Consider the following 57671-nt stretch of genomic DNA (forward strand, 5'->3'; position numbering starts at 1 on the left):
GTCGGGTTGGTCAAGGCACGCTTTCCCGCCTTGACCAACCCGACCGGCGACTGAAACTCCCACCGGAGGGGCGGGGGAGGTCGGCCCCGCCCTGCCGCGGGTTCACCCTGCCGCGGCAGAGCAGAGGACACTTCTGCCGCGGCTTAGAAGAAAAGAATGTCCTCGCCGGACGGGGCCGCTCCGTGATTTGAGGGGACATCACCGACCACCAACCGAGTTACGCATTACTCGGCTAGCCGGTCACAGCTCTCCGACGGCCTCCTCGACCTTCCGCTGCAGCTTGTTCATCCCGCCGAGCCAGCGGTCGGTCTCGGTGGCGCGCGCCGCGTAGTACCCCGCGACCTCGGGATGCGGCAGCACCAGGAACCGCTTCTCGTCCATCGCCGCGAACAGCGCGTCCGCCACCTGCTCCGGCTCGATCGCCGACGCGCCCATCAGCAGCTGCCCCGCGGTGCCGGTGCTCTCCAGCATCGCGGTGCGCACGCCCTGCGGGCAGATCGCCTGCACGGTGATGCCGCGGTGGCGGTAGGTCGCCGACAGCCATTCCGCGAACGCCAGCGCGCCGTGCTTGGTCACCGAGTACGGCGCCGAGCCGAGGCTGGTCAGCAGCCCCGCCGCGGACACCGTCGCGATGAAGTGGCCCTTGCCGCGCTCGAGCCACGCCGGCAGCAGGAGGTTGGCCGCGCGGACGTGGGACATGACGTTGACTTCCCAGGTGCGCGCCCACACGTCCTCGCCGCTCTCCGCGCCGCCGAAGGGCGCGATGCCCGCGTTCGCGCAGAAGACGTCGATCTCCCCGAGGGCCGAGCGCGCGCTGTCGATCAGCTTCGTGACGCCGTCCAGGCTCGCGACGTCGCCCGCGAACGCCGTCCCGCCGACTTCGGCGGCCACCTCCGCGGCCCGGTCCCCGTCGAGGTCGGCCACGACGACCCGGGCCCCGTCGGCGGCGAAGCGGCGGGCCAGCGCGGCGCCGATGCCCCCGCCGGCCCCGGTGACGACGACGCCGGTCACAGGCCACCGCCGAGGGTCACGCCGCCGTCGAGGACCACCGTCTGCCCGGTGATCCAGCCCGCGTCGTCCGAGAGCAGGAACGCCACCGCGCCCGCGATGTCGGACGGCACGCCGAGCCGCTTCATCGGGTACGCCGCGGCGACCTCCTCCTCGCGGCCCTCGTACAGCGCGGTCGCGAACTTCGTCTTGACCACGGCCGGCGCGACGGCGTTGACGCGGATCTTCGGCCCCAGCTCGGCCCCGAGCTCGACGGTCAGCCGGATCAGCGCGGCTTTGCTGACGCCGTACAGGCCGATGCCCGGCGAAGCGCCGAGGCCGGCGACGGAGGCGACGTTGACGACGGCGCCGCCGTGCTCCCCCATCCACGCGTCGCGGGCGCGCTTGGTCCAGGCCAGCGGCGCGAGCACGTTGACGGCGAGGATTTTCGCCGCGGCCGCCGGGTCGATGTCCAGGGTGGGCCCGTAGGCGGGGTTGATGCCGGTGTTGTTGACCAGGTAGTCGAGCCTGCCGAAGGTCTCGATCGTCTTGGCGACCGTCTCGTCCTGGTGGTCGGTGTCGTCGGACTTGCCCGCCACGAACATCGCGACGTCCGGGCCGCCGAGGGAGCTGACGGCCTCTTCCAGTGCCTCCGGCTTGCGCGCGGTGAGGCAGACCTTGGCGCCGCGCTCGACGAGCGTCTTCGCGATCCCGAGGCCGATGCCCCGGCTGGCCCCGGTGACGATCGCGACGCGATCCTTGAACGAGTTCACGGGTCTCCTTCGGCTGTGGTGCCCGGCACATACCAAGCAGTCGGTCAGGGGCCATTATGCGCGACTCGGCCCGGCTCTCAAGGCGGACACCCGTCACAGTGGCCCGCGCCTCACCGCACGCGCGGCACGAGCTTGCCGGTCGTCGCCCCCGCCGGACACCCGCTCCAGGACCAGGAACGCGGTGGTGGTGACGGGCTCAGCGCGGCACCAGCGACAGCACCGCCGCGATCAGCTCCGGGCCGTCGAGCAGCACCGGGTCGTTGTGGTCGGCGCCCGGGATCTCCACCAGCCGGGCCGACGCCGCGGCCGCCACTTCGCGGCTCTGGGACGGCGGGACGAGCGAATCCCGGCCGCCGGCGACCACCACCGCCGGGACGCGGAGCCGCGCGGCCTGCTCCTTGACCGGGAAGCGGTCGCGCAGCAGCAGCCGCACCGGCAGGTACGGGTAGACCTCCGCGCCCACCGCCGCCAGGTCCACGAACGGCGACCGCAGGAGCAGCCCCGCCGGCGGGTGTTCGAGGGCCAGTTCCGTCACGACGGCGGAGCCGAGGCTTTCGCCGAAGTAGACGAGCCGCCCGGGCGGCACCCGCCGGTCCTCGGTCAGGAAGCGGTGGGCCGCGCGGGCGTCGAGGGCCAGGCCCTCCTCGCCGGGGTCGCCGGGATTGCCGCCGTACCCGCGGTAGTCGAACACCAGCACGGCCAGCCCGGCCCGCACGAGCTTCGCGGCGAGCGGGGCCCGGCCCGCCCGGTTGCCGCCGTTGCCGCCCGCGACCAGCACCGTCGCCGGCGGCTCCCGGCCGGGCGGACGCAGGTACCAGGCGCCCAGCTCCAGCCCGTCGGCGGTGCGGAGGCGGACGTCCTCGGCCACCACTCCGGGCAGCACGCTCGCGGCGGCGGGCACCGGCCCGGGGTCCGGCAGGTAGATCAGCCGGCGCTGGACCGCCCAGACGGCGGTCAGCAGCACCACCACGAGCACCACGGCCACCAGCACCACCCGCACCCACACACTCCTGGTCACCGTGACCTCCGGCCCCACGGGAAACAACGACGGCCCGGCCACGTTGTACCCGGTGATGACCGCACCACTCCGATTCTGCGTCCTCGGTGACTCGCTGGCAGCCGGCGTCGGCAGCAGCCGGGAGGACGACACCCTCGGCCGTCGGCTCGCCCGGCGGCTGCGCGAGGCAGGGCACGTCGTGCGCCTGCGCGGCTTCGGCGTGCCCGGTGCCCGCTCGGCCGACCTCGAACGCCAGGTCGGCGTCGCCCTCGGCGAGGGCGTGGACCTGGCGCTGATCGTGATCGGCGCGAACGACCTCGCCGGGTTCGTCTCCCCCGCCGTCGGGGCGCGGCAGCTGCACGACGCCGTCGCCCGGCTGGTCCGCGCCGGCGCCCGCGTCATCGTGGTGCCGGCGCCCGACCTGGGGATCGTGGCCCGGGTGCCCGGGCCCTACCGGCAGCTGGTGTCGGCGGCCAGCGGCCACTACGCGCAGGCCCAGGCCGAAGCCGCCATCCGGGCCGGTGGCGCGGTGGCCACCGCGGGCCCCGAACTCGCCGCCCGCTTCGCCGCCGACCCCGCGCTGTTCTCCGCCGACCGGTTCCACCCGTCCTCGGCCGGCTACGCCGTGATCGCCGACGGCCTGGCGCCGCACGTGCTGGCCGCGGCCGCGCACCCGGCCGCCTGAGCGGTTTTGCCCGGCTTTAACCGGCGCCCGGCAAGATCGGTCGGGCCAGGCGGTCGGAGCGGGGAACGGGGGATCCGGAGCTCACCGGCCGGGGGGACTTGCCGGTGGAGGGTGCCGGTCGCCTGGCAGCCAGGGAGGGTACCGGGGGAGCGCTTCCCGCGTCGATCGCGACGCGCGCTGCAGGCTGGGGGCCTGCAGCGCCCGCCCCTTCCGTCTCGACACGGGAAAGAGGGCAGACATGAACCGATTCGTGAAGCGGACGGCCGTCGTGGGAGCGGTCGCCGCCAGTGCGCTCGCACTCGCCGCACCGGCCGCACTGGCCGCCGGCACTTCGAGAACGTGCCCGGGCAGTGCTTGCCAGACGATCGAGGTGTGGTTCCCCGGCGGCACCCTCTCGGTCGATGCCGACGTGCACGGCAACGGCGGGGCGGAGTGGGCCGTCCTCAACGGCAACGGCACCGTCTGCCGCGCCGGGTTCGGCGCCGCGGACCCGCCGCGGTCCTGGACCTGCGGCGGCGTGGCGGCCCAGTGGCTGTACGGCACCGTCTCCGGTTCCGCCGGGCCGTCCAACATCGGCCTCCGCTGGTAACACCCGCTGGAAGGAGGACCGCCATGAGGACGCTTCGCTTCTTGGCCCGCAGCCTGCGCACCCGTGAGCTGGGCGCCGCCTGACGCTTCTCCTGATCACCACCGCGGCCGGGGTCCCCGAACCCCGGCCGCGGCTTTCCCGGGAGCGGCGGACGCGACCGAGCCACCGGCAAGCGCAACCGCAGCCCCGGCAAGCGCGACCCGGTCCCCGGCGAACACAACCCACCCACCCGCAAGCCCCACCCAGCCGCCGGCGAACGCAACCCACCCACCCGCCCCGCAAGCGCAACCCAGCCCCGGCGAACACGACCCACCCGCGGTGCTCTCGCCGCCGGTGGTGCAGCCCACCCCACCCGGCTGACCGGTTCCCGCTAACCTCGCGGGCGGGATGACCGGTTCGTCCGGTCAGCGGGGGGTGCGGAAAAGTGCTGAGCTTCGGGGTGCTCGGACCGTTGCAGGTCCAGCGGGACGGTGTGCTCGTCCCGGTCACCGGGCCCAAGGTGCGGGCCCTGCTGGCGGCGTTGCTGATGCGGGCGAACACGACGGTGTCGCTCGAGCGGCTCACCGAGCTGCTGTGGGGCGACGACCCGCCGGAGACCGCGCGCAAGAGCATCCAGGTGCACGCGGTCCGGCTGCGGCGGGCGCTCGGCGACGGCGTCGTCGAAACCCAGCCGACCGGCTACCTGCTGCGCGTACCGCCCGAGCGGCACGACCTGCTGCGGTTCCGCGAGCTCACCGCCGCCGCGCGCGCCGAGCCGCGCCCGGACGCCGAACGCGAGCTGCTCGCCGCGGCGCTCGCCTGCTGGCGCGGCCCGGTGCTCGCCGACGTCCCGGCCGAGGTGCTGAGCCGGGAAGACGTCGAGGGGCCCGCCGAAGAGCGGCTGCGCGCGCAGGAGCGTTACTTCGAAGTCAGCCTCGAACTCGGCCGGCCCGGCGAGATCACCGACGAGCTGGCGCGGGTGACGCGCCAGCACCCGTGGCGGGAGGCGTTGTGGGCGCTGTACCTGGAGGCCCTGCACCGTTCGGGCCGCCGTGCCGACGCCCTCGAGACCTATCGGGAGCTGCACCGGATGTTCACCGGTGAGCTCGGCGTCGGTCCCGGCGAACGGCTGCGGCGCGCCCACCGGGCCGTCCTCGCCGACGAGCCGCCCGAGGAGCCGGCCGCCGTCGCGCAGCCGGAGTTCCGGCCGCGGCAGCTGCCCCCGGACGTCGCCACGCTCGTCGGCCGCGCCCAGCTCATGTCCACTTTGGACGAATTCGTCGGCGCTGCGCCCGGCACGCACCCGCCGATCGCGCTGCTCGTCGGGCCGGCCGGCGTGGGCAAGACGACCGCCGCGGTGCACTGGGCGCACCGGGCCGCCCGGCACTTCCCGGACGGCCAGCTCTTCGCCGACCTCCAGGGCTACTCCGCGGTTCCGGCGCTCGCGCAGCTGGAGGTGCTGACCCGGTTCTCGCACGCGCTCGGCGTGCGGCCCGGCCAGGTGCCGACCGAGCTCGCCGACGCCGCGGCGCTCTACCGCTCGGTGCTCGCCGACCGGCAGGTGCTGATCGTGCTGGACAACGTGGCCGGGCCGAGCCAGGTCCGCGCGCTGCTGCCCGGGAGCCCGGGCTGCGCGGTGCTGATCACCAGCCGCGACCGGCTCTGCGGCCTGGCCGCCACCGTGGACACCCGGCTCGTGGAACTGGGCGAGCTGCCGCCGGAGGATTCCCTCGCCCTGCTCGCCTCGATCGTCGGCGAAGAGCGCGTCGCCGCCGAGGACGCCGCCGCGCGCGAGCTGGTGCGGCTGTGCGCCGGGCTGCCGCTGGCGCTGCGGGTCGTCGCGGCGAACCTCGCGCTGTGGCCGGACCGGTCGCTGCGCGGCTACCTCGCCGAACTGGCCGGGCCCGATCTGGTCGGCCGGCTGGCCGTGCCGGGCGCCGAGCGGCTCGGCGTCCGGCGGGCCTTCGACCTGTCCTTCGACGCCGTTCCCTGGCCGGCGGCCCGGTTCTTCCGCCTGCTCGGGCTGGTGCCCGGCGCGGACATCGGCGTGGCGGGCGCGGCGGCACTGGCCGGGTTGGCCGAAGCCGAGGCCGGGCGGCTGCTGCGCGACCTCGCCGCGAGCCACCTGGTGCAGGCCCGCGGCGACGACCGGTTCGGCCTGCACGACCTGCTTCGCGCCTACGCCGCCGAGCGGGCCCGTGCGGAGTTGTCGCCGGTCGAGCGGGCGACTGCCCTCGATGGGCTGTTCGGGTACTACCTGCGTGCGGCGGCCGGCGCCGCGACCGCGCTCTACCCCGACCTGCAACGGCTGCCCGACGCGCCCGAGGCCGAAGAAGCCGTCGAACCGGCCGAAGCCCGCCGCTGGCTGCTGGCCGAGCACGGCAACGTCCTGGCCGCGATCCGGTGGACCGCCCGGGCGGGCCAGGGGTCGTTCGTCTGGCGGGCCGCCGACCTGCTGCGCGGCTTCTTCCACTCCCACCGGCTCGACGCCGAATGGCAGGCGGCCGCGACCGCCGGGCTGGCCACCGCGCGGCGCGCCGGGAACGAACGGGCCGCCGGGGCGATGCGGCACAGCCTCGGCGCGCTGGCCTGGAGCCGCGGCGACTACGAAACGGCGCTCGTGGAACTCGAAGCCGCCCAGGCGTCCTACCGCGCCGCCGGCGCCCGCGACGGCGGCGATTCGGTCCTGCACGCGCTCGGCGTCGTGCACCTGGACCTCGGCCGGCTCGACCGGGCGATCGAGCACTTCACCGCGGCGCTGGCCGGCACGATGCGCGGCGGCGCGTCGATCCGGGCGGCGAACGGGCTGATCAACCTGGGTGCGGTGCTCATCGAACACGGCAGGCTCGCCGAAGGCGTCGAGCACAACGAAAGCGCGCTCGAGCTCTGCCGCCGGCTCGGCTCACCGCACGCGGCGGCGATCGCGCAGTGCAACCTCGGGTACGGCTACCGCGTGTCGGGCGACCTGGCCAGGGCCCGGGCCGTGCTCTCCGAGGCGCTGGCCGCGTTGCGGGAGCTCGGCTCCCGCGACGACGAAGCGGACGCGCTGGTCCGGCTCGCCGCGGTGCACCGGGTGACCGGCGACCTCGAGGCGGCGTGGCCCGCGGCGCGGCTGGCGGTGACCGTGGCCCGCGAGGCGGGCAACCAGCGGTTCGAGGTGGACGCGCTCGGCGCGCTGGGTGACCTGCACCGCCAGGCGGGCGACCCGGCGGCCGCGCTGGCGGAGTACGCCGAAGCCCACCGGCTGGCGGAGAAGATCGGCTACCTGCGCGGCCGGATCGCCACCTCGATCGGACTGTCTACTGTGGACAGAGTGGCCGCGGCCACGCACGCCGGGACGGCGTTGCGCGACGCCGAAGAGGGCGGCTTCCGCCTGCTGGCCGAGCAGGCCCGGACCAGCCTGGCGTGGGTGTCGTTCAACGCGGGCGTACCCGAGACCGCGGAAAGCCTGGCCGTCCAGGCCATCGCGGGGTTCCGGGCGACCGGGCACCGGCTGGGCCAGGCGTACGCGTTCGTGGTGCTCGGCCGGGCCCGCTCGAGCTTGCTCGGCCCCGACGCGGCCAGGGAGTGCTGGCACACGGCCGAAGAGATCCTGGCCGCGGCCGGCGAAGGCCCGGTGCTCGCGGCGGTGCGGGCGCTGCTGGCGCAGTGACCCGGCCGAATCCTGCCGGGCATCTTCCTCGCATCCGGCGGGACGAAGGTGCCCGGCACGGCGTCAGCGGCGTGTGGCCAGTTCCGCCGGGTGCAGTTCGTAGAGCGCATACGCCTTCCGGATCACCGGCTGCGCCACGTTCCGCACCCGCACCCCGCCCGGGGTCACCCCCTGCTCGCAGCCGAAGTGCGCGTGCCCGTGCAGCGCCAGATCCACCCCCAGCTCGTCGATCGGCTCGCACAGCAGGTACGAGCCCAGGAACGGGTGGATCTCGGGTGGCTCGCCATGCAGCGTCCCGGGGATCGGCGCGTAGTGGGTCAGGGCCACGACGACGTCCGTGTCGAGGTTTTGCAACGCTTTGCGCAGCGAATCCGCCGACGCGATCGTGGTCTCGACGAAGTCCTTCATCTCCCGCTCGCCGAACCGGCTGGCGCACTTGCCGGCGAACCCGCCGCCGAAGCCCTTGACGCCCGCGACGCCCAGGGAGCCGTCCGGCAGGTCGTACCGGACCGCCTCGCCTTCCAGGACGTCGACACCGGTTTCCCGGAGCAGGTTGGAGATCATCTCGCCGGCGTCGCTGTGGTGGTCGTGGTTGCCGAGGACCGCGGCGATCGGCACGCCGAGCCCGGCGAGCTCGTCGGCCACCACGCGGGCCTCCTCGACGGTGCCGTGCCGGGTGAGGTCCCCGGCCAGCAGCAGGACGTCGGCGGTGCCCGCCAGGTGCTCCAGGGCCGGGCGGAGCAGGCCGCGGGAGTCCTCGCCCAGGTGCACGTCCCCGACCGCGGCGATCCTCATCGGCCGATCTCCTCCGCGCTCGCCGGTTCGCGGACGTCGGCGACCCGGATGTCGTTGTGCACCAGCTCGCCGGTCAGGTACTCGCCGACGACGGCGTCGACCTCCTCCCGGCGCGCGGGGCAGGTGACTTCGCCGGTGAGGTGGACGTGCTCGCCACGGACGGTCACGTGCACGCCGAGCTCGGCGGTGCGGGGGTCTTCGGCCAGTGCCCGGCTGAGCCGGGCGACGAGGTACTGCGGTGGTTCGGGCACGAGTGCCTCCTTGGGGTCGATCACGGCCAGGTCGCCGAGCAGGGCCAGGAACGCCCGGGCGTACGGGGACGCCGACACCTGCACGGCGACGTCGGTCCAGTCGACCTGCTCGCGCAGGTCGCGGGCGATCCGCAGCAGCGGCGCGAAGTCGCACCGGTGCGCGCTCAGCACGAGCAGCTTGTCCACCAGCAGGTCGGTGCCGGAGACGACCGGCGCCGCGGTGGACCCGATCCGCATCAGCGCCGCGCGGTCGAGCAGTTCGTCGGTCACCGGCCGGTGGTTGGGGCCGTGGATGAGGTCGACGAGGATGTCGCCGTCGTAGACTTTCGTCAGCCAGTCCTCCGGCGGGTGCACGCGGCGCAGGCCCGCGGCGGTGAGCACCTCCGCGGCCCGGTCCGCGTCGCCGGGCTTGAGGAACAGGTCGACGTCGTGGTCCGACGGCGGCCCGCCGCGGGCGTACACGGCCAGGCCGCCGGCGACGGCGAACCGGATGCCGGTGCCGTCGAGGGCGGTCACCACGCGGGTCAGGCTCTGCAGCAGCGCCTCCGCTTCCATGGCGGAGGACTACCCGCGACCGGGCCGGCCCTAACCACCGTTCGCGGGTCGCTGCCGGAGCCAAGCGCGGGCGCGGTCCACCGTCGGGTGCAGCACGAGCGTGCCGTCCAGGCGGGTGACCTGCAGGGAACGCAGCACCGGGCGCCCGGCGGCGACCACCGCGAACGGCAGGTCCGCGGCCGCCGTCTCCCCGGCGAGCTCGGCGAGGACCTGCAGCCCCGCCGAACCGCAGAAGGTGATCGCGCCCAGGTCCACGATGAGCGCGCCCGGCCCGCCGTCCAGCGCGGCGCGGGCCCGCGTGCGCAGCACCGGCGCGGTGCCGAGATCCAGGTCGCCGGCCGCCGCGACGACGACTGCTTCGGGCACGGTGCGGACCTGCACCGTCAGCGCGGGCGTCCGGTCGCCGGTCACGGGCGCTCCTCTCCGTCACCGCCGACCCTAGAACGGTTGCATCGTTTTGTCATCGATTTGCCGGGTAACCGGGAGCGGACCAGCCCGCCCGCACGAAAGGACCGGCCGCGATGAGCACCGTCACCGAATCCGTCGACGTCGAGACCGACGTCACCACCGCCTACAACCAGTGGACGCAGTTCGAGTCGTTCCCGCACTTCATGGAGGGCGTCGACGAGATCCGGCAGCTCGACGACACCCACACCCACTGGAAGATCAGTGTCGGCGGGCAGACCCGGGAGTTCGACGCGACGATCACCGAGCAGCACCCGGACGAGCGCGTCGCCTGGAAGTCCGATTCCGGCCCGACGCACGCCGGCGTCGTCACGTTCCACCGCCTCGACGACCGGCACACCCGGGTCACCGCCCAGCTCGACATCGACCCGGACGGCTTCGTCGAGAACGTCGCCGACAAGCTCGGCATCCTCGACCGCCGCGTCAAGGGCGACCTCGGCCGGTTCAAGACCTTCATCGAGGAGCGCGGCGGCCGCGAAACCGGCGCCTGGCGCGGAGACGTGGCCCGCCCCGGCAACTGAGCCTGCCCGCGACCGCTCCCGCCGTCACCTGGACGGCGGGAGCGGTCGCGCGAATGCCGGGCAACGACCACCCGACTGCCGCGCGGTGCCGGTCATTTCGACGACTACGACCTGTGCTGCTCGCCAGTGCCCCACTGGTCCGCGCCGCCGCGGGTGCGGCTGCCGCGGCGGGGCGAAGTCCTGGCGTGGTGACCGCGGCTCACGGCCACGGCTCGCCGTCGGCCGGCACGGGCGCTTCGCGGTGCTGGTCGGCGAAATCCGCGGGATCGGCGTCGGCCGGCACCCCGGGGACGTCTTCGGCATCGGCGCCGTCGAACCCGACCGGCACCTGCTGATCGGCCAGGTCGTTCGGCGGGGTGAACTCGTCGGGCATCGGGGCCCTCCCTGCGTTCGCCCCCACCCGGTTCCGGTGCCGGCGCGCGGCACCGGAACCGGCGGAGGAACCAGCGTGTCGAAACCGTTGTCCGTGGTTGCGCGAACTCGACGGCTCCCGGCACGCCGGCGTCGCTGCCGCGGAATGCGCCTGGAGGCGCGGTGGCCGGGACTGCGATGGTCCTACCGGCCGCTGTCGGGGCAGGCAGCGCCCGCCGGCGCCGTGGATGATCCGGCAGCCGTCACGGCATCACTCCCCTTTCCCGGTGTCCGTTCGCTTCGCCGTCCGGAGCCGCGGCGGGGACCTCTCCCGGCGCGGGCACTTCGCGGCGAGCAGGCGGACACCGGGGCGTCGCCGCGGCAAGCCGACGACCGCGGGCGGCCGCGGCCCGGCCCCACGGCGGCGGGCGGCGGGAACCGGTGGTGGCGGGTCGAAGTTCGCGGTCACGATCGCGTCGAACTCCGCCCGGACCCACTCGGGGTCGGCCAGCACCAGCTCGGTGAACCCGTCGGCCGCGGCCGAACGGGCGATCTTGTCCGGCATCGTCGTTCACTCCCCGGATCGTCTCGCGATGTCACCAGGTCATGTCCTGCTCTCCCTTATTCCTATAGCACCGAGCGGAGATCGGTTCAAGTCCTCAGAGGACCCGGTGTCCGCGCGCCCGTGACGATTTTTCCGGATGCACCCGCGCGGAGCAGCCGGCCCGCCTCCTGTTCACCGGGCGTTCCCCCGGCCGGGACCGATCGGGCGGTCCGGGGTTCGCCGCCCTCCGCCGTTCAGTGCTCGTTCAGTCCGGCTCCGTGCCGGGAACACTTGTCCCGCAAAGGTTTCGCGGAGATCGTGGGTGGCCGGTGCGCGGCGGCGCCGCGTATGGTCGGCGCCTTGGGAGCGCTCCCGAATCCGGCCCCGACGAAGGAGGACAGCGTGGTTCCCCGACGCAAAACCCTGCTCTCCCTGGTGGTGACGGCCGTGACCGCCGTGCTGCTGGGCGGCGTGCTCACCGGCGTCGCCGACGCGCACGGGTCCGCCACCGACCCGCCGTCGCGCAACTACGGCTGCTGGAACCGCTGGGGCAGCGACTTCCAGAACCCCACCATGGCGACGAAGGACCCGATGTGCTGGCAGGCCTGGCAGGCCGACCCGAACGCGATGTGGAACTGGAACGGGCTCTACCGCGAAGGCGTCAAGGGCAACCACCAGGGCGCGATTCCCGACGGAACGCTGTGCAGCGGCGGCCGCACGCAGGCGCCCCGGTACAACGCCCTCGACACGGTCGGCGCGTGGCAGACGGCGAACAAGGACAACCGGTTCACCCTGACCATCACTGACCAGGCCCGGCACGGCGCCGACTACCTGCTGGTGTACCTCACCAAGCAGGGCTTCGACCCGGCGACCCGGCCGCTGGGCTGGGGCAACCTCGAACTGGTCGCCCAGACGGGCAAGCTCGCCCCCGCCGGGCAGTACCAGGTCGCGGTGAACGCGGGGTCCCGGACGGGACGGCACGTCGTCTACACCATCTGGCAGGCCAGCCACCTCGACCAGTCGTACTACTTCTGCAGTGACGTGAACTTCTCCGGACGCTGACCGGCCCGGGCCGCGGGGGCACCCCGCGGCCCCGGGTCAGCCGGGTGGCGCGGCGTACCGGCCGAACCAGGCCGAGGCGGCGCGCAGCGGGACGTCGACCGGCGCGAGGCCGGGGTACCAGGCCTTTTCCCACTCCAGCGACACCCAGCCGGACCACGACCGCAGCAGCTCACCGCAGTCGGTGAGCGGGACGGCGCCCTCGCCCGGCGGCACGGGCGTCGGCGTCGCGCGGCTCGCCACGTCCTTGACCTGGAAGTAGCCGAGGTAGGGGCCGAGCACGCGCCGGGTGACGGCGGGTGCTTCGCCGGCCCGCCACGGGTGCACGGCATCCCACAGCACGGCGGCCAGCTCCGGCGCCTCGAACCCGGCGACCAGGCGCAGCGCCGCGGCCCCGGTGGGGTGCGAATCGTGCGTCTCGACGAGCAGCCGCACCCCGGCCCCCCGCAACTCGTCGAGGACGGCGGCGATGCGGGCGCGGGCATCGCCACCTCCACCGCCACCTCCACCGCCATTGCCGCCATCGCCGCCGCCGGGGAAGACGCGGACGTCCCGGGCGCCGATGCGGTGCGCCAGGGCGATCAGGGCTTTGAGCTCATCGACGACGGGCCGGTCAGCCCCGGGAGCGGCGACCTTGGCGTAGCCGGCGAGGCAGGAGATGGCGAGGCCCTCGCCGTCGAGCAGGGCCCGGACGGCATCGGTGGCGGGGCCGGAGAGTCCCAAGTGGACTTCTTCGTCGGGGTGAACGCGCAGTTCGAGGCCGGCGCAGTGGTGGGTTCGCGCGATGCGTGCGGCTTCGCGGACGGGAACGCCGGGCATGCCCAGCGTGCTCACGGCGAACTGCCACGCCATCGGCGACCTCCCACTTGTTGAGGGGAGTGTAAGCGCTTTCAGCGGCTGGCGACGGGTGCGATCACGCTGCGGGCTTGGCCGGCGCGGGTTGGTTGCGGCACGCCGCGCTTCCGGGACCAGCCGCAGCGGGCCAGGGCGCCGCGGGTGGGGCCGCGCGCCAGGCCGCTCAAGACCAGCCGCCACCGCCGCCAGCCGGGGCCGCCCCCGCACCGAACCGCCCCAGCTCGCCGCCGGGTGGGCTGCCGCGGGCATACCGGTACCCGCGCCCGTGATCACCTCGGGCGCAGGTACCGGTACCGCACTCAGTGGGACTTGTTCTGGCCGCGGCCCGCGGGCGCGCGGCCGTTCGCCCCGTCGGCCGCCTTGGCCGCCTGCTGGGCCGGCTTCTCGGCCGGGGCCGGCTTGGCCGCCGCGGAGGCCGGTTTGGCCGCCGCCGGCCGCGAGGCCGGAGCCGAGGCCGAGGTCGGGGTCGGGGCGGCAGCCGGCGTCGGCTTCGCCGCTGCCGCCGGCGTCGGCTTCGCGGCCGTCGTCGCGTCCGCCTCCGCCGACCCCGCCGAGGCGTTCTTCTCCGCCTCGGCCAGCGGGTTCGGCCGGCGGACCTGGACCACCGCCACGATCGCCGCGGCCACCGCGCCCAGTGCCACCAGCCACGGCCAGCGGGCCCGCTTGGTGCGCTCGCCGCGGGCCACGCTCTTGGCCTCCTGGAGCGCCACCGCCAGGTCGCGCTTCGCCGTGGCCACCGCCTTGCGGCGCTTGCGGCCCGACTCGCCCGCCGAGCTCACCACCGTCGCCACCGCCTGGGCCGCCTTGCGGCCCGGGTCGCGCAGCTTCGCCGCGCGGGCCAGGACCTCGTCGCGGGCCGCGCTGCTGTTCGCCAGCACGTCACGGCGGGACGACCGGGTGCTCTTGTCGAGGTCCTTGGTCGCCGCACGGCCGACCTTCGCGAGTTCGTCCTTGCTCTCGGCCAGCTTCCGATCGGTGATTTCGACCGCCCGCGCGGCCGCGGCCGCACCCACCCGCGCGGCCTCCGCGGCGAGATCCCGTACGCCGGCCGCCGCCGTCTTCACCGATCGCCCGACCGGGGCGTCGCCCTGGCTCATGTGATCACCTCTCACTCGTCGCAGCAGGCATCACCTGCTCAGCTCACACACATGGGCTACCCAGTGAAGGCGCATCCGGAACGTCGACCACCCGCCGGCATCGCCGGCGAGCGGTCACGACCGGTTCTCCGGGGCGGTCCCGGCGGTGACGAGCGTGTCGGCGCGGGGGAACCGGCGCAGGGTGGGGCTGATCGTGACGACGATGGTCACCAGGGCGATCCCGGCCGCGCACAGCAGGACGGCGTCCGTGCCGGGGAACGTCTGCACCACCAGGCCGCCGAAGGCCGGCCCGGTCGCCGCGGACACCCCGGAGATCACGCCCAGCACGCTGGTCAGGCGGCCGCGCAACCGGTCGGGGGTGAGCAGCAGCTGGTAGGTGCCGATCGTCGTGTTGGCGGTCGGCGGCGAGAGGGCCATCGCCACGAACAGCGCCGCCAGCAGGTAGCCGTCGTGGATCACGGCCGCCAGCGGGGTGAGCAGGGTCAGCACCCAGAACACGCTCATGATCGACACGTAGGGGCTGAGCCGCCGCTGCAGGTACGGCGCGATCAGGGAGCCCAGCACCCCGCCGACCCCCAGCATCGCGGCCATCACGCCGATCTCGCCCGAGGTGACGCCCCGCTGCTGGGCCAGCACGATCACGACGATGTAGTAGGCGCTGAAGAAGAAGTTCAGGCTCACCGCGCACGCCATGGTGGCGCGGACGTGCCGCACCGACCACACCCAGCGCAGCCCCTCGACGATCTCCCGGCCGAGGTGCCGGCCGTCGGACGGCGCTTCCTCGCGGCGCGGTGCCCGGACGAAGCAGAGGGCGACCAGCGAAACCAGGTGGGCCAGCAGGTCGAAGGCGAACGGGACGGCCCGCCCCAGCGCGTAGAGGAACCCGCCGGCCGCGGTGCCCGACAGCTGGCCGAGCGCGCCGCGCGCGGAGTTCATCGCCACCGCGGTGGACAGCTGGTCCGCGCGCACCACGCCGGCCAGCATCGCGTCTTCGGCCGGGCCGAACAGCGACCGGCAGCAGCCCATGACCGCCGCGACGGCGACCAGGTGCGCGACGCTCACCACGTCCCACCAGATCGCCGCCGCCAGGCTCGCCACCGCCAGCGCGTAGCCGGCCTCGCAGCCGAGCAGGATCTTCTTGCGGTCCCAGCGGTCCGCCAGGGCGCCCGCGGGCAGCCCCGCGACGAGCTGGGCCATCGCGTCCACGCCGAGCACCAGCCCGGACAGCGCCGGCGAGCCGGTCACCGCCAGCACCAGCAGCGGCAACGCGATCATCGACGCGCTGAACCCGGCCTCCGACAGCGCCTGGCTGCCCCACAGCAGCTGGTAGTCCCGGTTCCGGGACAGCCGCGTGCTCACCGCCGCTCCTTCCGGCGGGCCGGCGCCTGGCTGTCGGCCGCGATCCGCCGGAGCGCGGCCGCGAAGTCGCCGGCCACCCGTTCGACGGTCCGCCGGTCGTGCCGGCCGGGCTGGTAGATCAGGGTGAACACCAGCTCGCCGTCCTGGACCGCGCCGACCAGGTCGAGCAGGTGCGGGCGGTGCTCGGCCGGGTCGTGGTCGAGGCCGAGCGAGCCGCGGACCGCGGTGTAGAGACCCTCGGCCGCCGCTTTCCCGCTACCGTCCCACTGGCCGAGGTAGTTGAAGGTGATCTGCGGCTGCGGCCCGGTGCCGGCGAACCGCTCCCGCACGTCCGGGTCGCCGAGGTGGCGGAGCGCGCCGTAGCCGAACCCGTTGCCCGGCACGGCCCGCAGCTGCTTGCGGACCGACTTGACCAGCGTCCGCCAGTCCGGGTCGTCCGCGCCGTCGGCGGACAGCGCCACCGGGTACAGGGTGGTGAACCAGCCGACGGTCCGGGTGAGGTCGACGCCGTCGAGGACGTCCTCCCGGCCGTGGCCTTCCAGGGCGATCGACACGTCCGGGCGCCCGGTCCACCGGGCCAGTGCCCACGCCAGCGCGGTGAGCAGGACGTCGTTGACGCGGGTGCGGTAGGCCGACGGCGCCGAGCGCAGCAAGGCGTCGGTGTCGCCGGCGTCGAGCGCCACAGTGACCTCCGCCGTGCCGGTGGTCCCGCCGTCGTGGTCCACCGGCAGCGGTCCCGAGTCCGGCAATCCGGTCCAGTAGGCCAGTTCGTCGTCGAACCCGCCGTCGCGGACGTGGTCGCGGAGGCGGTGCGCCCAGTCCCGGAACGACGTCGTCCGCGGGCCGAGGTCGATCGGGCCGCCCCGGGCGGCCTGCCGGTAGGCGGTGTCGAGGTCGTCGAGCAGGACGCGCCAGGAGACGGCGTCGACCACGACGTGGTGGATGGCGAGGAACAGCCTCGCCCGCCACCCGTCGCCGGCGGTGGCCAGGACGGCGGCCAGCAGCGGGCCGCGGGTGAGGTCGAACCCGGCGTGGACGTCGTCGGCGATCCGCGCCAGCGCGGCCCGCCGCTCGGCCTCGGGCACCGCGCTCAGGTCCTCGTGACGCAGCACGGGCACCGGGTCGACGTCGGCGTTGTGCTGGTGCCAGCCCTCCTCGGTGCGGGTGAAGCGCATCCGGAGGGCGTCGTGCTGGGTCCACACCGCGGCCAGGGCCCGCTCCAGCGCGCCGGCGTCGAAGCCGTCGGCGAGCTCGACCAGCATGGACTGGTTGAAGTGGTGCGGGTTGACGGTGTGGTGGGCGAAGAACCAGTCCTGGATCGGGGTCAGCGGCACCGGTCCGGTGACCGGCCGGTCCGGCTCCGCGGCCTCGGCCACCGCCCCGGCCACGGGCGCCAGCGCGGCGACGGTCTGGTGCAGGAAGATGTCCTTCGTGGACAGCTGCAGACCGGCCCGGCGGGCCTGGGACACGACCTGCATGCTGAGGATGGAATCGCCGCCCAGCTCGAAGAAGTTGTCCGCGGTGCCGACCCGGTCGAGGCCGAGGACCTGGGCCCAGATCTCGCAGAGCACCCGTTCGGCCGGGGTCGACGGCTCGACGTGGCGGGTGCCCGGTTCGGCGGCACCGTCGACCGCGGGCAGGGCGCGGCGGTCGACTTTGCCTTGCGGGGTCAGTGGAATCGCGTCGATGGGCACGAACACCGAGGGCACCAGGTAGTCGGGCAGCGTCTCTTTCAGCGCTGTCCGCAGCGACGCCGGGTCCGCGGCCGAGACGACGTAGGCGACCAGCCGGGCGTGCCCTTCCTCCGGCCGGATCGCCACCACGACCGCGGCCGCGACCTCCGGCAGGCTCGTCAATGCGGCTTCGACCTCGCCCGGCTCGACCCGGAACCCCCGGATTTTCACCTGGTCGTCCAGCCGGCCCAGGTACTCCAACTGACCGTCCGACGTCCAGCGGACCCGGTCGCCGGTGCGGTACATGCGTTCACCGGGCTCGCCGAACGGATTGGCGACAAAGCTCCCGGCCGTCCGCCCCGGCCTGCCGAGATAACCGCGGGCCAGCTGAGCCCCGGCCAGGAACAGCTCGCCCGGCACCCCGGCGGGCACCAGCCGCAGGCTCTCATCGAGGACATAGGCTCGCGTGTTGGCCAGCGGGCGACCCAGAACCGGTCGGTCGCTGTCGCCGACCCGGCACGAGATGGCATCCACTGTGTACTCGGTCGGGCCGTAGAAGTTGTGCGCCACGGTGACTTCCGCAGCCGCCAGCTCACGCCAAAGCGCTTCGTCGAGGGCTTCACCGCCGAGCATGAGGATCTTCGGCCGGTGCCGCGGATCCGACAGCAACCCGGCGGGAATCAATCGGCGCAGATAGGTCGGGGTCAGGTCCAGGAAATCGATGCGGCGCTCGGCGATGTAGCCGACCAGTGCATCCGGGTCGAGCCGGACGTCCTCGCCGATCAGGTGCAGTTCATGGCCGTCGGCCATCAGCACCGGGCCTTCCAAGGACGTGTCGAACGACAGCGTGGCGGTCAGCGCCACGCGCAGCCGCTGCTCCGGTGGGGCGAAGTCGTTGCGGTGGTTGAAGAGCAGGTTCGTCAGGTTCCGGTACGGGACCGCCACGCCCTTCGGACGGCCGGTGGAACCGGAGGTGTAGATGACATAGGCCGTGTTGTCCGGCCGTAGCGGCGCAACCCGGTCGGCGTCGGTCAGGTCCGCGGCGGAGTACTCCTCCAGCCCGGCCGCCATTTCCGACGGCCCCAGGACCAGACTCGCCCCGGCGTCCCGCAGCAGCAGCTCGATCCGGTCGGCAGGCAACGCCGGATCGATCGGCAGGTACACCGCACCGGCCTTCAGCACCGCCAGGAAAGCGATGATCGCGTCCGCAGTACGCGGCAACACCAGTGCCACCACCTGCTCCGGACCCGCACCCTGCGCAACCAGGTGCCGGGCCAGGCGGTTGGCGCGAGCATTCAGCTCGCCGAAGCTCAAGGTGACATCCCCGGCGACCAGCGCGGTCTCCTCCGGACGCCGCTGGGCCTGCGCCTCGAACAGCTCGGTGACGGTGGCCGCGGGCACGTCCAGCGCGGTGTCGTTCCACGTCTCGGTCACCAGTTCGCGCTCGGCCGCGGCCAGCAGCGGCAGCGCGTCGACCGGCCGGTCCGGGTCCTCGGCGATCCCGGCGAGCAGGACGCCCAGGTGCTCGGCCAGCCGGTCGATCGTGCGGGCCTCGAACAGGTCGGTGTTGTAGGTCAGGGCGACCCGCAGCACGTCCCCGTCCGGCTGGAACTCGACGCTCAGGTCGAACTCGGCGGTGGTCATCGGCAGCTCCAGCTCGCCGGCGGTGAGGCCGGCGAAGGCGGGCAGGCGGCCGCTGGTGTTCTGCAGGGCCACCAGCACGTCGAACAACGGGGTGCGGCTGGGATCCCGGCTCGGCTGCACGGCGTCGACGACCCGCTCGAACGGCAGGTCCTGGTGGTCGAACGCCTCGCGGACCCCGACGGCGACCTCGTCGAGGAACGCCGTGAAGGTCCGGTCCGGGCGGACCCGCGAGCGCAGCACCAGGGTGTTGACGAAGAACCCGACGAGTCCTTCCAGCTCGGGCCGCTCGCGGCCGGAGGCGACCGTGCCGACGACCACGTCGTCCTGGCCGGCCCAGCGGCCGAGCAGGACCTGGCAGGCGGCGACGAGGGTGGTGAACAGGGTCGTCTCCCGGTGCCGGCTCACCTGCTCGAGCCGGGCGGTGACCGCCGCCGGGACGGTGACCTCCCGGATCGCGCCGCGGGTGGTGCGCACCGGCGGCCGGGGCCGGTCGGTGGGCAGCTGCAGCGGGGTGAGGTCGCGCAGCCGCTCGGTCCAGTACTCGACCTGCCCGGCGAGCACCCGCTCGGCGAGGCGGCCGCGTTGCCAGGCCGCGAAGTCCGCGTACTGCACCGGCAAGGGCGGCAGGTCGGCCTGCTCGCCGCGCAGCGCGGCCTCGTAGAGCCGGCCGATCTCTTCGGCGATGATCCCGTTCGACCAGCCGTCGGTGACGATGTGGTGCACGGTCACGAGGAGCACGTGCTCCTCGGGGGCGAGCCGGATCAGGCTGGTACGCAGCAGCGGTCCTTCGCGCAGGTCGAAGGGCTGTTCGCCGTCGGCGCGCAGGATTTCCGCGAGCGCTTCCTCCCGGGTGTCCTCGGGCCGGCCGGTCAGATCGGTGACCGGCACCGGGACCGGCGCGGGCGGGTGCACGAACTGGACGCCGCGGCCCTCGGCCGAGCCGAAGGTGGTCCGCAGCGGTTCGTGCCGGGCGACCAGTGCGGTGAACGCCGCCGCGAGCGCGTCGACGTCCAGGTCGCCGCGCAGCCGTACGGCGGACCCGGTGACGTACTCGGTGCCGCCGGGCTCGAACTCGTCGAGGAACCACAGCCGCTGCTGGGCGAAGGACTGCGGCAGTTCGCCGTCGCGGGGCAAGGCCGGGATCGGGTCCTCGGCGGTGGCCCCGACGGTTTCGATCGCGGCGGCGAGCCGGGAGACCGTCGGGTGGGCGAACACCGCCCGCGGCGACAGCGAGACACCGCAGTCGGCCAGCAGCCGGGAAACGAGCCGGATGCTGAGGATCGAGTCGCCGCCGAGCTCGAAGAAGTTGTCCTTCGCCCCGACCCGCTCGACGCCGAGCAGCCGCTGCCAGATCCCGGCGACCGCGCGCTCGGTCGCGGTGGCCGGCTCGGCGTAGGGCTGTCGCGAGGTCAGTGGGCCGTCCGGGGCGGGGAGCGCCCGGCGGTCGACCTTCCCGTTGCGGTTCAACGGAAGCGCGGGCAGCACCAGGACGACGGCGGGCACCATGTACTCGGGCAGGGCCGCGGCGGCGTGCGCCTGCAGCTCCGCGGGGTCCGCGGCCCGCCCGGGAGCCGGGACGACGTACGCGATCAGGCGGCGGGTGCCCGGCTCGTCGGTGTGGACGGACGCGACCGCCTGCGCGATCGCCGGGTGCGCGGCCAGCACGGCCTCGACCTCGGCGAGCTCGATCCGGAACCCGCGCAGCTTGACCTGGTCGTCGGACCGGCCGAGGAACACCAGCTCCCCGCCGGGTCCGCGCCGGACGACGTCGCCGGTGCGGTACATCCGCTCCCCCGGCGCGCCGAACGGGTCGGCGACGAACCGCTCGGCCGTCAAGCCGGGGCGGCCGAGGTAGCCGCGCGCCAGCCCCGCGCCGGCCAGGCACAGTTCGCCGGGGGCGCCGGCGGGCAACGGCCGCAGCTCGGCGTCCAGCACGTACGCGCGCATGCCGTCCACGGGGCGGCCGATCGGCACGGGCTCGGGGACGCCGGTCTCGCCGGTCATCCGGAAGGAGGTGGCGAAGGTGGTCGTCTCGGTGGGGCCGTAGCCGTCCACCACGACCAGCCCCGGGCACGCGGCCTGGACCGCCCGCACCACGGCGGGCGGGACGACGTCGCCGCCCGTCCACACCTCGCGCAGGCCGCGCAGGCAGTCCGGGGCGTCCTGGGCGAGCAGCCGGAAGAGCCCGGCCGTCAGCCACGCCGCCGTCACGTCGTGCTCGGACACCGCGCGCCGCAACGACTCCACGGTCAGGTCCGGCTCGCCGGGCAGCACCGTCGCACCTCCGTTGAGCAGCGGGACCCACAGCTCGTAGGTGGAGGCGTCGAAGGCCAGCGGCGAGTGGGAAAGGACCCGCGTGTGGGCGCCGCCGGCGAACCGGCCGTCCCGGGCAAGCGCGGTGATGTCGCGGTGGCGCACGGCGACGCCCTTGGGCACGCCGGTGGAGCCGGAGGTGTACATGACGTAGGCGAGGTTTTCCGGATCGACCACCGGTTCGGGCGCGGTGGCCGACCGCTGCTCGCCGACCGTCAGTACCGGTCCACTGTGGACGGCTTCGGCGGCGGGCACCTGGGTGTCGCCGGAAACCACGACCGACACCCCGGCCTCGGCGAGCACGGCACGCAGCCGCTCGTGCGGCGCCCGGGTGTCCAGCGGCACGTAGGCCGCGCCGGCCTTCAGCACGGCGAGCTCGGCGACGACGTGCTCGACCGACGGTTCGAGCAGCAGCCCGATCCGGTCCTCGGTGGCGACGCCCAGCTCGGCCAGCTGCCGGGCCAGGTGGTTCGCCCGCTCGTCGAGCTCGGCGTAGGTCAGCGTCCGGTCGCCGTCGAGCACGGCGGGGGCCGCCGGCTGGCGCCGCACCCGGTCGGCGAACAGCGCGGGCACCGTGGCCGGTGTCCCCGCCGCGTCGGGACCGTGGGCGTCGGCGAGCACCCGCGCGCGTTCGGCGGCGCCGGCCCACGGCACCCGGGCCAAGGGCCGGTCCGGGTCCGCGGTGACGGCGTCGAGCAGGAAGACCAGCCGCTCGGTCAGCCCCGTGATCGTGCCCGGGTCGAACAGCGCCGGGTCGTAGGCGAGGTCGAGGCTGAGGCCGTCACCCAGATACGCCCGCAGGCACAGCGGGAAGTTCGTGGCGTCGGCCGCGGTGACCTCGGCGACCCGGGGCGCGCCCGCGGTGGCGGGCTCGCTGATCGGGTAGTTCTCGAAGACCACCATGCTGTCGAACAGGTTCTGCCCGGCGGGCACGTCGCTGAGCGGGCGCAGCCGGGTCAGCGACACGAAGTCGTGGTCGCGGGCTTCGCTCTGGGCCGCCTGCAGCTGTCCCAGCCACCGCGCGACGGGCTGGGTGCCGTCCACGCGGACGCGGGTCGGGATGGTGTTGATGAACAGGCCGATCATCGTCTCGACGCCGGGCAGGTCGGCCGGGCGGCCGGACACGGTGGTGCCGAACAGCACGTCGCGGTCGCCGGAGACCAGCGCCAGCAGCAGTGCCCAGCCGCCCTGGACGAGGGTGTTGACGGTGAGGCCGTGGGTGCCGGCGAACTCCCGCAGCCGCAGCGTCGCGGCCGGGGGCAGCTCGATCTTGACCGAGTCGGTGGAGCGGGCCTCGTGGGCCTGGGCCGGCGGGCGGTCATAGGGCAACGCGGTGGGCGTGTCGAAGCCGGTCAGGGTGGTCCGCCAGAACGCGTCGGCGGCGGCCTGGTCGCGGCCGGCCAGCCAGCCGAGGTAGTCCCGGTACGGGCGCCGGGAGACCAGGGCAGGGCGGCCGCCGGCAGTCGCGGCGGCGTACTCCTCGCAGGCCTCGGCGAAGACCTGGGCGGTGCTCCAGCCGTCGAGGACGACGTGGTGGCAGGTCCAGAGCAGCTCGACCTCGTCGCCGGGCAGGGCGGCGATGGCCAGCCGGGTCAGCGGAGCCCGGGTCAGGTCCAGCGGGGTGGCCCGGTCGGCTTCCATGAGCTCCCGCAGGGCGGTTTCCCGCGCGGCCGGGCCGAGGTCGCGCCAGTCGTGGTGGACGACCGGCAGGGTCGCGGTGCGATCGACCACCTGCACCGGCTCTTCCACGCCGGTCCAGACGAGCCGGGTGCGCAGCACCGGCGTGCGGTCGACCACCCGCTGCCAGGCCGCGGCGAGGCCCGCGGGGTCGGCGACGCCGGCGAGGCGCACGCGGACCTGTTCGAAGTAGGCCGGGGAGCCGCCGTCGAGCAGGGTGTGGAACACCATGCCGGCCTGCAGCGGGGTGAGCGGGTAGATGTCCTCGACCGCGCGCCCGTCGCCGGCCACGGCGTCCACTTCGGACTGGCTCAGCCGGGCGAGCGGGAAGTCGGACGGCGTGCGGCCGCCGGCGTCCGGGGCGGCGCAGTGCGCGACGATCTCGCGCAGTGCCGCCGCGACCTGCTCGGCGAGCCCGCGCACGGTGTCTTCCCGGTGCACCTGGGGCGAGTAGGTCCAGGCGAGTTCGAGCCGGCCGTCGTCGACGATGCCGACGACGTCGAGCAGGGCGCCGCGCGGCCGCTCGGGGGCGGCGTCGGGACCGAGGTCGCCGCCCCACCCGCGGTACAGCCCGCCGGCTTCGCCGCCACCGCTCCACTGCCCGTGGTAGTTCAGCGAAATCTGCGGCACCGGGGCGTCGCGCAGGGCCAGCGAGCCGTAACCGAGGCCCTTGCCGGGCACCGCCCGCAGCTGTTCCTTGACCGCCTTCAGCGTCGGTCCCCAGTCTTCGGTCGCCGGAAGGGTGAGCGCGACCGGGAACTCGGCGGTGAACCAGCCGACCGTGCGGGAGAGGTCGAGGTCGTCGAAGATCTCTTCGCGGCCGTGTCCTTCCAGAGAGACCAGCACGCGTTCGCGGCCGGTCCAGCGGGCCAGTACGCGGCCGAGTGCGCTGAGCAGGACGTCGTTGACCTGGGTGCGGTAGACCTCCGGGACCTGGCGCAGCAGGGCGTCGGTGGCGGCGGCGTCCAGGTCGACGGTGAAGGTGCGGGCGCTTCCGGCGGTGTTCTCCCCCGCCGCATCCACCGGCAGGCCGGGGTCGACGCCGTCGAGTGCTTCGGTCCAGTACGGCAGTTCGGCGTCGAACGAGTGCCCGGCGAGGCGGTCGGCCCAGCGGAGGTAGCTGACCGGGGCCGGGCCGAGGTCGACCGGCCGGCCGGACACCACCTGGCGGTAGGCGGTTTCCAGGTCTCCGAACAGGATCCGCCACGACACGCCGTCGACCACCAGGTGGTGGACGACCAGCAGCAGCCGCGGCGGCCGCGACTCGGAAGTGATCAGCACGGCGGCGGCGAGCGGGCCGCCTTCGACCCGCAGCGTGGCGCGCGCTTCGGCGGCGACCGCGCTGATGTCCGCAGCGGAAGTGTGCCGGAGCGCCGGGATCTCCGCGTCGGGCGAGAACTCCTGCCGCCACCCGTCCGGGGTGTGGGTGAACCGGGTGCGCAGGGCGTCGTGGCGGGCCAGCACCGCGGCCAGCGCGGTTTCGAGGGCCGGGATCGCCACGTCCGGGTCGAGTTCGGCGAGCGTGGACATGGTGAAGTGGTCGACGGCGCCGGTTTCGAAGAACCACCGCTGGATCGGGGTGAGCGGCGCCGCGCCGGTGAACCCGGCTTCGGGTTCGGCGGGTGCTTCGGTGCCGGCGACGAGGGCCAGCTCGGCGATGTTCTGGTGGCGGAAGACGTCCCGCGAGGTCAGCCGCAGGCCGTGGCGCCGGGCCTGCGAAACGACCTGGATGGACAGGATCGAGTCGCCGCCGAGGGCGAAGAAGTTGTCGTCCACCCCCGGTTCCGGCACGCCGAGGACGTCGGCCCAGATCTCCGCCAGCAGCCGCTCGGTGTCCGTGCGCGGAGCCGTCCGGCCCTCGGCCGGGCCGGGGTGCACGGTGGGCGCGGGCAGAGCGCGGCGGTCCACTTTGCCTTGCGGGGTCAGCGGAATCGCCTCGATCGGGACGAACACCGAGGGCACCAGGTAGTCGGGCAGCGTCTCCTTCAACGCCGTCCGCAGCCACGTCGGATCCGCCGTCGAGACCACGTAGGCCACCAACCGGGCGTGCCCGTCCTCGGACTTGCCGGCCACCACGACAGCCCCGGCGACCTCGGGCAGGCGCGTCAAGGCGGCTTCGACCTCGCCCGGCTCGACCCGGAAGCCCCGGATCTTCACCTGGTCGTCCAGCCGGCCGAGATACTCCAGCTGACCGTCCGACGTCCAGCGCACCCGGTCACCGGTGCGATACATCCGCTCACCGGGCTCGCCGAACGGATTGGCGACAAAGCTCCCCGCCGTCCGCCCCGGGCGGCCCAGGTAGCCGCGGACCAGCTGCGCCCCGGCCAGGAACAGCTCACCCGGCACCCCGGCGGGCACCAGCCGCAGATTCTCATCGAGGACGTAGGCGCGGGTGTTGGCCAGCGGCCGCCCCAAGACCGGCCGGTCGTGCTCGCCCACCCGGCACGAGATGGCGTCCACTGTGTACTCGGTCGGGCCGTAGAAGTTGTGCGCCACGGTCGTTTCCGCAGCCGCCAGCTCACGCCAGAGCGTTTCGTCCAGGGCCTCGCCACCCAGCATCAGGACCTTCGGCCGGTGCCGCGAATCCGACAGCAGCCCCGCGGGCAGCAACCTGCGCAGGTACGTCGGAGTGAGGTCCAGGAAATCGATCCGGCGCTCGGCGATGTAATCGACCAACGCCTCCGGGTCGAGCCGGACGTCCTCGCCGATCAGGTGCAGCTCGTGGCCGTCGGCCATCAGCACCGGACCTTCCAGCGACGTGTCGAACGACAACGTCGCCGTCAACGCCACCCGCAACCGCTGCCCCGGCGGGGCGAAGTCGTTGCGGTGGTTGACCAACAGGTTCGTCAAGTTCCGGTACGGGACCGCCACGCCCTTCGGGCGACCGGTCGACCCCGAGGTGTAGATGACGTAAGCCGTGTTCTCCGGCCGCAACGGCGCGATCCGGTCCGCGTCGGTGAGATCCGCGTCGGAGTGCTCCCCCGGCTCCATTTCGGACGGTCCGAGGACCAGGCTCGCCCCGGCGTCCCGCAGCAGCAGCTCTTTCCGGTCGGCGGGCAACGCCGGGTCGATCGGCAGGTACACCGCACCGGCCTTCAGCACCGCCAGGAAGCCGACGATCGCGTCGGCCGTGCGCGGAAGCGCGAGCGCCACCACCCGCTCCGGACCCGCACCCTGCGCAACCAGGTGCCGGGCCAGGCGGTTGGCGCGAGCATTCAGCTCCGCGAAGGTCAGCTCGGTGTCCCCGGCGACCAGCGCGGTCACGTCCGGAGTGTGCCGGGCCTGCGCCTCGAACAGCTCGGCGACGGTCACCGCGGGCACGTCCAGCGCGGTGTCGTTCCACGTCTCGGTCACCAGTTCGCGCTCGGCCGCGGGCAGCAGCGGCAGCGCGTCGACCGGCCGGTCCGGCTCGGCCGCGACGGCGGTGAGCAGCATCGTGAGGTGTTCGGCGAAGCGCCGCATCGTCGCCGCGTCGAAGAGGTCGGTGTTGTAGTTCAGCTGGCCGCGCAGGCCGCTCGCGTGCTCCTCGAACTCGATGCCCAGGTCGAACTCGGCGGTGGTCATCGGCAGCTCGAGCTCGCTCGCGGTGAGGCCGGCGAGGGCGGGCAGGCCGGTGCCGATGTTCTGCAGGGTCACCAGCACCTCGAACAGCGGGGTGCGGCTCGGGTCCCGTTCCGGGCTGAGCTCGTCGACGATCCGCTCGAACGGCACCTCCTGGTGGGCGAACGCGTCGAGGACCGTCCGGCGGACGGTGCCGAGCAGCTCGCCGAACCCCTGGCGCCCGTCGACGCGCGACCGCAGCACGACGGTGTTGACGAAGAGGCCGACGAGGTTCTGCACCTCCGGGTGGTCCCGCCCGGAGGTCACCGTGCCGACGACCACGTCGTCCTGGCCCGACCAGCGCCGCAGCACCAGCTGGCAGGCCGCGACCAGCGCCGTGAACAGGGTGGTGCCGGAGTCGCGGCACAGCCGGTGCAGCCCGGCGAGGGCCTCGGCGCCGAGGGTGAACCCGAGTTCGGCGCCGTTCGCCGTCCGGGTCGCCGGCCGGGGGCGGTCGGTCGGCAGGTCCAGCGGGCGCAGGCCGTCGAGTTCACGCCGCCAGAAGCCGAGCTGGTCGTCGAGGAAGGCACCGGTCAGCCGGGTGCGCTGCCACGCGGCGAAGTCCGCGTACTGGACGGGCAGTGCGGGCAGTTCGGCGTTCTCGTCGCCGTAGAGGGTGACCAGCTCACCGGCGAGCACACCCATCGACCAGCCGTCGGTGATGATGTGGTGCAGCGCGAGCACGAGCGCGTGGTCGTCCGGCGCCACGCGGACCAGCCGCGCCCGCAGCAACGGCCCCTCGGCCAGGTCGAACGGCCGGGCGAGGTCCTCGGCCAGCAGCCGCCGCAGGTCCTCCTCCGCTTCTGCGCCGGCGAGCTCGGTGACCGGCAGGGCGAGCGGCCAGGGCGGCCCGACGACCTGGCGGGGCCGTCCGTCGACGGCCGGGAACGTGGTGCGCAGCGACTCGTGCCGGGCGATCAGCGCGGTGAGCGCCCGGGCGAGGGCGTCGGGCCGCAGGTCCCCGCGCAGCCGCACGCCGAAGACCGTGACGTGCTCGGGGTTGTCCGGGACGAAGTCGTCGAGGAACCACAACCGCTGCTGGGCGAAGGACAGCGGCAGTTCGCCGTCGCGGTCCGCTCGCGTGATCGCCGCGGTGGGCGGCGTGGCGGACGCGGCGGGCAGTACGGCCGCCAGGCCCGCGACCGTCGGGTGGTCGAACACCGTCCGCGGCGACACGTCGACGCCGAAGGCCTCGCGCAGCGCGGACGTGAACCGGATGCTGAGGATGGAATCCCCGCCGAGGGTGAAGAAGTTGCCGTCGGCTCCGACGCGCTCCAGGCCGAGCGTCCTGGCCAGGACCGTCGCGACCGTGCGTTCGGTTTCGGTGCGGGGTTCGACGAAGTTCTCGGGGTCCGTCGCGGCCGGCGCCGGCAGGGCCCGCTGGTCCAGCTTCCCGTTGCGGGTCAAGGGCAGTTCGCCGAGCGTGACGAAGGCCGAGGGGACCATGTAGTCCGGCAGCGACCGGCCCAGGTGTTCGCGCAGCCGTGCCGCGCTCGGCGGGGCGTCCGGCGTCGCCGGGACGACGTAGGCGACCAGCCGCTTGCGGCCGGGTTCGTCCTCGCGGGCCAGCACCGCCGCCGAGCCGACGTCGGCCAGGGCGAGCAGGGTGGCCTCGATCTCGCCCGGTTCGATGCGGAAGCCGCGGATCTTCACCTGGTGGTCGGCGCGGCCGTGGTACCGCAGGGCGCCGCCGCGGGTGCGGGACACCCGGTCGCCGGACCGGTACATGCGGGACCCGGGTGCGCCGAAGGGGTCGGCGACGAACCGGGCGGCGGACAGGCCGGGGCGGCCCAGGTAGCCGCGGGCCAGGCCGTCGCCGGCTACGTAGAGCTCGCCGGGCACCCCGGCCGGGACCGGGTTGAGGTCGGCGTCGAGGACGTACCCGCGCAGGTCGGGCAGCGCGGTGCCGATGATGCCCGGACTGTCCGTATCGGACACCAGGTCGTGGTGGGTGACGTGCACGGTGGTTTCGGTGATGCCGTACATGTTCACCAGGCGCGGCGTGCGGTCGCCGTGGCGGGCGAACCAGCCGGTCAGCCGCCGCGTGTCGAGGGCCTCGCCGCCGAAGACGACGTACCGCAGGGCGAGCCGGGCCCCGGTCTCGGGATCGTCCTCGTCGGCCCGGGCGAGCTGGTAGAACGCCGACGGCGTCTGGTTGAGCACGGTGACGCCTTCGTCGGCCAGCAGGCGGAGGAACTCCCGCGGCGAGCGGGAGACGCCGTGCGGCACGACGACGAGCCGGCCGCCGTGCAGCAGCGGGCCCCAGATCTCCCAGACGGAGAAGTCGAACGCGTAGGAGTGGAACAGCGTCCAGACGTCGTCGGTGCCGAAGCCGAATCGGGCGTCGGTGGCGGCGAACAGGCGGGTGACGTTGCGGTGCGGGATCACCACGCCCTTGGGCACCCCGGTCGAACCGGAGGTGTAGATGACGTAGGCGGGGTGGTCCGGGGTGCAGCGCACCGGCGGGTCGGTGTCGGGACCCGAGTCCACCTCGACGTCTTCGGGCCCGAGGACGGTGACGGGGTCGGTGTCGGCGAGCATCCGGTCGACGCGCGCGGCCGGCGTGGCCGGGTCGATCGGCAGGTACGCGGCCCCGGCCTTGAGCACGGCGAGGATCGCGACGACCTGCGCGGCCGAGCGCGGCAGGCGCAGGGCGACGAACCGCTCGGGCCCCGCGCCGAGCGCGATCAGCCGGTGCGCCAGGCGGTTCGCCCGCGCGTCGAGCCCGGCGTAGGTCAGGTGGGTGCCGCCGTCGGTGAGCGCGACGGCGCCGGGGTTCGCCGCCACCCGGGCGGCGAACAGCTCGGTGATCGTCGGCGCGGGCAGCGGAACGGGCTCGTCCGCCACCAGCTGCGCGCGGTCTCCGGCCGACAGCCACGGCAGCCGGGCGATCGGGCGGTCCGGGTCCTCGGCGAGGCCCAGCAGCAGGGTCTCCAGGCGGGCCACCAGCGCGGCCGCGGTCTCCTCGTCGAACAGCGCCGGGTCGGTGCAGAGCTCGAGGCCCAGGCGACGGTCGACGTAGGCGCGGAGGGTGACCGGGAAGGTGGTGGCGTCGAGGGCGGTGACCTCGCGCAGGGTCACCCCGGCCCGCGCGGCGGCGTTCTCGTCGAACGGGTAGTTCTCGAACGCGACCATGCTGTCGAACAGGTTCTCCGCCGGCGGGACATCGCTGAGGGTGCGCAGCTTCCCGAGCGCGAGGAAGTCGTACCGCCGGGCCTGGTTCTGCTCGTCCTGCAGCCGCCGCAGCCAGGCGAGCACCGGTTCGCCGCGGTCGATCCGCGTCCGCGTCGGGATGGTGTTGATGAACATCCCGACCATGGATTCCACGCCCGGCAGGTCGTCGGGGCGGCCGGAGACAGTGGTGCCGAACACGACGTCGGACTCGCCGCTGTGGTGGGCCAGCAGCAGCGCCCACGCGCCCTGCACGAGGGTGTTGACGGTCAGGCCGTGGTGCCCGGCCACCTCCCGCAGCCGCGCGGTGTCCTCCGTGGACAAGGCGGCCCGGGTGGTCCGCGAGGAGCTCGTGCGGTGCGCGCTCGCCGGGGACCGGTCCCAGGGCAGCGGGGTCGGGGCGGCGAAGCCGGACAGCACCGCGCGCCAGTGCTCCTCGGCCGCCGTGCCGTCCTGCGCGGCCAGCCAGCCGAGGTAGTCGCGGAACGGCCGGTGGGCCGGCACCCGGGGCGCGCGGTGCTCGGTGAGGGCGGCGTACTGCTCGCACACCTCGGTGAACAGCTGCGCCAGGCTCCAGCCGTCGAGCACGATGTGGTGGAAGGTCCACACCAGCAGCACCCGGTCGGGGGTCAGCGCCACGACGGCCAGCCGCGTCAGCGGGGCGGTGGTCAGGCCCACCCCGGCGGCGGCGTCTTCGGCCGAAAGCCGTTCCAGCCGCGCGTTCCGCTCGGCCTCCGGCAGCTCGCGCCAGTCGTGCTGCGTGATCGGCAGGGCGGCCCGGCGCTGCACCACCTGCAGGGGCTCTTCGACGCCGTCCCAGACCAGCCGCGTGCGCAGGACCGGGGTCCGGTCGGCGACCTGCTGCCAGGCCAGCGCGAACGCGGCGGGGTCGCGGACACCGTCCAGGAGCATCCGGGCCTGGTCGACGTAGGCGCCGGCGGCGGGATCGAGCAGGGTGTGGACGGGATCGAGCAGGGTGTGGAACAGCATGCCCGCCTGCAACGGGGTCAGCGGGTAGACGTCCTCGACCTCGCGACCGTCGCCCACCAGCCTGTCTACAGTGGACTGGTCGAGCCGGGCGAGCGGGAAGTCCGACGGGGTGCGCCCGCCGCTGCCGGGCAGCGCGCAGTGCGCGACGATCTCCCGCAGGCCCGCCAGCATCGCCTCGGCCAGCTCCCGGACCGTCTCGGAGTCGTTGACCTGGTCGGAGTAGGACCAGGTCAACGACAGCTCGCCGGACTCGACGACGCCGACGACGTCCAGCTGGTGGGTGCTTGCTTCTTCGGGGGCGATCTCCGAACCGGGGCTGTCGTGCCGGCCGCGGAACAGGCCGTCGCCACCGGACCCGGCGTCCCAGCGGCCGTGGTAGTTGAAGCAGATCTGCGGCAGCGGGAACGCCTGCAGGGCGTGGCCCCGCGCACCGGGCTCGCCGAGGTGGCGCAGGGCCTCGTAGCTCAGGCCCCGGCGCGGGACGGCCCGCAGCTGCTCCTTGACCGCCTTGAGGGTCGCCCCCCAGTCCCGCGACGGCGGCAGGTCGAGCGCCACCGGGAACTGCGTGGTGAACCAGCCGACCGTGCGGGAGAGGTCGACGCCGTCGAGGACGTCCTCGCGGCCGTGCCCCTCCAGCGCGATCAGGACGCCGTCCTGGCCCGTCCGGTCCGCCAGTGCCCGCCCGAGCGCGCTCAGCAGCACGTCGTTGACCTGGGTCCGGTAGGCGGCGGGGACGCGGTGCAGCAGCGCGTCGGTGTCTTCGGCGCCGAGGGTGACGGTCAGCTGTGACAACCGGGGCTTCGCCCCGGGCCGGGGGCTTCGCCACCCGGACCCCCGAAAAGCGGGCGTGCGGGTGGAGCCGGTGGTCCCGGCGCCCGCGTGGTCGGCGGGCAGCGCCGCCGGCACCCGGCCGGCCACCTGCGTCCAGTGCTCGAGGTCGTCGTCGAATCCCCCGTCGCGGACGTGCTGCTCCAGCAGGTGCGCCCACTGGGTGAACGCCGTGGCCGTGGCCGGGAGCCGGATTTCCGCCCCGGCGGCGGCCTGGCGGTAGGCGGTTTCGAGGTCGCCGAGCAGCAGCCGCAGCGACACCCCGTCGGCCACGAGGTGGTGCACGGCCAGGAACAGCAGCGGCGGCAGGGTGCCGCGGACGAGCAGCACCGCGCCGGCGAGGGTGCCGGTGGCCAGGTCCAGCCCGGCACGCACCTGGGCGGCCGCGGCCTCGATGCCGGCGCGCTGCCCGGCCTCGCCGAGCGAGGACAGGTCCCGGATCCGCAGCACCCCGGTCGGCGCGGCGGGCGTGACCTCCTGCCGCCACTGCCCGTCGACGGTGAAGAACCGGGTCCGGAGGGCTTCGTGGTGGGCGACGACCGCGTCGACGGCGGTCCGCAGCGCCTGCCGGTCGACGTCGGCGGGCAGCTCCAGCAGCTGCGACATGGTGAAGTGGTTCAGCGGCCCGTGGGTGGCGAAGAACCAGTGCTGGATCGGGGTCAGCGGCGCGGGCCCGGCGACCGGCACCGCGGCCGGGGCGGGTGCCGCGGTGGCCTGCGCGGCGGTCGCGAGGCCGGCGATGGTCTGGTGCAGGAAGATGTCGCGCGAGGTGAGCCGCAGGCCGGCCTGGCGGGCTTGGGCGACCACCTGGATGGACAGGATCGAGTCGCCGCCGAGGCCGAAGAAGTTGTCCTCCACGCCGATGCGGTCGGTGCCGAGCACGGCGGACCAGATGGCCACCAGCTGGTGTTCGACGGCGGTGCGCGCGGGCACGTAGGCCTGGCCGCCGTCCGCCGGGGCGCTGGGCTCCGGGAGCGCCTTGCGGTCGACCTTCCCGTTGGCGCTCAACGGAAGCGCGTCGAGCGTCACGAACGCCGAGGGCACCATGTAGTCGGGCAGGTCCCGCTGCAGCCACGCCCGCAGGTCCGGCTTGCCGGTGGTGACGACGTAGGCAACAAGCCGCCGGTCCCGGGCGACGACCACGGCTTCGGTGACCTCCGGGTGTGCGGCCAAGGCCGTCTCGATCTCGCCCGGCTCGATCCGGAAACCGCGGATCTTCACCTGATCATCGGCCCGGCCGACGAACTCCAGCACCCCGTCCCCGGACCAACGGACGACGTCACCGGTGCGGTACATCCGCTCCCCCGGCACCCCGAACGGGTTGGGCACGAACCGTTCCGCCGTCAACCCGGCCCGGCCGAGGTACCCACGGGACACCCCCGCACCGGCGATGAACAACTCGCCCGCCACCCCCGGCGGGACCGGCCGCAACCCCTCGTCCAGGACATAGGCGGCCATGTTGTCCAACGGGCGACCGATCGGCATCGCGTCCGGAACCGCGTCATCGGGGGCAAGGAAATACCGGCTCGCGAACGTCGTCGTCTCGGTCGGCCCGTAACCGTCCACGACGGTCAGGCCGGGACAAGCCTCCCGCACCTGCCGGACCGCGGCGGCAGGCACGACGTCGCCGCCCGTCCACACCTCCAGGACCCCGCGCAGGCAGGCGGGATCCACCTGCGCCAGCAACCGGAACAGCCCGGCGGTCAGCCACAGTGCCCGCACTCCCCGCTGCGTGACGGCGTCACGCACCACCTCGGCATCCACATCACCCGGCGGCGCGACCACCACATGGCCGCCGTTGAGCAACGGCACCCACACCTCATACGTCGAAGCGTCGAACGCCTGCGGCGAATGCAGCAACACCGTCCGGTGCGCCGCACCCGCGAACGACCGATCCGAAGCCAGGGCCACGATGTCGCGATGGGTCACCGCGACGCCCTTCGGCGTCCCGGTCGAACCCGACGTGTACATCACGTAGGCCAGATTCCCGGGCCGCACCACGACGGGCGCACCCTCCGGACCGGTCTCGCCCACCCGGGCCACCGGTCCACTGTGGATGTCCGAACAGGACCGATCGGCGATGACCACGGAGACACCCGCTTCGGCCAGGACCAGCCGCATCCGGCTCTCCGGCGCGCGCAGGTCCACCGGCACATACGCCGCCCCCGCCTTCAACACCGCCAGCTCGGCCACGACGACGTCGGCGGAGCGCTCCAGCAGCACCCCGACCCGGTCCTCCACACCCACGCCCAGCTCGGCCAATCGGGACGCCAGCCCGTCCGCGCGGGCATCCAGCTCCGCATAGGTCAGATCGTCGACCGCAAGCGAGTCCGGGGTCCGGCGGACCTGGTCGGCGAACCGGCTGACGACGGTGGCCTCGGCCACCGGGTACGCCGTGTCGTTGAACGCCCGCAACACGCGCTCGCGATCGCCGTCGGTGAGCAGATCCAGGTCGCCGACCGGGCGCTGCGCCCCGGCGGCGATCGCGGTGAGCAGCACGGTGAGATGTTCGGCCAGCGCGGCGACGGTCCGCGCGTCGAACAGGTCGGTGTTGTACTCCAGCGATCCCTCGAGCGCGGCCGCGGCCGGCTGGAACTCGACGGTGAGGTCGAACGTGGCCGCCCGGCGGGTCACCTCGACCGGTTCGGCCGTCAGCCCGGCGAAGTCCGGCTGCCCGCCCTGGCCGCCCTGCAGCAGCACCATCACGTCGAACAGCGGGTTGCGGCTGGGGTCGCGGTCGACCCGCAGCGCTTCGACCAGTTTCTCGAACGGGGTTTCGGCGTGGTCGAAAGCCTCCAGCACGGTCGTGCGGACCGCGTCCAGGAACGTCCCGAACGGCTCCGCACGACCCACAGTGGACCGGATGACGACGGTGTCGACGAAGAAGCCGACCGTCCGCTGCAGTTCGGGCCGGTTCCGGCCGGAGACCACGCTGCCCACCGCGACATCGGTGCGGCCGGTGTAGCGGGCGAAGAGCACCTGGCAGGCGGCGAGCAGCACGGTGTACAGCGTGGTGTCGTGGACCCGGGCCAGCTCGGCCAGCCCGGACGCGACCTCGGCCGGGACGCGGAAGCGGTGCACGGCACCCGCGGTCGTGCGCACGGCCGGCCGGGGCCGGTCGGTCGGCAGGTCGAGTGGCTCGACCCCGGCCAGCTGGGTGGTCCAGTAGGCGAGGTGCCGGTCGAGAGCGGGCCCGGCGAGCCGGTTCCGCTGCCACACGGCGAAGTCGGCGTACTGGACCGCCGGTTCGGGGAGGTTCGCGGGCTCGCCGCGGACGGCGGCCGCGTAGAGCGCACCGAGCTCGCCGACCAGGATGCCCATCGAGGCGCCGTCGGTGACGATGTGGTGGGCGGTGAGCAGCAGGACGTGGTCCTCCTCGGCGACCCGCACCAGCAGCACCCGCACCAGCGGCCCGCGGCGCAGGTCGAACGACCGGCCGTACTCCGCGCCCAACACCGCGTCGAGGTCGGCCTCCTCGGTGGTCAGGTCGACCGTCCGCACCGGGATCTCCGGCGTGTCGTGGATGACCTGCACCGGGCTGCCGCCGGTGTCGTCGATGGTGGTGCGCAGGGCTTCGTGGCGGGCCACCAGCTGCTCCAGCGCGCCGGTGAGCACGCCGGTGTCGAGCGGCCCGGTCAGCCGCAGCGCCACCGCGCTGTTGTACTCCGCGTCCCCGGGCCGGAACTCGTCGAGGAACCACAGCCGCTGCTGGGCGAACGACAGCGGCAGGGCGCCTTCCCGCGGCGCCCGGCCGATGACGTCGGACCGCTCCGCCCGCCCGGCCAGCCGGCGCTTGAGCGTCTCCCGCAGCTCCGCGGGCAGCGCGTCGATGCGGCTCTTCCTCGAGGTGGTCATCGCTTTTCGTTCCTCACAGCTGGAGTCGGGAGTGGTCCGGGGACGCGGTCAGGAGGCCCGGCGCCGCCGGGCGACGCGGCCGCCGGCCTGCATGGCGCTGACCGTGCCGGTGGCCGGGTCGGTCAGGAAGCGGCCGCCGATGATGCGGCGGCCGGTGGCGGGTTCGCGCACCGAGAACGACCCGTCGCGCAGCAGGGCCAGCTCCGGGTAGACCTCGCCGTCGACGACGAGGACGGCGCCGTCCGCGCGGACGTCGACCTGGTACTCGAGGTCGCCGTTGGTGTAGTGGCCCGAGAGGTCGGTGGCCGGGCGGGCGGCGCGGTCGAGGCCGCCGGGCAGCTCGTAGTCGCCGACCGGCAGGCCTTCGGCGCGCAGGGCGGCGACCAGGTCGACCCACAGCGCCGAGCCGGTGCTCCCGTTGGTGGTGAGCGCGACGATCCGGCCGTGCCCGGGGTCCACCCGCAGGTGGCAGGAAGTGCCGTCCGCGGTGCCGTCGTGCCCCACCCAGTGACATCCGAGGCTCCGCCTCGGGCCGGGGGCTCCGCCACCCGGAGCCCCCGAAAGACGGCAGTGACATCCGAGGCTCCGCCTCGGGCCGGGGGCTCCGCCACCCGGAGCCCCCGAAAGACGGCAGTCTGCGTCCGCCCCCCGGTAGCCCGCCAAGCCGAGCCCCCACGTGTCGGCCAGCCCGAACGGCTCCGCGCCCGGGACCGGACGGTGCATCAGCTCGGCCAGGTCGGCCGGCAGGGGTCCGTCGCCGCCGCAGAACATGCGGCCGAAGGCGGCGAGGTCCTCGGCGCTGAGGGCGAGCGCCCCGGTCGCGGCCTCGGCGGCGGTCACGGTCTGCGCGACCGGCCGGGCGCGGCCGGTCGCGGCGTGCACGGCGTGCCCGCTGACGTGGCCGCCGGGGCGGCGCCGCGCACCCGGCTCCACGACGAACGCGCTGTCGATGCCGAGTTCGCGGAGCAGGAGCGACTCCACCGCCTCCCACCAGCTCATCCCGGTGATGGCCTCGACCACGTACCCGGCGAGCACGTACCCGACGTTGGAGTAGGAGAAGCCTTGCCCGGGCGGCTGGACGAGCCCGGCGTCGCGGCACACCCGCAGGTACCGGCGAGCCGAGCCGGCCTCCTCGGCGGCGGCGCCGAGCCCGGCGGGCAGCCCGCCGGTGTGGCTCAGGACCTGCCCGACGGTGGGCAGGCCGACCTGGGGGCCGAGACCGTCCAGGTGCTCGCCGAGCGGGTCGTCCGGGTCCAGGTCGCCGTCGGCGACGAGCAGCATCGCCACTGCCGCGGTGAACGCCTTCGTGATGGAACCGACCGGGAACTTCGCCTCGGCGGTGATCTCGCCGGCCGTGACCGACTCGGTCCGGCCGCCGTCGGTGACGACCAGCTGGGCGGCCGGGACGCCGTGCTTGTGGGCGAGGCCGGCGAGCAGCCGCTGCAGCCGGCTGTCCGCCTTGGCGAGCGGAACCCGCAGGGAGGACTGGGAAAGCGTCGATGGTGAGGGCATGAGGTGGGGACCTTCCGCGTCGGTTCAAGGGGGACGGCAGGGGCGGCGGCTCAGCCGTCGGCGGCCATCTGCCGCTGCAGGCTCAGCGGCCGCATGTCGGTCCACACCTCGTCGACGTGGTCCATGCACTCCTGGCGGCCGCCGCGGAAGCCGTCGGCGCGCCAGCCGGCGGGTACCTCGTTGGCCACCGGCCACAGCGAGTACTGGCCCTCGTCGTTGACCAGCACCTGGAATTCGGCGTCGTCCTGCATGAGATCTTCCTTTCCTGTCAACGGTTGTTCAGTGGTCTTGGCCGGCCGCGAGCCGCTCGAGGTCCTGCAGGACCCGTTCTTCGACGAGCTCCGCCAGTGCCAGCACGGTGCCCGCGGTGAGCACGTCCTTGGGGGTGATTTCGACGTCGAAGGCGGACTTCGTCATGGACGTGATCCGCAGGCTGCGCAGCGAATCGCCGCCGAGGGCGAAGAAGTTGTCCTCGACGCCGACCCGGTCGAGGTCCAGTGCCTCGGCCCAGATGGCCGCGAGGACCTCTTCCGTCTCGGTTTCCGGCGCCGCGTACCCGGCGCTCTCCGCCGGCGCGGCCGGGGCGGGCAGGGCTCGCCGGTCCAGCTTCCCGTTGGCCGTCAGGGGAAGCGCGTCGAGCCGGACGAACGCGGCGGGCACGAAGTGGGCCGGCAGTGCGGCGGCGACGTGCTCCCGCAGCCCGGTTTCTTCCCCCACGACATAGGCGATCAGCCGTTGCCCGTCCGCGACGACGGCGGCGTCGCGAACGCCCGGGTGCTTGCGCAGCACCGCCACGATTTCGCCGGGCTCGATCCGGAAGCCGCGGATCTTGACCTGGTCGTCGGCGCGGCCGAGGAACTCCAGCGTGCCGTCGGCGCGCCACCGCGCCAGGTCGCCGGTGCGGTACATCCGCTCCCCCGGCGCCCCGAACGGATCGGCGAGGAACCGCGAGGCGGTGAGCCCCGGCCGGTCGAGGTACCCGCGGGCGAGCCCGGCGCCGGAGACGTACAGCTCTCCCGGGACGCCGATCGGCACCGGCCGCAGCGCGGCGTCGAGGAGGCGGACGCGGGTGTTGCGGATCGGGCGGCCGATCGGCGGGGTCGCCCCCGGTTCCAGGGGGTCGCTCCAGGTCGCCACCACGGTGGTTTCCGTCGGCCCGTAGGCGTTGATCATCCGGCGGCCGGGCGCCCAGCGGGCCACCAGGTCGGCCGGACAGGCTTCGCCACCGACCACCAGGGTGCGGAACGCGGGGAGGTCGACGTCCGGCACGCTCGCCATCGCCACCGGCGGGATCAGCGCGTGCGTGACGCCTTCCTCGCGCAGCACGGCGGCGAGGTGGTCGCCGAGCAGCGGCCCGGGCGGCGGCACGACCAGCGCGGCCCCGGCGGGCAGCGCCATGCACAGTTCCAGCACCGAAGCGTCGAAACTCGGCGAGGAGAACTGCAGCACGCGGTCGCCCGGCCGGACGTCGAAGTGCGCGATCTCGGCGCCCGCGAAGCTCGCCAAGCCGGCGTGCGTGACGACGACGCCCTTGGGCGTGCCGGTCGAGCCCGAGGTGTAGATGACGTACGCGGGTGCGGTCGGCGGCACCGAGCGGCCCAACGGGGCAGCCGGGCCGTGGGCTTCCGAGCCGTCGAGGACGAGCACGTCGTCCACCGGCGGCGGTGTTCCCGGCCGGGTCACCACGACGACCGGTTTCGCGTCGGCGAGCATGAACGCGATCCGCTCGGCGGGGTAGTCCGGGTCGACCGGCAGGTAGGCGGCACCGGTCTTGAGCACGGCCAGCTGCGCGACGACGATCTCCACCGACCGCCCCAGGGCGAGCGCGACGATCCGCTCCGGCCCGGCGCCGCGCGCGGCCAGGAGCCGGGCCAGCCGGTCGGCACGCGCATCGAGTTCGGCGAAGGTCAGCCGTTCGTCCCGCGACACCACTGCCACGGCGTCGGGCGTGCGGGCCGCCTGGGCCTCGATCAGCTCGGTGAGGGTGACCGGCGGGACCTCGTGGCGGGTGTCGTTGAACGCCACGAGCACCTGCTCGCGTTCGGCCGCGCCGACCACATCCAGGTCCCGCAGCGGCCGGGCCGGGTCTTCGGCGATCGCGGTCAGGAGGTGTTCGAGCCGCCCGGCCAGCCGCTCGACGGTGGCCGCGTCGAACAGCGCCGGGTCGTAGCCGAGGCCGAGCGAGAGGCGCGGGCCGGGCGCGGCCACGACGCTGAGCGGGTAGTTGGTGGTCTCCATCGCCTGGAGTTCGCGCAGCCGCACGCCGTGCGCGGCAGCGCCGCCCACGTCATCCGCGGTGACCGGGTAGTTCTCGAACACCACGAGGCTGTCGAACAGGTTCCGGCCGCCCTCGACGCCGCTCCAGGCCTGCACGTCGGTCAGCGGGACGTGCTCGAACCGGCGCGATTCGGCCTGGGCGGTCTGCAGGCCGCGCAGCCAGCCGGCGACCGGCGCCGCCGGGTCGGCGGTGACCCGCACGGGCAGGGTGTTGATGAAGATGCCGGTGATGTCGTCGACGCCGGCCAGCCCGGCCGGGCGGCCGGACACGGTGGCGCCGAAGCAGACGTCGTCCTCACCGCTGTGCCGGGCCAGCAGGAGCGCCCAGGCGCCCTGCACCACGGCGTTCAGGGTGAGCCGCTCGCGCCGGGCGAACGCCGCGAGCCGGCGGGTCGCCGCCTCGTCGAGGTCCCGGCCGACCCACGTCGACGAGCTCGAGGCGTGGGCGGTGGCGGGCACCCGGTCGTAGGGCAGCGGGGTCGGCTCGGTGACGTCGGCGAGCTCGCGGCGCCAGTACTCTTCGGCGCCCTCGGCGGTCTGGCCGGTCAGCCAGGTGACGTAGTCCCCGAACGGACGGCGGTGCGGCAGGGCCGGCGTGGTCCCGTCACGCAGGGCCGCGTAGGCGGTGCAGACGTCGGCCAGCACCTGGAAGACGCTCCAGCCGTCGAGCAGGACGTGGTGGAAGGTCCAGACGAGCTGGACGGCGTCGCCGGGCAGCCGGGCCAGTGCGACCCGCAGCAGCGGGGCCGCCGCCAGGTCGAACGGCCGGGCGCGGTCCTCGGCGAGCAGTTCGCGCAGGGCGTCCTCGCGGTCGCGGTCCCGCCAGTCGAGCTCGGTGACCGGCACCCGCGCGTCGCGGTGGACCACCAGCAGCGGCTCGGGGACGTCCTCCCAGACGACGCTGCCGCGCAGGACCGGCGTGCGGTCGACGACGTGCTGCCACGCCTCGGCCAGGTACCGCGGCTCGGCCACGCCGTCCAGGACCGCGGTGACCTGTTCGAAGTAGACGCCCTGCGATTCCTGGGAAAGCCCGTGGAAGACCATGCCCGCCTGCATCGGCGTGAGCGGGTGGAGGTCGGCGACCCCGCGGCCGTCGCCGGCGATCCGGTCCACCTGCCGCTGGTCCAGTCCGCACAGCGGGAAGTCGCTCGGCGTGCGGCCGCCGGCGCCGGGCTCGGCGCAGTGCGCGACGGCTTCGCCCAGCGCGGCCACCAGGTCCGCGGCCAGCTTCTCCACCGTGGCGGCGGTGTGCGTGTCGCGCGAGTAGTACCAGGTCAGTTCCAGGCTCTCCCGGTCCACCCGGCCGACGACGTCGAGCAGGTGCGCCCGGCCCGCGCCGTCGCCGACCGAAGAGTCGAGGCTGCCGGCCGCGCCGTCGAGGCGGCCCAGGTAGTTGAAGCTGATCTCGGGCGCCAGCGCGGGCGCGGTCCCGGTCAGGTACTTCAGCGCTCCGAAGCCCACACCGCGCCGGGGCACCGCGCGCAGCTGCTCCTTCACCGACTTGAGCAGGGCGCGCCAGTCTTCGTCGATCCGCAGCGCGACCGGGTACAGCGAGGTGAACCAGCCGACCGTGCGGGAGAGGTCGACGTCGTCGAACAGGTCCTCCCGGCCGTGGCCCTCCAGGTCGATCAGCACGCCGTCGCGGCCGGTCCAGCGGGCCAGCACCCGGCCCAGCGCGGCCAGCAGCACGTCGTTGACCTGCGTCCGGTAGACGCCGGGGACGTCCTGCAGCAGCGCCCGGGTGAGCTCGGCGTCCAGGCGCGTGGTGACCGTGCCGGTGCCCCGGTCCCCCGCCGGCGCGTCGACCGGCAGCGCGGGGTCCACGGCGAGCGCGGTGCGCCAGTAGGGCAGTTCGTCGTCGAAGCCGCCGGCCTCGGCGTGCGCGGCGAGGCGGTTGGCCCAGTCGCGGAACGACGTCGTCTTCGGCGGCAGCGGGCCGCCGCGGTAGGCGGTTTCCAGGTCTTCCAGGAGGATCCGCCACGAAACGCCGTCGACGACGAGGTGGTTGACCGTCAGCAGCAGGACGGCGGGTTCGAGGAGCTCGGCGGTGAGCAGCGGCCCGCGGGTCACGTCGATTTCGGCGCCGAGGATCTCCGCCGGTTCGGCCGGGGCGTTTTCCTGGCCGGCGGCGGTGAACCGCATCCGCAGGGCGTCGTGGTGCCCGGTCAGGGTGGCCAGCGCCGCGCGGAGGGTCTCGACGTCGAAGGGCTCGGCCCGCTCGATCCGGACCGACTGCGTGAACCCGGCCGGATCGCCGGAGTCCCCGGCGAAGAACCAGTGCTGGATCGGGGTCAGCGCGGCGGCGCCGGTGACCGGCCCCTGCTCGGCCACGGTCACCGCGGCCGAACCCGCCGCCACGGCCAGCGCGGCGACGGTCTGGTGGGCGAACAGGTCCCGCGGGGTGAGCGCGAGGCCGTGGCGCCGCGCCCGGGAGACGACCTGGATGCTCAGGATCGAGTCGCCGCCGAGCTCGAAGAAGTTGTCCTCGACGCCGACCCCGGGCACGCCGAGCACGTCGGCCCAGACCTCGGCGAGCACGCGCTCGGTGTCCGTGCGCGGCGGCACGTACCCGGTCACCGGTTCCGCGGCGGGCTCCGGCAGCGCCTTGCGGTCGACCTTCCCGTTGGCGCTCAACGGAAGCGCGTCGAGCGTCACGAACGCCGACGGGACCATGTAGTCGGGCAGATCCCGCTGCAGCCACGCCCGCAGGTCCGGCTGCCCGGTCGCGACGACGTAGGCGACCAGCCGCCGGTCCCGAGCGACGACCACTGCCTCGGTGACGTCCGAGTGCGCGGCCAAGGCCGTCTCGATCTCCCCCAGCTCGATCCGGAAACCGCGGATCTTCACCTGATCATCGGCCCGGCCGACGAACTCCAGCACCCCGTCCCCGGACCAGCGGACCACGTCACCGGTGCGGTACATCCGCGCGCCCGGTGCGCCGAAGGGGTTGGCCACGAACCGTTCCGCCGTCAACCCCGGCCGACCGAGGTAGCCGCGGGACACCCCGGCCCCGGCGATGAACAGCTCGCCGGTCACGCCCGGCGGCACCGGCCGCAACCCCTCGTCCAGGACGTAGGCGACCATGTTGTCCAGTGGCCGTCCGATCGGCATCGCGTCCGGCACCACGTCGTCGGGGGCCAGGAAGAACCGGCTCGCGAAGGTGGTGGTCTCGGTGGGGCCGTAGCCGTCGACGACGGTCAGCCCCGGGCAGGCGGCCCGCACCTGCCGGACCGCGGCAGCGGGCACGACGTCGCCACCGGTCCACACCTCACCCACGCCACGCAGGCAGGCGGGGTCTTCCTGGGCCAGCAACCGGAACAGCCCGGCGGTCAGCCACAGCGCACTCACCCCACGGTAGCCGACCACCTCACGCAGCACCTCGGCGTCCACGTCACCCGGCGGCGCGACCACCACATGGCCACCGTTGAGGAGCGGCACCCACACCTCGTACGTCGAGGCATCGAACGCCTGCGGCGAATGCAGCAACACCGTCCGGTGCGCCTCATCCGCGAACGACCGATCCGAAGCCAGGGCCACGATGTCCCGATGAGTCACCGCGACCCCCTTCGGCGTCCCGGTCGAACCCGACGTGTACATCACGTAGGCCAGATTCGCGGGCCGGACGGCGACATCCGGCGCGCCTCCCGGGCCGGTTTCGCCCACCCGCACAATCGATCCATTGTGGATGTCCTGATAGGACTCTTCTGCGATGACCACGGAGACACCCGCTTCGGCCAGGACCAGCCGCATCCGGCTCGCCGGCGCGCGCAGGTCCACCGGCACATACGCCGCCCCCGCCTTCAACACCGCCAGCTCGGCCACGACGACGTCGGCGGAGCGCTCCAGCAGCAGCCCCACCCGGTGTTCGGCCCCGACGCCCAGCTCGGCCAATCGGGACGCCAGCCCGTCGGCGCGGGCATCCAGCTCCGCATAGGTCAGGTCGTCGACCGCCGGAGCGTCCGGAGTCCGGCGGACCTGCTCGGCGAACCGGCCCACCACCGTCGCCTCGGCCACCGGGTGCGCCGTGTCGTTGAACGTCCGCAACACGCGCTCGCGGTCGTCGTCGGTGAGCAGGTCCAGCTCGCCGACCCGCTGCCCGGGATCCGTGGCGATGCGGTCCAGGACGAGGAGCAGCTGCGCGGCCAGCCGGTCGACGGTGGCCCGGTCGAACAGGTCCGGGTCGTGGTCGAACGACACGGTCAGCCGCTCCCCCGGCGTGACGACCACGCTGAGCGGGTAGTTGGTCGGCTGCAGCTCGCCTTCTTCGTGCAGGCCGATGCCGTGCGCCGCGACGGCCTCGGGGTCGAAGGGGTAGTTCTCGAACACCAGGATGCTGTCGAACAGCGTGGTGCCGCCCGCCCAGGTCTGCAGCTGGGCCAGTGACACGAAGTCGAACCGGCGCGAGCGCGCCTGGGCGGTCTGCAGGTCCCGCAGCCAGTCCGCCACGACGAGCCCGTCGTGGACGGTCACCGGCGCGGGCACGGTGTTGATGAACAGCCCCGCCATCGATTCGACGCCGGGCAGGTCGGCGGGCCGCCCGGACACGGTGGTGCCGAAGACGACGCCGGGCTCCCCGCTGTAGCGGGACAGCACGAGGGCCCAGGCGCCCTGGAAGACCGTGTTGAGCGTCAGGCCGGCGCGGCGCGCCAGCTCCCGCAGCCCGCCGGCGGGCGCGGACACCCGGACCGACGCGGCGGACCGCGCGCGGTGCGCCTCGACCGGACGGCGGTCGTAGGGCAGCGGCGTCGGTGTCCTCAGCCCGGCGAGCTGGGCGCGCCAGTGCGTTTCGGCGTCCGCGGTGTCCTGCGCGGCCAGCCAGCGCAGGTACTCGCGGAACGGCGGGCGCCGGCCGGGGACGGCGGCGCCCGCGTACCGGGCGCACACCTCGCCGAACACCTGCGCCGCGCTCCAGCCGTCGAGCAGCACGTGGTGGAACGTCCAGATCAGCAGCACGTCGCCGCCGGGCAGCCGGGCGAACGCCAGCCGCAGCAGCGGGGCGGCCGTCAGGTCGAAGCCCGCGACCCGATCGGCTTCGAGGAACCGCTCCTGCGCGAGGACACGCTCCTGCTCGTCCAGTGCCCGCCAGTCCAGGTGGGTGACCGGGACCGTGACGGCTCGCTCGACGACCTGCACCGGCTCGTCGAGGCCCTCCCAGACGATGCGGGTGCGCAGCACCGGCGTGTCCGCGACGACCTGCTGCCACGCCCGGGCGAGCCGCTCGGGGTCGGTGATGCCGGTCAGCCGCAGGCGCACCTGGTTGAGGTAGGTCCCGGCCGCGCCGTCGACGAGGCTGTGGAAGACCATGCCCGACTGCATCGGGGTGAGCGGGTAGAGGTCCTCGACGTCCCGGCCGGTGCCGACCAACGCGTCTATTGTGGACTGTGCGAAGCGGACCAGGGGGAAGTCCGACGGCGTGCGGCCGCCGGCGTCCGGCCGGGCGCAGTGCCCGACGATCCCGGCGAGGGCTTCGAGGAGCGCGCCGGCGAGCCGGCGCACGGTGGCCTCGGTGTGCACGTGGGCCGAGTAGTGCCAGGTCAGCTCCAGCTCGTCGCCGACGACCGCGCCGACGACGTCGAGCTGGTGCGCGCGGGTCTGCTCGGGGTGCGCGGCGCCGCCCAGGCCGCCGCCGTGGTCGAAGCGGCCCAGGTAGTTGAAGCTGATCCGCGGTTCGAGGCGCGGGGCGGTCCCGGCCAGGTGGCGCAGGGCGCCGTAGCCGATGCCGCGGCGGGGAATCGCGCGCAGCCGTTCCTTCGTCGTCTTCAGTGCTTCGCCCCAGTCCTCGCCGGACGAGGTCAGCTCGACCGGGAAGATCGAGGTGAACCAGCCGACCGTCCGGGACAGGTCGATGCCTCCGAACAGGTCCTCCCGGCCGTGGCCTTCGAGGTCGACCAGGACGCGGTCACGGCCGGTCCAGTCGCCCAGCACGCGGCCGAGCGCGGTCAGCAGGACGTCGTTGACCTGCGTCCGGTACGCCCCCGGCACGTCGTGCAGCACCGCCCGGGTCGCCTCCGCGGGCAGCCGCACGACCACCGAGCGGGCCGAGCCGTACGTGTTGTCGCCCGCCGCGTCGACCGGCAGGGCCGGGTCGGCGTCGATCGCCGCCCAGTGGGCGAGCTCGTCGTCGAAGAAGCCTTCGGCCGTGTGGTGGGCCAGGGTGCGGGCCCAGTCGCGGAAGGACGTCGTCTTGGCCGGGAGCTCGCCGCCGCCGAGGAGGGTTCGCAGGTCTTCCAGGAGGATCCGCCACGAGACGCCGTCGACGACCAGGTGGTGCGCGGCGAGCGTCAGCGTCGTGCCGGACAGCTCGGCGCTCAGCAGCGGCCCGTGCTCGAGGTCGATGGTGGCGCCGAGGACGTCTTGGGCGTCGGGCGCGTGGTAAGCGCCATCGGGGGTGAAGCGCAGCCGCAGGGCGTCGTGGTGCAGCTGGAGGTCGCGAAGCGCGCGAGGCAGCGCCGCGGCGTCCGGCAGGTCGACCGAGACGGTCTGGACGAACTGCTCCGGGTGCACCGGCCGCGGGTCGAGGTACCAGCGCTGCACCGGCGTCAGCGGCAGGTCGCCGGTCACCGGCCCGGCGACGGCCGCGGCGGGTGCGGCCGGGGTGGCCGCGAGGGCGAGGGCGGCGACGGTCGGGTGGTCGAACACCTGGCCCGGCATCAGGTTCAGGCCGGCCCGGCGGGCCCGGGAGACCACCTGGATGGACAGGATCGAGTCGCCGCCGAGCTCGAAGAAGTTGTCGTCGGCGCCGACGCGGTCCACGCGCAGCACCTCGGCCCAGACCCCGGCGAGCAGCCGCTCGGCGTCCGTCGCGGGCTCGCGGTAGCCGAGCCCGGAGACGAAGTCGGGTGCGGGCAGCGCCCGGCGGTCGACCTTCCCGTTTTCGTTGAGCGGCAAGGCCTCCAGGGGGACGAACACCGCCGGTACGAGGTAGTCCGGCAGCGAGCGCAGCAGGAACTCGCGCAGGTCCGGCGTCCCGCTCGCGACGACGTAGGCGACGAGCCGTTTGGTCCCACCGGACTCCACCGCGGCGACCACGGCTTCGGTCACCTCGGGATGGGCGGTCAGCGCCGTCTCGATCTCGCCGAGCTCGACGCGGAAGCCGCGGATCTTCACCTGGTCGTCGGCCCGGCCGACGAACTCCAGCTGGCCGGCGCGGGTCCACCGGACGAGGTCACCGGTGCGGTACATCCGCTCGCCCGGCGCGCCGAAGGGGTCGGCCAGGAACCGCTCGGCGGTCAGCCCCGGCTGCCCGAGGTAGCCGCGGGCCAGCCCGGTGCCGGCCAGGTACAGCTCGCCGACCGCGCCCGCCGGCACCGGCCGCAGCCCGTGGTCGAGGACGTAGGCCGCCGTGCCGTCCAGCGGCCGCCCGATCGGCAGCACGTCCGGCACCGGCTCGCCCGGCGACAGGGGGTACCGGGTGGCGAAGGTCGTCGCCTCGGTGGGCCCGTAGACGTCCACCACGGTGAGCCCCGGGCACGCGGCCGCCACCTGGTGCACCGCGGCCGGGCGCACCACTTCGCCGCCCGTCCACACCTCGCGGACGCCGCGCAGGCAGCCGGGATCCTCCTGCGCCAGCACGCGGAACAGCCCCGCGGTGATGAACAGCCCGGTCACCCCGTGCGTGGTGACCAGCCGGCGCAGCACGTCGGCGTCGAGGTCACCCGGCGGGGCGACGACGACCCGGCCGCCGCTCAGCAGCGGCACCCACAGCTCGTACGTCGACGCGTCGAAGGCCAGCGCGGAGTGCATGAGCACGGTCCGGTGGGCAGGACAGGCGAAGGACCGCTCCCGGGCCAGCGCGACGATGGCCCGGTGGCTGACGGCCACGCCCTTGGGGGTCCCGGTCGACCCCGACGTGTACATCACGTACGCCAGGTTTTCCGGCCGCAGCAGCACGTCCGGCGCCTCGGCCGGCTCGTCGCCCACCTCGCCGATCGACACCACCGGTCCACTGTGGACGTCCTCGGCGAGCGCCCGGCCGGCGTCGTCGGTCACCAGCACGCGGACGCCGCCGAGCAGCGCGGTGAGCCGGCTGCGGGGTGCGCGGGCGTCCAGCGGCAGGTACGCACCGCCGGCCTTGAGCACCGCGAGTTCGGCGACGACGACGTCGGCCGAGCGGCCCAGCAGCAGCCCGACCAGGCCGTCCCGCCGCGCGCCGAGGGCGAGCAGGCGGTGGGCCAGCCGGTTCGCCCGGGCGTCCAGCTCCGCGTAGGTCAGGGTTTCCGCGCCGGTGACGGCGACCGCGCCGGGCGTGCGACGGGCCTGCTCGGCGAACAGCGCCGGCACGGTCGTGTCCGGCCGGTCCTGGGCGGGCCCGGCACCGGAGGCCAGGACTTCCTGCTGCTCGGCGCCGGTGAGCATGCGCAGCCGGGCGAGCGGCTCGTGCGGCCGGGCCGCGAGCTCGGCCAGCAGGGTCTGCAGGCACCGGGCGAGACCGGCGACCGTGTCGGCGTCGAACAGCCCGGGGTCGTAGCCGAACAGGAACTCCAGGCGCTCCTCGCCGGGGTACGCGACGACGCTGAGCGGGTAGTTGGTCGTCTCGACGCCGCGCAGGTCGCGCAGCCCGAGCCCGGCGGTGACCGGGTAGTTCTCGAAGACGAGCAGGGTGTCGAACTCCCCGCCCCAGCTCTGCAGGCGCGCCAGGGAAAGGTGGTCGAAGCGCCGGGCCTCGGCCTGCTCGTCCTGGAGGCCGCGCAGCCAGTCCACCGCGGCCGCCCGCTCGTCGACGTCGGTGACCACCGGCAGCGTGGTGATGAACATGCCGGTGATCTCGTCGGCCCCGGGCAGTTCGGCGGGCCGCCCGGCGACCGTGGTGCCGAAGCAGACCTCCGGCCGCCCGGTGTGGCGGGCCAGCAGCACCGCCCAGGCGCCCTGGACGAGCGTGTTGAGGGTCAGCCCGTGGCGTTGGGCGGCGGCGCGCAGCGGCCCGGCGGGCAGCTCGATCCGCAGCGAGGCCGTCGACTCGACCGGGTGCCCGTCAGCGGCGTGGTCGGTCCGCAGCCGGGCCGGCTCGGGCCGCCCGGAAAGCCTGCCTCGCCAATAGGTCTCCGCGGCTGTCGCGTCCTGTTCGGACAGCCACCGGAGGTGGTCGCGGAACGGCCGGCGGGTCGGCAGCGGGTGTCCGGCGTGCGCCGCCGCGACGTCGGAGAGCACCTGGAAGAGGCTCCAGCCGTCGAGCAGCAGGTGGTGGAAGGTCCAGATCACCCGGACCTCGGTCGCCGAGACGCGGGCGAGCAGCAGCCGCATCAGCGGCAGCTCGCCGAGGTCAAGGCCGGCGTCCCGGTCGGCCGCCAGCACGGCGTCGAGGTCTTCCGGCCCGGTCGTCCAGTCCCGGTAGCGGATCGGCAGGGTGACCTGCCGGTGGACCACCTGCACAGGCTCGTCGAGGCCGTCCCAGACGACCCGGGTGCGCAGGACGGGGGTCCGGTCCACCACCCGCTGCCAGGCGCGGCCCAGCGCCTCGGGGTCGGGGACGTCGCTCTGCACGAACGTCACCTGCTGGAGGTAGGCGTGGCGGCCACCGCCGGTGAGCCGGTGGAAGAGCATGCCGGCCTGGGCCGGGGTGAGCGGGTAGACGTCCTCGACGTCGCGGCCGTCGCCGGCCAGCCGGTCCACAGTGGACTGATCGAGCCGGGCCAGCGGGAAGTCCGACGGCGTGCGGCCGCCGGCACCCGGGCCGGTGCAGTGCGCGACGATCCCGGCGAGCCCGCGGACGAGGTCGTCGGCGACGGCCCGGATCGTGGCTTCTTCGTGGAGCTCCGCCGAGTAGAACCAGGTGATCTCCAAGCGGCCGCCGGTGACCCGGGCGACGACGTCGACGGCGTGCGCGCGGACGTCCGCGGGGTGCTGCCGGAGCTCGAGTTCCCGCTCGAGGCCCCGGTACAGCTCGCCTTCGGCCTCGAAGCGGCCGAGGTAGTTGAAGCTGAGCCGGGGCCTCACCGCGGGAGCGGTCCCGGTGAGGTGGCGGAGCACGCCGTAGGACAGGCCGCGGGCCGGGATCGCGCGCAGCTGCTCCTTGACGGACTTCAGCAGGGTCGCGACGCCGGCGTCGGGGACGTCGAGCGCGACCGGGAACATCGACGTGAACCAGCCGACCGTGCGGGACAGGTCGACGTCGTCGAACAGCTCCTCGCGGCCGTGGCCTTCGAGGTCGACCAGCACGCGCCCGGCGCCGGCCCACGGGCGCAGGGCACCGCCGAGCGCGGCCAGCAGCACGTCGTTGACCTGGGTGCGGTAGACGCCCGGGACGTCCTGCAGCAGGGCCCGGGTCAGCTCGGCGTCCAGGCGGGTGGTGACCGTGCGGGTGCTCGCCACCGTGCCGGCGCCGTCGGTGTCCAAGGGGATCTGGGCGCCTTCGACCGCCTGCCAGTACGGGAGGTCCGTGGCGAAATCGTGCCGGGCGAGGCGGTTCGCCCACTCCTGGAAGGACGTCGTGCGGGCGCCGAGCTCCTGTCCGCGGTAGGCGTGGTCGACGTCCTCGAGGAGGATCCGCCACGAGACGCCGTCCACCACCAGGTGGTGCACGGCCAGGCGCAGGGTCGTGCCGGTGAGTTCGGCGCTGACCAGCGGGCCGTGTTCGATGTCGATCTTCGCGCCGAAGACGTCGGCCGCGCCGGGCTCGGCGTGCCACTGGGTCCAGCCATCCGCGGTCTTGCGGAAGCGCAGCCGGAAGGCGTCGTGGTGGGCGACGACGGTGTTCACCGCCGCGCGCAGGCGGGCTTCGTCGACGTCTTCGGCCAGCCGGACGCTCAGCTGCTGGACGAAGTGGTCCGGGTCGGCCGGGCCGGTGTCGAGGAACCAGTGCTGGATCGGGGTGACGACCACCTCGCCGGTCGCCGCGGGCCGCTCGGCCGCGGGTGCGGCCACACCGGCCACACCGGCCATGCCCGCCGCCGCGGCGAGCGCGGCGATCGTCTGGTGCCGGAACACGTCCTTGGTGGTGATCCGGAGGCCGGCCTTGGCCGCCTCCGACACCAGCCGGATGCCGAGGATCGAGTCGCCGCCGAGCTCGAAGAAGTTGTCCTCGACGCCGACTTCGGGCAGGCCGAGTGCGTCGGCCCAGATGGTGGCCAGCAGCCGTTCGGTGTCGGTGCGCGGCGCGACGCGGGTGGTGGCGCCGGCCCAGTCCGGTGCGGGCAGGGCGCGGCGGTCGAGCTTGCCGCTGGGGTTGAGCGGCAGCCGGTCCAGGGGCACGAACGCCGAGGGCACCAGGTGGGCGGGCAGCGAGGCGCCGAGGAAGTCCCGCAGGTCCGCGGGTGCCTCGGGCACGACGTAGGCGACCAGCCGCTGGTGCCCGCCGTCGGTGCGCGCGACCACCACCGCTTCGGTGACGTCCGGGTGCTTCCGCAGCGCGGCTTCGACTTCGCCGGGCTCGATCCGGAAGCCGCGGATCTTCACCTGGTCGTCGGCGCGGCCCAGGTACTCCAGCTCGCCGCGGGTGGTCCAGCGGACAATGTCGCCGGTCCGGTACATCCGGGCGCCGGGCGCGCCGAAGGGGTCGGCGACGAACCGGACGGCGGTCAGGCCCGGCCGGTTCAGGTAGCCGCGGGCCACCCCGGCGCCGCCGAGGTGCAGCTCGCCGGGCACGCCGACGGGCACCGGCCGCATGCCGCGGTCCAGGACGTACGCGCGGATGCCGGCGATCGGGCGGCCGATCGGCGGGGTGCGGTCGGTGTCGTGGTACCAGGCCGTGGCGTACACAGTGGACTCGGTGGGCCCGTAGATGTTCGCGATCCGGCTGTCCGGCAGGGCTTTCCGGATGTCGTCCAGCGCGTGCCGCGTCAGCGCTTCACCGGCCAGGACCACAGTGGACGGTCGCACCGACACCGCGCCTTGGGCCAGCAGCTGGGCGAACGCCGAGGGCACGCCGCTGACCAGGCCGACCGGACGGCCGGTCTGCCCGCCTTCGCCGAGGGCCAGCACGTCCCGGACGATCTCGACGGTGGCGCCGGTCATCAGCGGCGCGAAGATTTCGAACACCGAGACGTCGAAGTTCAGCGACGTCGAGGCGACCACCGTGGCGCCCGGGCGGAAGACGTCTTCGAAGTCCTTTCGCGCCCAGGCCATCAGGTTCGCGGCGCTGCGGTGGGCGACCACGACCCCCTTGGGGCGGCCGGTCGAGCCGGACGTGTGGATCACGTAAGCGGGGTGGTCCGGGTTCGTCGCGCGGGCGAGCGGCCCGCTCTCCCGGCCGTCGAGCAGGGCGGGGTCGTCGAAGGCGAGGGTGGGAACGGATCCGGGACCGCGGCCGTCCGGGGTGAGCAGCAGGGCCGGGGCGGCGTCGTCGAGGATCAGCTCCTGGCGGTCGGCCGGATAGGCGGGGTCGACCGGGAGGTAGGCGGCACCGGACTTGAGCACGCCGAGCAGCGCCACCAGGATCCGTTCGGTGCGCGGCAGAGAGACGGCGACGAACCGCTCGGGCCCGGCGCCCCGCTCGACGAGGACCCGGGCCAGCCGGCCGGCCTGTTCGTCGAGCTCGGCGTAGGTGAGCGAGCGGCCCTCGCAGACGACCGCGACGGCGTCCGGCGTGCGGGCCGCCTGAGCCTCGAACAGCTGCGGGAGGGTGGCTTCCGGCGCGTGGAGCACCGGTCCGCGGGACAGCTCGCGCAGGTGGGCCAGCTCGGCGCCGCCCAGGAGCGGCAGCTCGGCCACCGGCCGGTGCGGCTCGGCGACCACGGCCTCGGCCAGCACCCGCAGTTGCCCGGCGAAGCGGTCGATCGTGGCGGCGTCGAAGAGCGCGGTGTCGTACTCGATCGCGACGCCGCGCCCCTGCGGCCGGAACTCCAGCACCAGGTCGAACCGGGCCCGGGGGCGGGGCAGATCGTGCTCGCCCAGGCGGAGGGCGCCCGCCTCCCGGGGCCGGACGAGGTCCTGCTGCAGCACCAGCAGCACCTGCACCAGCGGGGTCCGGCTCGGGTCACGGGCCGGCCGCAGGTCGTCGACGACCTGGTCGAAGGGCACTTCGGCGGCGGCGAAGGCCGCCAGCGTCGTTTCCCTGACCCGGCCGAGGAAGACGTCGAACGGTTCCGCGGCGTCGACCGCGGACCGCAGGACGAGGGTGTTGACGAAGAACCCGGCGAGCCGTTCGAGCTGGTCGTGGTCGCGGCCGGACACCGCGGTGCCGACGGCGACGTCGTCCTGCCCGGTGTAGCGGGCCAGCAGCACCTGCACGAGCGCGGTCAGCGTCGTGAACAGCGTCGCGCCGGTGTCGCGGCTCAGTTCGGCAAGGCCTTCGGGCAGCTCGTACCGGCGGATCGCGCCCTCGGTGGCGCGCACGGGCGGGCGCGGCCGGTCGGTGGGCAGGTCCAGGGGTTCGAGCCCGGCGAGCTGCGTGCGCCAGTAGGCCAGCTGGCGTTCGCGCAGCGGGCCGGCCAGCCGCTCGCGGTGCCAGCGGGAGTAGTCGCGGTAGCCGATGTCGAGCGCGGCGGGCTTCTCCCCCGCGTACAGTGCGGCGAACTCGTCCACGAGCAGGCCGACCGACCAGCCGTCGGTGATGATGTGGTGCTGGCACAGCAGAAGCAGGTGCTCGTCCGGGCCCCGCCGGATCAGCGTGGCCCGGGTGAGCGGCCCGGTCGCCAGGTCGAAGGGGCGGTCCAGCTCGGCCGCGAGCTGCGCGTCCAGGTCCGCCTCGGCGTCGGCTTCCCGCAGCGGGATGGTGCCCTCGTCGGCGACCACCTGGACGCCTTCGCCGTCGACGGTCCGGAACGTCGTCCGCAGCGACTCGTGCCGCGCGGCCAGCCCGTCCAGTGCGGCGCGCAGGGCGTCGTGGTCCAGCGGGCCTTCGAGGGTGAGGCCGACGCCGGCGTTGTATTCGGTGCTGCCGGGGTGCTGCCGGTCGAGCACCCAAAGCCGGCGCTGGACCGGCGAAAGCGGCACCACGGCGGCGTGGGCCACCGGCTCGATCCGGCCGGCCGGGGCGCCGTCGTCGGGCAGCAGCTCGGCGAGCTTCGCGATGGTGCGGGCGTCGAACACCACCCGCGGGGACAGCTCGGCGCCGAAGCGGGCGCGGATCCGGGCGAGCGCGCGGGCGCCGAGGATCGAGTCGCCGCCGAGCTCGAAGAAGTCCGCGTCGACGCCGATGTCCGGGACGCCGAGGACCTCGGCCCAGATTTCGGCGAGGGCCCGCTCGGCCGGGGTCCGGGGCGCGGTGTGGGCGGCCCGGACCTGCGCCTGCCAGTCGGGTTCGGGCAGGGCGTCGCGGTCGAGCTTGCCGTGGTGGGTCAGCGGCATCGCCTCGAGCGGCACGAAGGCCGAGGGGACCATGTACGGCGGCAGCCGGTCGGCCGCGGCGGCGCGCAGGTCCGCCGGATCGGCGTCTCCGACGAAGTAGGCGACCAGGCGTTTGACGCGGTCCTCGCGGGCGACGACGACCGCCTCGCGGACGTCGTCGCGGCCGAGCAGCAGCGCTTCGATTTCGCCCGGTTCGATCCGGAAGCCGCGGATCTTGACCTGGTGGTCGGCCCGGCCGACGAACTCGAGCTGGCCGTCGGCGGTCCGGCGGACGAGGTCGCCGGTCCGGTACATCCGGGTGCCGGGCGCGCCGAAGGGGTCGGCCACGAACCGGCTCGCCGTCAGCCCGGGCCGGTCGAGGTAGCCGCGCGCCAGGCCCGGCCCGGTGAGGTAGAGCTCGCCGGTGCCGGCGGGGCGCAAGGCGTCGTCGAGCACGTACGCGGTGGCGTCCGGCAGCGGCCGGCCGATCGGGGGCGTGCCCCCGGGGGCCAGCGGGTCGCTCCAGGTCGCCACGACGGTGAATTCGGTGGGCCCGTAGGAGTTGATCATCCGGCGCCCCGGGGCCCAGGTCCGGACCAGTTCGGGCGGGCAGGCGTCGCCGCCGACGATCACCGTGCGGAAGTCCGGCAGCGCGTGCTTCGCCTGCGACGGCAGCGTGGCCAGCGCGACCGGCGGGATCAGGGCGTGCGTCACCCGGTGTTCGGCGAGGACCTCGGCGAGCCGGTCGCCCAGCAGCGGGCCGGGTGGCGGCACGACCAGGGCCGCTCCATGCGGCAGCGCCATGCCGAGTTCGAGGACGGCCGCGTCGAAGCTCGGCGAGGAGAACTCGATGACCCGGTCGCCGGGCCGCACGTCGTACTGCTCGCGCATCGCGGCGAAGAAGCCGGCCAGGCCGCGGTGGGTGACGAGGACGCCTTTGGGGACGCCGGTCGAGCCGGACGTGTAGATGAGGTAGGCCGGGTGGTCGACGTGCAGCGGGCGCGTCCGGTCGGCGTCGGTGGGGTCGGTGTCCGGCTCGGCCTGCTCGTCGAGCAGACCGAGGTCGAGAGTGGCTTCCGCGTGCCCGCGGCCCACGACGAGCACCGGCCGCGCGTCGGCGAGCACGAAGGCGATGCGCTCGGCGGGCTGGTCGGGGTCGACGGGCAGGAAGGCGGCCCCGGCCTTGGCCACCGCCAGCTCGGCGACGACGAGGTCGGCCGACCTCGGCAGGACGAGCGCGACGATCCCTTCCGGGCCGGCCCCGTGCCGGATCAGCAGCCGCGCCAGCCGGTTGGCCCGCGCGTTCACCGTCGCGTAGGTCAGCGTGCCGCCGGCGCCGGTCAGCGCCGGTTTTCCGGGGGTGCGGGCGGCTTGGGCCTGGAACAGCTCGGCGAGCGTACGCGCGGGCACGGATCTGTCGTCGTCGGCGTCGGGAACCGAGACGTCGTATCGCGGCATTGCGGAAACCTTTCGGGCACGGATGAGGTCAGTGCGGGGCTGTCCGGGCGCTGGCGGATGACCCGCAGCGGGGGCCCACGACCAGGGAAATCGCGAAAAACGGCGGCCGGATCCAGGTGTTACCCCCGCCGCGGGCGCCGGCTTTTTGCCACTCGTTCAACAAATCGGCCCGGCGTGCCACCCACCGGGCGAACCCGCGAGAACGAGCGCGAGACACATTGATCCTTTCCAGCGTGACGGCCGCGCGGACCCCCGGAAACAGTTCCGTTTTCGACGGCACCCCCGCCGGGTGCGATTAGGCACCGGCGACCGCCGAACGCGCGCGACAACCAGCGTTCTTCGTGCAACAGGTCGGTCACCCGGCCGTCGAGTACCCCCAAGACCAGCCGGATTGGCATCACGCTACCCAGTGAACGCGTTGCTCGTACCGCCGAACGGAGCATTGGCGAAAATGTCCAAAAATCGCGCCGGTTTGCCCGGACAGCGAGTAGTACGGCGCCGATTAATGTTCACTCTTCTGCCGGAAAATGTTACCTCGATTGGGAGGTTTGACTTTACTGCAGCACGCTCACCAGCGGAGATGCCGCGTCAGCCGGGTGACGACCGGGCCGATGGCGTAAGCGAGCGCTTATCGATGGTTGTGCTTCACCTTACGGGACATCACCCGATTGGCGGGTAACGCGCAAGACTCGAGCGCATAGGTGAAATGATCGATTGATGACGACCGGTCCGGAGCCGTCAAGCAGATCCTTCGGGATCCCGCGGACCGGGACAAAGATGACCCGGGAATGCGGCAGCTCCGATTGACGGGAGGGTGAACAGGGTTCACCGCACGGGCCGGCGAGGGGTCGCGCACCTGCCGGGAAGGACGGCGCCCGGCGAGGTGCAGTCCGTGGCGATGGTTCACGGGGCGTGACCGCGAAAGCCATCGGAGTGCACGCCGAGCAGGGTTCCCGAGGCGGATCCGGATCCGAGCTCGGCCGGCTCTGCCGCTACCGGCGCCCGGCAGGGTTCCGGCGGCAGGTCCAGGGCCGGGCTCGCTCGGCCCACCACCACCGGCCCCCTACCGGCCACGGCAGGCGGCGAGCCGCGCCCGCCGGGGCGGGGCCGGGAGCAAGCCGCCGGTCACCCCTGCACCACACGCCCGCCACCCAGGCCCTGGCGACAGGTCCCCGAAACCGCCGCGGCAGTCGGCAGCGAACCTGCCGAAGACCCCGGCGTCACCCATATGGCTCCCGCGCGGGATCGTGGCCCCCGTAGTACCAACCCGCGAGCCTCGCGCCGAGCACCCGCGGGTATCGAACTCGCCCCACCCGGCCGTGACACCCGAAGGCATTTCCGAACCCGTTCGCCACCGAACCGGAAACGGCGGGCCGATCGCGGCCACCACCGCATTGCGCCTCCGGCCGCGACCGTCCGGATAGGACGTCCACATCAGACCCGAACCGGCTCGTACCGCGAGCCCGCAAGGGCTCCGCCCCCACCGCGCGCGACCCGGCACACCCGCGCCCCGGCCGAAGTCGCTCTTCACCCATTGAGGCGACTGCCGCCCATTTCCGGCCCCCCACCGCCCTTGCCGCGACCGCCCGCTTCCTGCTCCGATGCGGGCAATTACGCCGAACGGACCCGTCCCGTTTCCCCGCGAGTTGAATTCCCTTTCGAGCCGGTTGTCGATACACTTCGCAGCGAACGCTCCGCAGCGCAGTTCCGCCTATTGTGCTGTTCGCGTTCTCGAGCGCACACCCACCGGAGGAGCACCCAAGTGGCCCAGAAAGTCTCCGTCGAGATCCTCGACGACATCGACGGCAGCACCGCCGCCCAGACCGTCCAGTTCAGCCTCGACGGCGTCACCTTCGAAATCGACCTTTCGGACCGGAACGCGACCGCCCTCCGCCACGAACTGGCCCGGTACATCGGCGCCGGCCGCCGGGTCGGCGGGCGCAAGGTGCGGGTGGCCACCGGCCAGTCGACCACCGCCTCCGACCGCGAGCGCAACCAGCGGATCCGGGCCTGGGCGAACGCGAACGGCTTCGACGTCTCCGAGCGGGGCCGGCTCTCCTCGGAAGTCGTCGCCGCCTTCGAGCGCGCACACGGCGAAGGCACGGAATCGTCCGCGCCGTCCCCGCGAAAGCGCGCTCCGCGCAGGAAAGTCGCTGCCTGACTCCCGATTACGGCAGGTTTTGCCGCGCGGAGCGCACGAAGAGCGCACGCGCGGCTGAAGGCGCGGGAAAGAACAAGACTGTTTCTCCGCCGAATCGCCGTGCACCCTCGACGTCACCGATCACCGGATGACAAGGGGAGTTCAGGCGTGCCCGCCAGTAACGAAACCGATCGCGAACTCGACGCCGAACAGGAATACCTGACCACCCTGTATGCCGAAGCGGACACGCTGCGCGAACAGGCCGCCGCCCGGCTCGCCGCGGCGGATCCCGCCACGGCGCCGTTCTGGCGAGCGGAACTGAGCCGCCTCGCCGCGGCGGAGGACGGGCTGTGCTTCGGGCGGCTGGACATGCAGGACGGCAGCCGCCGCCACGTCGGCAGGCTGGGGCTGTTCCGCGACGACGAGCCGCTGCTGCTCGACTGGCGCGCGCCCGCGGCCCGGCCGTTCTACACCGCGACGATGGCCGAGCCGCACGGCGTGCGACGGCGGCGGCGCATCACCACGCGCGGCCGGGAGGTCGTCGCCCTCGACGACGAGCTGCTGGACGCCGACGCGGCCGACGTCGCCCTGGTCGGGGCAGCCGCGCTGATGGCGGCGCTGACCGCGCAGCGCACCGGCCGGATGCGCGACATCGTCACCACGCTGCAGGCCGAGCAGGACCGGATCGTCCGCGACGACCGCCCCGGCGTCCTGGTGGTGCAGGGCGGCCCGGGCACCGGCAAGACGGCCGTCGCGCTGCACCGGCTGGCGTACCTGCTCTACACCCGTCCGCACCTGCGCGGCCGCGGTGTCCTGG

The 57671-nt window shown here is 74.1% G+C and carries 22 protein-coding genes (1 of these 22 running past the window's edge); 7 read left to right on the forward strand and 15 right to left on the reverse strand.

Features of this window, described 5'->3' with window-relative positions:
* Positions 1 to 240: 240 nt before the first annotated feature.
* The 3 genes from ACWED2_RS18010 to ACWED2_RS18020 form a co-directional block, all read right to left on the reverse strand.
* Positions 241 to 1011, reverse strand: a complete 771-nt coding sequence (locus ACWED2_RS18010) for an SDR family oxidoreductase (protein ID WP_449691607.1) — start codon at positions 1009 to 1011, stop codon at positions 241 to 243.
* Positions 1008 to 1760 carry an SDR family oxidoreductase gene (locus ACWED2_RS18015; RefSeq protein WP_449691608.1) on the reverse strand — a complete coding sequence of 251 codons (753 nt, stop codon included), beginning with the start codon at positions 1758 to 1760 and terminating at the stop codon, positions 1008 to 1010. Before ACWED2_RS18015 ends, ACWED2_RS18010 begins: the two co-directional genes overlap by 4 nt.
* Before the next feature lie 196 nt (positions 1761 to 1956).
* On the reverse strand, positions 1957 to 2778 hold the full coding sequence (locus ACWED2_RS18020) for an alpha/beta hydrolase (protein ID WP_449691609.1): 822 nt from the start codon (positions 2776 to 2778) through the stop codon (positions 1957 to 1959).
* Between the two features lie 55 nt (positions 2779 to 2833).
* Between ACWED2_RS18020 and ACWED2_RS18025 the strand changes: the two genes are divergently transcribed.
* The 3 genes from ACWED2_RS18025 to ACWED2_RS18035 all read left to right on the forward strand — a co-directional run bounded on the left by ACWED2_RS18025 (position 2834) and on the right by ACWED2_RS18035 (position 7662).
* A complete protein-coding gene (locus ACWED2_RS18025) occupies positions 2834 to 3442 on the forward strand; it encodes an SGNH/GDSL hydrolase family protein (protein ID WP_449691610.1) in 609 nt (202 codons plus the stop codon).
* A 238-nt stretch (positions 3443 to 3680) separates the two neighbouring features.
* On the forward strand, positions 3681 to 4031 hold the full coding sequence (locus ACWED2_RS18030; protein WP_449691611.1) for a hypothetical protein: 351 nt from the start codon (positions 3681 to 3683) through the stop codon (positions 4029 to 4031).
* Positions 4032 to 4455: 424 nt separating this feature from the next.
* Complete coding sequence (locus ACWED2_RS18035) at positions 4456 to 7662, forward strand: BTAD domain-containing putative transcriptional regulator (RefSeq protein ID WP_449691612.1); 3207 nt, start codon at positions 4456 to 4458, stop codon at positions 7660 to 7662.
* 63 nt (positions 7663 to 7725) lie between these two features.
* Here ACWED2_RS18035 and ACWED2_RS18040 read toward each other — a convergent pair whose 3' ends face one another.
* Genes ACWED2_RS18040 through ACWED2_RS18050 form a run of 3 tightly spaced genes read right to left on the reverse strand, consistent with a single transcriptional unit; the run spans position 7726 to position 9674 of the window.
* Complete coding sequence (locus tag ACWED2_RS18040) at positions 7726 to 8457, reverse strand: metallophosphoesterase family protein (RefSeq protein ID WP_449691613.1); 732 nt, start codon at positions 8455 to 8457, stop codon at positions 7726 to 7728.
* Entirely contained in the window at positions 8454 to 9263 is an 810-nt protein-coding gene (locus ACWED2_RS18045; RefSeq protein ID WP_449691614.1) for a nucleotidyltransferase family protein, read from the reverse strand. Before ACWED2_RS18045 ends, ACWED2_RS18040 begins: the two co-directional genes overlap by 4 nt.
* Positions 9264 to 9293: 30 nt before the next feature.
* The gene (locus ACWED2_RS18050) at positions 9294 to 9674 is read right to left on the reverse strand and encodes an STAS domain-containing protein (protein ID WP_449691615.1); all 381 of its coding nucleotides are present in this window, start codon (positions 9672 to 9674) and stop codon (positions 9294 to 9296) included.
* A 110-nt stretch (positions 9675 to 9784) separates the two neighbouring features.
* Here ACWED2_RS18050 and ACWED2_RS18055 point away from each other — a divergent pair, with 110 nt between their 5' ends.
* The gene (locus tag ACWED2_RS18055; protein ID WP_449691616.1) at positions 9785 to 10249 is read left to right on the forward strand and encodes an SRPBCC family protein; all 465 of its coding nucleotides are present in this window, start codon (positions 9785 to 9787) and stop codon (positions 10247 to 10249) included.
* A 199-nt stretch (positions 10250 to 10448) separates the two neighbouring features.
* On the opposite strand, the gene ACWED2_RS18060 is transcribed toward ACWED2_RS18055, so the two are convergent.
* Positions 10449 to 10622 (reverse strand): hypothetical protein, encoded by a 174-nt coding sequence (locus ACWED2_RS18060; RefSeq protein WP_449691617.1) that lies wholly within the window; start codon positions 10620 to 10622, stop codon positions 10449 to 10451.
* 249 nt (positions 10623 to 10871) lie between these two features.
* Positions 10872 to 11165 (reverse strand): hypothetical protein, encoded by a 294-nt coding sequence (locus ACWED2_RS18065; protein ID WP_449691618.1) that lies wholly within the window; start codon positions 11163 to 11165, stop codon positions 10872 to 10874.
* Positions 11166 to 11546: 381 nt separating this feature from the next.
* Between ACWED2_RS18065 and ACWED2_RS18070 the strand changes: the two genes are divergently transcribed.
* A complete protein-coding gene (locus ACWED2_RS18070) occupies positions 11547 to 12206 on the forward strand; it encodes a lytic polysaccharide monooxygenase auxiliary activity family 9 protein (RefSeq protein WP_449691619.1) in 660 nt (219 codons plus the stop codon).
* A gap of 36 nt (positions 12207 to 12242) precedes the next feature.
* Here the strand turns inward: ACWED2_RS18070 and ACWED2_RS18075 are convergent, their stop codons facing one another.
* The 7 genes from ACWED2_RS18075 to ACWED2_RS18105 form a co-directional block, all read right to left on the reverse strand.
* Positions 12243 to 13055: a sugar phosphate isomerase/epimerase family protein gene (locus ACWED2_RS18075; protein WP_449691620.1), complete on the reverse strand. Its 813-nt coding sequence runs from the start codon at positions 13053 to 13055 to the stop codon at positions 12243 to 12245.
* Between the two features lie 302 nt (positions 13056 to 13357).
* Positions 13358 to 14155: a hypothetical protein gene (locus ACWED2_RS18080; RefSeq protein WP_449691621.1), complete on the reverse strand. Its 798-nt coding sequence runs from the start codon at positions 14153 to 14155 to the stop codon at positions 13358 to 13360.
* A gap of 114 nt (positions 14156 to 14269) precedes the next feature.
* A complete protein-coding gene (locus ACWED2_RS18085; RefSeq protein WP_449691622.1) occupies positions 14270 to 15514 on the reverse strand; it encodes an MFS transporter in 1245 nt (414 codons plus the stop codon).
* Positions 15511 to 35265, reverse strand: coding sequence for a non-ribosomal peptide synthase/polyketide synthase (locus tag ACWED2_RS18090; protein WP_449691623.1), 19755 nt, complete (start codon positions 35263 to 35265; stop codon positions 15511 to 15513). Before ACWED2_RS18090 ends, ACWED2_RS18085 begins: the two co-directional genes overlap by 4 nt.
* Before the next feature lie 48 nt (positions 35266 to 35313).
* Complete coding sequence (locus ACWED2_RS18095) at positions 35314 to 36777, reverse strand: serine hydrolase domain-containing protein (RefSeq protein ID WP_449691624.1); 1464 nt, start codon at positions 36775 to 36777, stop codon at positions 35314 to 35316.
* A gap of 50 nt (positions 36778 to 36827) precedes the next feature.
* Positions 36828 to 37028: an MbtH family protein gene (locus ACWED2_RS18100; protein ID WP_013224966.1), complete on the reverse strand. Its 201-nt coding sequence runs from the start codon at positions 37026 to 37028 to the stop codon at positions 36828 to 36830.
* Between the two features lie 28 nt (positions 37029 to 37056).
* Entirely contained in the window at positions 37057 to 54714 is a 17658-nt protein-coding gene (locus tag ACWED2_RS18105; RefSeq protein WP_449691625.1) for a non-ribosomal peptide synthase/polyketide synthase, read from the reverse strand.
* Positions 54715 to 56476: 1762 nt separating this feature from the next.
* Between ACWED2_RS18105 and ACWED2_RS18110 the strand changes: the two genes are divergently transcribed.
* Together ACWED2_RS18110 and ACWED2_RS18115 are read left to right on the forward strand one after the other, a co-directional pair.
* Positions 56477 to 56875 (forward strand): histone-like nucleoid-structuring protein Lsr2, encoded by a 399-nt coding sequence (locus ACWED2_RS18110; RefSeq protein WP_449691626.1) that lies wholly within the window; start codon positions 56477 to 56479, stop codon positions 56873 to 56875.
* A gap of 147 nt (positions 56876 to 57022) precedes the next feature.
* Positions 57023 to 57671 carry the beginning of a HelD family protein gene (locus ACWED2_RS18115; protein ID WP_449691627.1) on the forward strand. The gene runs 1442 nt beyond the window's last position, so the window shows 649 of its 2091 coding nt (coding positions 1-649); the start codon lies at positions 57023 to 57025; the stop codon falls past the right edge of the window.

The sequence above is a fragment of the Amycolatopsis sp. NPDC005003 genome (assembly GCF_053600695.1).

Excerpts from the sequence above, each read along its gene's own strand:
- ACWED2_RS18055 (WP_449691616.1), top strand. The coding sequence starts at position 9,785 with ATGAGCACCGTCACCGAATCCGTCGACGTCGAGACCGACGTCACCACC.
- ACWED2_RS18065 (WP_449691618.1), bottom strand. The coding sequence starts at position 11,165 with ATGCCGGACAAGATCGCCCGTTCGGCCGCGGCCGACGGGTTCACCGAG.
- ACWED2_RS18100 (WP_013224966.1), bottom strand. The coding sequence starts at position 37,028 with ATGCAGGACGACGCCGAATTCCAGGTGCTGGTCAACGACGAGGGCCAG.
- ACWED2_RS18095 (WP_449691624.1), bottom strand. The coding sequence starts at position 36,777 with ATGCCCTCACCATCGACGCTTTCCCAGTCCTCCCTGCGGGTTCCGCTC.
- ACWED2_RS18040 (WP_449691613.1), bottom strand. The coding sequence starts at position 8,457 with ATGAGGATCGCCGCGGTCGGGGACGTGCACCTGGGCGAGGACTCCCGC.
- ACWED2_RS18025 (WP_449691610.1), top strand. The coding sequence starts at position 2,834 with ATGACCGCACCACTCCGATTCTGCGTCCTCGGTGACTCGCTGGCAGCC.
- ACWED2_RS18090 (WP_449691623.1), bottom strand. The coding sequence starts at position 35,265 with ATGACCACCTCGAGGAAGAGCCGCATCGACGCGCTGCCCGCGGAGCTG.
- ACWED2_RS18030 (WP_449691611.1), top strand. The coding sequence starts at position 3,681 with ATGAACCGATTCGTGAAGCGGACGGCCGTCGTGGGAGCGGTCGCCGCC.
- ACWED2_RS18045 (WP_449691614.1), bottom strand. The coding sequence starts at position 9,263 with ATGGAAGCGGAGGCGCTGCTGCAGAGCCTGACCCGCGTGGTGACCGCC.
- ACWED2_RS18060 (WP_449691617.1), bottom strand. The coding sequence starts at position 10,622 with ATGCCCGACGAGTTCACCCCGCCGAACGACCTGGCCGATCAGCAGGTG.
- ACWED2_RS18075 (WP_449691620.1), bottom strand. The coding sequence starts at position 13,055 with ATGGCGTGGCAGTTCGCCGTGAGCACGCTGGGCATGCCCGGCGTTCCC.
- ACWED2_RS18105 (WP_449691625.1), bottom strand. The coding sequence starts at position 54,714 with ATGCCGCGATACGACGTCTCGGTTCCCGACGCCGACGACGACAGATCC.
- ACWED2_RS18080 (WP_449691621.1), bottom strand. The coding sequence starts at position 14,155 with ATGAGCCAGGGCGACGCCCCGGTCGGGCGATCGGTGAAGACGGCGGCG.